Origin of the sequence: Isoptericola croceus (genome assembly GCF_029382255.1) — a bacterium.
Lineage (GTDB): Bacteria > Actinomycetota > Actinomycetes > Actinomycetales > Cellulomonadaceae > Isoptericola > Isoptericola croceus.
This window is the reverse complement of the sequence record NZ_JARLLG010000010.1, coordinates 1-57,671: the sequence shown is the minus strand read 5'-3', so window position 1 is coordinate 57,671 and position 57,671 is coordinate 1. Positions and strand designations below refer to the sequence as shown.

Below are 57,671 nucleotides of genomic sequence, written 5' to 3'. Positions count from 1 at the left end.
TGCGCCCAGCGGTGATCGCGGGCTGGAACGACGCGCTGGCTGATCTCATCCCCGGTGCGGAGTACAGGCCACCCATCCCCTACTGGTGACTGTCACCCCCGAGCAGCCAGCCCACCTGCCCGCGCCGTGCCGTGCCGTGCCGTGCCGTGCCACCAGATCATCCGGGAGGCGCGCCGCGAACTGCGTCGTCGTGCCGTGCTGGCAGCGAGACGAGATGCGCGGTGGCACCACTGGGATCGCGCCGAGACCTCTGACAGACTGCCCGCATGGCAGACGCAGACGTCATCGTCATCGGAGCAGGCCTCGCAGGCCTGGTCACCGCCACCGAGCTGACCGCCGCCGGGCGCCGGGTAGTGCTGCTCGACCAGGAGCCCGAGGCCTCGCTCGGCGGGCAGGCCTGGTGGTCCTTCGGCGGGTTGTTCCTCGTCGACTCGCCCGAGCAGCGTCGTCTGGGAGTGCGCGACTCCGCCGAGCTCGCGTGGGCGGACTGGCTGGGATCTGCCCAGTTCGCCGCGGGTGCTGAGCGCGGCGAGGGCCCGGACCGTCACGGGTATGCCTGGGCGAAGCACTACGTCGAGGCCGCCGCCGGCGACCTGCGCTCGTGGTTGCACGCCAAGGGGGTGCGCTGGTTCCCGCTGGTGCAGTGGGCCGAGCGCGGCGGGTACGCGTTCGGCCCCGGTCACGGCACCGCGCACGGGAACACGGTGCCGCGCTTCCACGTCACGTGGGGCACGGGCCCCGCGATCATCGAACCGTTCGTGGCAGCCGCGCTGGAGGCCCGGTCCGCCGGGCGGCTCGACCTGCGCTTCCGCCGTCGCGCCGTCGGGCTCGTCGTGACCGACGGTCGCGTCACCGGCGTGCGCGCCGAGGTCCTGGCCGACGACGACGCGCTGCGGGGCGCTCCGTCGTCCCGCGAGGTCGTGGGCACCGAGGAGATCTCGGCCGGCGCCGTCGTCGTCGCATCGGGTGGCATCGGGGCGAACCACGACCTGGCCCGCGCCCGTTGGAACCCCGAGGCAGGCTCGCTGCCGGACCGCATGCTCTCCGGCGTCCCCGACTCCACCGACGGCCTGATGCTCGGCCACGCTGCGGACGCCGGCGCCGCCCTGGTCCACGAGGACCGCATGTGGCACTACCCCGAGGGCATCGCGAACCACTCGCCGGTCTGGACGAACCACGGCATCCGCATCCTGCCCGGACCGAGCTCGCTCTGGCTGGACGCCGACGGCGGGCGCCTGCCGGCCCCGCTGTTTCCCGGGTTCGACGCCCTGGGTGCGCTGCAGTACGTCACGAACCGCGGCGACGACCACTCCTGGTTCGTGCTGAACAAGGCGATCATGGACTCCGAGTTCGCCCTGTCCGGCTCGGAGCAGAACCCGGACCTGACCGGCAAGGACGTCCGGCTGCTCGCCCAGCGGGTGCTGCCCGGCGCCGTGGGTCCGGTCGCCCGCTTCGCCGAGGAGTCCCCGGAGTTCCTCTGGGCGGACACCCCCGAGGAGCTCGCCGAGAAGATGAACGCGCTGACCGAGGCGACCCCGGGCTCCCGGGGTCGAGTCGACCCCGCCGCGCTCGCCGCCGTCGTCCGCGCCCGCGACGCCCAGGTCGCCTCCGGCCTCGGCAAGGACCCCCAGGTCGTCGCCACCCGGGCGGCACGGGACTTCAAGGTCGACAGGATGATCCGTGTGTCCCCGCCCCGCCCCCTGACGACGCCGAAGGACGGGCCGCTGCTGGCCGTCCGGCTGTCGGTGCTGACCCGCAAGACCCTCGGCGGCCTGTGGTGCGACCCGTCGGGCCGCGTGCTGCGCGACGACGGGTCGGTGCTGGACGGCCTGTGGGCCGTCGGCGAGGCGGCCGGGTTCGGCGGCGGCGGCATGCACGGCCACCGGGCCCTCGAGGGGACGTTCCTCGGCGGTTGTCTGCACACCGGCCGCGTCACCGGCCGCGCGCTCGCCGCCGACTGACCCGACCACACCGCGAGGTAGTACCAGCAGTCGTGAGGAAGTAGCCGGCGAGTACTACCTTGCGACCGCAGGTACTACCGCGTGGGCCGTCCACAGATCTGCGCGTCCACAGATCGCCCTGCACCACGGCAGCACCCGCCTGGACGGTGCCACGCTCGCTCCCATGACGGACGACGAGGTTCCCCCAGGCTCCACCCGACCCGCCGCGCAGCAGTCGACCCGCCGGCCCGGTGACACCGCGGCGGTCCGGCCCCGCGACGTCCCCGCCACCGTGCGGTACCGACCGGATCTGCGCACCGCCATCGACCGGCAGCGCCGCCGCGGCGAGCTGGTGCGGTTGCGTCGCGGGCGCTACGGACCGCCCGTGGCCGACGACGGCGGCATCGCGCGCCGCCGCGAACGGCAGGTCCTGCAGCTGGTCGCCGCCGTCGAGTCGTCCCTGCACACGGACTTCGTCTTCAGTCATGAGACGGCAGCGCTCCTGCACGGTCTCAGCCACTACCGACTCGCACCCGAGGTGCACGTGTCCCAGTCCTGGAAGCCCCGGGTGCGACCGGCCGACCGGCAGCTGCGCCGGCATCCCGTCGACGTGCCGGACCAGGACCGCACGCTTCTCACCGGGCGCCCTGTCACCACGGTCGAACGCACCCTGGTCGACTGCGCTCGCTGGCTACCGGGTGCCCAGGCACTGGTCGTCGCCGACTCCGCCCTGCGTGCTGGTGCCGACCTCGGTGTGGTCGGCCGGGTGCTCGGTGATGCCGCCGGGCACCCGGGGGTACGTCGCGCGCGGCGGGTCGTCGCGTTGGCGGACGCCAGGGCGGAGTCACCCGGCGAGTCCCTGGTGCGGTGGCACCTGGAGGAGTCCGGGTTCGACCTTCCCTCCCCGGACCTCTCTGTCGAGGTCGCCACGACGGCCGGGACGTACTGGATCGATCTCGGCTGGCCGGAGCTGCGCGTCGGCATCGAGTTCGACGGGGCCGTCAAGTACAGCGGAGGCACCTACGGCGACCCGACGTCCCGACTCGTGGCGGAGAAGCGGCGGCACGACGCCCTCACGGAGGCCGGGTGGGTCGTGGTACGCGTGATGTGGGCAGATCTTACCGACCCGGCGCGGCTGGTCGCCCGGGTTCGCCAGGCGGTGGCCATGGCGCGCCGTCGGAACAGGCGCCCCGCGAGGTAGTACCCCCGGCCTCGCGGTAGTGCTCCACGGATACGACCAGGGGACCGCAGGTACTACCTCGCGAAAGAGATGGATGCCCGGGCGAGTTGTCGCGCAGACCTGCAGTGCCATGACTAGCGTGGGGTCCGTGACGTCGCCGCAGCCTGCACCGCCCCGACCCGTAGGGCGCATCCCCGTGATCGAGGTGGCCCCCGTGATCGAAGGGGGCCGCTGGCCCGCCAAGGCAACTCCCGGCGAGGTCGTGCCCGTGGAGGCCACGGTGTTCCGCGAGGGGCACGACGCCGTCGGAGCCACCGCCGTCCTCTTCGGCCCGGACGGCAAGGTCCACTCCTGGGCACCCATGGAGGACGTCGCACCCGGCCTCGACCGCTTCCGGGGGTTCCTCCAGCCGGACGACACCGGGGACTGGTCGTTCCGGGTCGAGGCGTGGTCCGACCCGTACGCGACCTGGGCGCACGACGCCACGATCAAGGTCGCGGCCGGCCAGGACGTCGACCTCATGCTCGCCGAGGGAGCGCGGCTGTTCGCGCAGATCACGTCCAGGGGCCTGCAGCGCCGGCGCGCCGCCGAGGACGCCGAGCTGCTCGCCGCCGTCGCCCGCGAGCTCGCCGACACCACGCGGCCACCTGAGGCCCGCCTGGCGATGGCCACCACCCACGCCGTGCAGGACGCACTGCGCCGGATCCCGCTGCGCCGCATGATGAGCCCGAGCGCCACCTACCCGCTGCGGGTGCACCGCAAGCTCGCCCTGGCTGGTGCCTGGTACGAGATGTTCCCCCGGTCCGAGGGGGCCACGCAGCGCCGCGACGGCACCTGGCGCTCCGGCACGTTCGTCTCGGCGGCGAAGCGGCTGCCCGCGATCGCCTCGATGGGGTTCGACGTCGTCTACCTCACCCCGGTCCACCCGATCGGGACCACGTTCCGCAAGGGCCGCAACAACACGCTCGACGCCCAGCCGGGCGACCCGGGCAGCCCCTACGCGATCGGTTCGCCGGAGGGCGGGCACGATGCCATCCACCCCGAGCTCGGGACGGAGCGCGGGTTCAAGGCGTTCGTCGCGGAGGCTCACGACCACGGCCTCGAGGTCGCCCTCGACCTGGCCCTGCAGTGCTCCCCCGACCATCCCTGGGTCACCGAGCACCCGCAGTGGTTCACGGTCCGCGCGGACGGGTCGATCGCGTACGCGGAGAACCCGCCGAAGAAGTACCAGGACATCTACCCGCTGAACTTCGACAACGACCCGGCCGGCATCTACGCCGAGGTCCTGCGGGTCGTGCGGCTCTGGATCGAGCGTGGCGTCACCCTCTTCCGGGTCGACAACCCGCACACCAAGCCGCTGGACTTCTGGGAGTGGCTGCTCGCCGAGGTCCACGCGACGGACCCGGACGTGATCTTCCTGTCGGAGGCGTTCACCAAGCCCGCCATGATGGCCACCCTCGCCCGGATCGGCTTCCACCAGTCGTACACCTACTTCACCTGGCGCAACACGAAGGAAGAGATCCTCGAGTACCTCGAGGAGGTCTCCGGCGAGGCCGGCGCGGTGATGCGGCCCAGCTTCTGGCCCACCACCCACGACATCCTGCCGCCCTACCTCCAGCAGGGCGGCGTCGCCGGCTTCGCGATCCGCGCGGTCCTCGCGGCGACCGGCGCCCCCACCTGGGGCATCTACTCCGGCTACGAGCTCGTCGAGGACGTCCCGCGACCCGGTGCCGACGAACAGATCGACAACGAGAAGTACGAGTACCGACCGCGCGACTGGTCCCGGGCGGACGACCTCGGCATCTCGATGCTGCTCGGGAAGCTCAACGAGCTCCGCCGCGCGCACCCCGCCCTGCAGCAGCTGCGCAACCTCACCGTCCACGAGACCACCAACGACCAGGTCGTCGCGTTCTCGCGCAGGGTCCGGGCAGAGCATCTGCCCGCCGCAGGCCTCCCCGGGGCGACCCAGGACGACATCGTCCTCGTCGTGCTCACGCTCGACCCCCACCAGGTCCAGGAGTCCACGGTGCTCCTCGACCTCGAGTCCCTGGGCCTGACCAGACCGGACGGCGTCGAGGACCAGCCCTTCTTCACCGTGCACGACCTGCTCTCCGGGGACACCTTCCCCTGGGGTGAGCATCCGTACGTGCGCCTGGACCCCCAGCAGCAGGTGGCGCACATCCTGCGGGTCGGCCCGGCATGAACGCGTCCGTGAGCGCCGGGGGCGTCGAGGTGCCGCGCCCCATCACCCGACAGATCCCCGTCCAGGCCCTGCCGCCGCGCCAGCAGCCGGAGCCGCCGCCGCTGGCCAAGCCCGGCCTGAGCGACGACCCGGACTGGTACCGCAAGGCGGTCTTCTACGAGGTCATCGTCCGCGCCTTCTCGGACACCGAGGGTGGCGGCACGGGAGACCTGCGGGGCATCGTCGACCGGCTCGACTACCTGCAGTGGCTCGGCATCGACTGCCTGTGGCTGCCGCCGTTCTACCCGTCACCCCTGCGCGACGGCGGCTACGACGTCGCAGACTTCACGGCGATCGCCTCGCAGTACGGGACGCTGCAGGACTTCCAGCGCCTCATCGAGGCCGCGCACGCCCGCGGCATCCGGGTGGTGGTGGACCTGGTCATGAACCACACCAGCGACCAGCACCCGTGGTTCCAGTCGTCGCGGTCGGACCCGGAGGGGCCGTACGGCGACTTCTACGTGTGGTCGGACGACGACACCCGGTACCAGGACGCCCGCATCATCTTCGTCGACACCGAGACGTCGAACTGGACGTTCGACCCGGTGCGTCGCCAGTACTTCTGGCACCGGTTCTTCAGCCATCAGCCCGACCTCAACTTCGAGAACCCGAAGGTGACCGAGGCGATGATCGAGGTCGCCCGGTTCTGGCTACGGATAGGGGTGGACGGGTTCCGTCTGGACGCCGTGCCCTACCTCTTCGAGGAGGAGGGCACCAACTGCGAGAACCTCCCCCGCACCCACGGGTTCCTGCGGCGCGTGCGCCAGGTGATCGACGACGAGTTCCCCGGGCGCATCATGCTGGCCGAGGCGAACCAGTGGCCCCAGGACGTCGTGGAGTACTTCGGCACCGCCGAGGACCCCGAGTGCCACATGTGCTTCCACTTCCCGGTGATGCCCCGCATCTACTACGCGCTGAAGGACCAGCGAGCCACCCAGCTCCTGGACATCCTGGCCGACACCCCGGACATCCCCGCACCGGGCGGGCAGTGGAGCACGTTCCTGCGCAACCACGACGAGCTCACCCTCGAGATGGTCTCCACCGAGGAGCGTGCGGCCATGTACGGGTGGTACGCGAGCGACCCGCGCATGCGCGCGAACGTGGGCATCCGCCGTCGGCTCGCCCCGTTGCTCGACAACTCCCGCAAGGAGATCGAGCTCGCCCACGCCCTGCTGCTGTCACTGCCGGGGAGCCCGTGCCTGTACTACGGGGACGAGATCGGCATGGGCGACAACATCTGGCTGCCCGACCGCGACGCCGTGCGCACCCCGATGCAGTGGACCCCGGACCGCAACGCGGGCTTCTCCACCGCGGACCCGGGCCGGCTCTACCTGCCGCTAGTCCAGTCCCTGGTGCACCACTACCAGCACACGAACGTCGAGGCTCAGCTCGCCCAGCCCTCGTCGCTGCTGCACTGGGTGCACGGCATGCTGGCGGTGCGGCGCCTGCACCCGGCCTTCGGCACCGGAACCTTCACCGCGTTGGAGGCCGACGACGAGTCCATCCTGGCGTTCACCCGCACCGAGGGCGAGACGCTGCTCGTCGCGGCCAACCTGTCGGCCACCGCGCGCTCGGCGACGATCGAGGCGCCCGGCCTCGAAGGGTGGTCCCTGACCGACCTGTTCGGCGGCGGGAAGTTCCCCGACGTCGGGGCCGACGGTCGCGTCAGTCTCTCGTGGGGCTCCCGGGACTTCTACTGGTTGGTCGCCACCCCGCCCGACGACGACGCCGGCGGCCCCGCCCCGACCGGTGCGGGAGGCGACCCGTCATGATCGACGTCGCCGTGCGGTCAGCAGCTCATGGACCCGACCCGAGCGTCGAGGCCCTCCTGGCCACATGGCTGCCCACCCGGCGGTGGTATCCCGGCCGGGGCGAGGTCCGGGCCGACCCGTGGCTCGCCGTCACCTTCGACGCCCCTGACGGCGGCGAGACCACCACCGGGCCCGACGGCGAGGCCCTGGCCGCGACGTCGGCGGACGTCGTGCTGCTGCTCACCCGTCTGGTGGGCGACGGGCTGCCCGGCGGCGGGGTCACCGTGCAGGTCCCCCTGGTGCTCGCCGACCCGGCGAACCCTGGCCCCGGGTACATCGACACCGTCACGACCACGTCCGGCGACGTGGCGGTGCACGACGGCGGCGCCCACCCGGTCTGCTGGCTCACCCTGGCTCGGGCGATGGGCATCCGCGGCGAGCCCGAGGCGCTCACCGAGCGCGGCCGGGTGCTGGCCGGCGAGCAGTCCAACACCTCGGTGATCCTGCCGGGTGTCCCCTCGTCGGGCGGCGCGGGAGGCATGCTCAAGATCCTGCGGACGGTCGCGGACGGGCCGCACCCGGACGTCGTCGTGCCGCAGGCGTTGACCGAGGACGGCTGGGACGGGGTGCCGCGGTTCCTCGGAGCGCTGGAGATCGAGGTGGGCGACGGGGACTCGGTGGACCTGCCGGTGCACCTGGCGATCATGTCGGAGCTGGTGCCGCACGCCGTCGACGGGTTCGAGCTGGCGTGCGACGTCGCGAGCCGGGGCGAGTCCTTCGCCGACCACGGTGCGGCGCTCGGCCGGCTCGTGGCCGAGCTGCACGCCCGCATGGCGCGGGTGCTGCCGCCCGGACCACCGCTCGATGCTCGCGCCTTCGTCACCGGTCTGCGCGGCCGCGGCGCCCGGGCCGTGAGCGATGCGCCGTCGCTGGCGGACCACACCACCGAGATCGCCGCGCTGCTCGACGAGCTCGAGGCCCGGCTGGCCGGGCTACCGGGCCCGGTGGCGACCCAGCACATCCACGGCGACCTGCACCTGGGCCAGACCCTGTTCGGCGACGACTCGTGGCGGGTGCTCGACTTCGAGGGCGAGCCGCAGCGCCCCGTCGCCGAGCGCACCCGGCCCGACCTGCCGGCACGCGATGTCGCCGGGATGCTGCGGTCCTTCGACTACGCGGCGGCGATCGGGGCGGCCCCCGATCCCGCGGGCTGGCAGGCGGAGGCGAGCGACGCGTTCCTGTCCGCCTACCGGGCGAGCCTGGCGCCGCCGTCGGGCATGGACCACGACACCGCGGACCTCGTGCTCCGCGCGCTGGTGCTCGACAAGGCCCTCTACGAGGTGGTCTACGAGACACACCACCGGCCGCACTGGCTGCCCATCCCGCTCGGTGCCGTGGACCGGGTCTTCACCTCGTCGCGGTGACGCGCAGCAGGACGGCACGGTCGGCGAACAGCACCGGCATCGCGAGCCCGCCCTCGCCGAGGACGCGGCCCGGCAGCGCCACTCCCCCGGCCTCGACCCACGGCAGGGGTGCTCCCCAGCGGGCGGCGACGCCGTCGAGGTCCCGCGCCGGGCCGTCGAGCTCCACGCGAAACGTCCGGTCGGGGTCCAGCCCGGGCAGTGGCACCGCGGGCGGCGGCCACACCGTTGACGACGCCGTGCACACCCACGCGTACGGCGCCTCCTCGCGCTCGGGCGAGACGACGCCGTGCAGCAGGTGGGCGGTGCGGGGCGTCCAGCGTGGCGGGCCAGTCCCACAGCACCCAGCCCTGCACCCAGGGCAGCGCCGACGTCGCGGCGAGCATGTCGCGATACCACCGTTCCTGCTCGGCCGGCCCCCGGGCCTTCGCGGCCCGCACCGCCCAGCGCACCTCGTCGTCGGTGAGCGTCGGTGCGTCGCGGAACGAGATCTCGGTCGACTGCGCGGTGGCCTGCTCGGCGGCATACGTCACGGCCGTCCAGGTGGTCGCGAGGCCGGTCACCATGGCGTCCAGGGACGCCTCGGCCGCCGGCGTGGCCCAGGTACCACGCACCCCGGTCCAGCCCCACGTCATCCCGAGCACCGGGCCGCCCGGGAGCGGCACCACGGGGGCGTCCGCTCCGCTCACCGGGCACCCACCAGCTGGTTGAGCGACCGCAGCGCGTGCGGGGCGGTCAGCGCCTCGGCGTCGAGCTCGACGCCGTCGGGCACCCGGACGGTGAGCTCGACGTCCTCGCCCGGCAGCAGCGTGACCAGCTGGTCGTCCACCCGGGCGTCCGGGTGGACCTTGTCGGCCAGCAGCGTGAGGTCGCGCACCAGGTTCAGCGCCTGGACACGCACGCGGTACCCGCCCTCGACCGGCACGACGTCGGTCCGCAGCTCGGGTGCCGCCAGCGCGGAGTCGCGGGGCTCGGCGAAGAACCACAGCCCGCGAGCCCCGTCGAGGCGGACGCGCACCAGATCGCCGGCTGCCTCGCCCGCCGTGGCGACGTCGTCGGGCAGCGGCAGCGTGAGAGTCCCCCGCGGGGCCACCGTGACCTGCTCGCGGGTCTTGGCGAGCTCGGTGCCGTCGTCGGCGAGGCGCTCGACGGCGACCTCCCCCGACCACGGGTCGTCGGTGTCGTTGACGAGCACGGCCGCGAGACCGCCGCGGTGCCCGTGGCCGGGACCGTGGGCGGGGCGCGGCTGCACGGTGACCAGCCGGTCGGCGTGCGCGTGGCGCAGCGCGTACAGCAGCGGCTTGGGTCGTTCGTCCCCGTCGACCGCCGCCCAGGAGGTCACGGGCCAGCAGTCGTTGAGCTGCCACACCACGGAGCCCATGCAGCGCGGCGACCAGGAGCGCAGGTGCTCCACGGCGACCTGCACGGCGGTGGCCTGGTTCCAGGACATCGCCCAGTGCCAGTCGTCCATGTCGTCCGGGACGGGCAGGTGCCGCACGAGGCCCAGGCCGAGCTTCTTGTTGCCCTCCATGGCCTTCTGGTGGACCTGCATGCCGGGCGACTCGGGGGTGAGCGGGTCGTCGCTGATCGAGCGGGTGAGCGTGGCCCAGGTGGGCGGTCCCTGCCAGCCGAACTCCGCCATGAACCGCGGCACGTCGTCGCGGTAGTGGGCCCAGTCCAACCGGTTCCACACCTCCCAGGAGTGCATCGACCCGTGGTCGGTGTCGTTGGGATGGACGTCCGGGTCGTCCGACCACGGGGACGATGGCGTGTACGGGCGGGTGCCGTCGACCTCGGCCACCACGGCCGGCAACAGCTCCGTGTAGTACCCCAGCCCCCACGACCGGCCGGCGAGCAGCGGTTCCCAGCCCCACTCCCGCGCGCCCCAGACGTTCTCGTTCGACCCGTTCCACAGCACGAGCGAGGGGTGCGGCGTCAGCCGGGCGACGTTCTCGCGGGCCTCCGCCTCGACCTCGCTGCGCAGCGGCTCGTCCTCGCTGTAGGCGGCACAGGCGAAGGCGAAGTCCTGCCAGGTCATCAGGCCGCGCTCGTCGCACAGCTCGTAGAAGTCGTCCGACTCGTAGATCCCGCCGCCCCAGACCCGTAGCAGGTTGATGCCGGCGTGCTCGGCCTGGTCCAGCCGCCGGGCGTAGCGGGCCCGGTCGACGCGGTGGACGAACGCGTCGTCCGGGATCCAGTTGGCACCCTTGACCCAGACGGGCCGGTCGTTGACCACGAGCGTGAAGGAGGTGCCGTCGTCGTCCGGCGTCTGGTCCAGCCGGACCGAGCGGAAGCCGGTGCGCGTGCTCCAGGTGTCCAGGACGGCACCCTCGGCGGCGAGGGTCACCTCGACGTCGTACAGCGGCTGGTCGCCGTGGCCGCGGGGCCACCACAACGCCACGTCGGGCACGTCGATGCGGACGACGGCGCAGGTGCTGTCGGCGGGGACGGCCGCGGCGCCCTCCAGGTCGACGCCCTGTCCGGTGAGGCGGACCGACACGTCCGTCGCCGCGGCCGGGAACCCGGGCGCGGAGGCGACGTCCGCACGCACCTCGAGCTGTCCACGAGCACCGGTCCCGCCGTCGGTGCCGTGCGCCGCCGTGGCGAGCACCCGCACCGGGCCGAGCCGGGCCGTCTGCCACGACTCGAGGCGGACGGGGCGCCAGATCCCCACCGTGGCGGCGTCGATCCCCCAGTCCCACCCGAAGTTGCACGCCATCTTGCGCATCGCGTTGAACGGGTGGTGGTTGACCTGCGGCCGCTGCCCGAGCGTCAGGCTCTGGGCGTCCGCGTAGGGCACGGGAGCGGCGAAGCTCACCTCGAGCTCGTTGTCGCCGTCGCGCAGCAGGTCCGTCACGTCGAACCGGTAGGAGCGGTGCTGGTTGGCCGTGCGCCCCACCTCGACACCGTTCAGCAGGAGCGTCGCCACGGTGTCCAGGCCGTCGAACGCCAGCTCGTGGCGTTCGTCCTGGCCGACGGTGCGGTGCGGGAACGTGGTGGAGAACTGCCAGTCGCAGCGACCGATCCACTGCAGGAGGCGCTCGTGGTCGTCGAGGTAGGGGTCGGGGATCAGGCCGGCGTCGAGCAGGTCGGTGTGGATGCTGCCGGGCACGCCGGCGGGTACGCCGGGTCCGGCGAGCGTGTCGGCGAGGTGGCCCGGGACGGCGGGGCTCGTGCTGCGGGCGGTCCAGCCGGCGTCGAGCTGGACGGCACGGCGGGCAGAGGGATGGGTCACTTGGTGGCTCCGGAGGTCAGTCCGCTGTAGATCTGCCGCTGCAGCAGCAGGAACGCGACGAGGGTCGGGACGATGACCAGCACCGCGCCGGCCGAGATGATCTCCCACTGCGCCCCGAACGGTCCCATGAACCGGAACAGCGAGGTCGAGACGACGCCGAGGTCGCGCGAGGGCATGTACAGGAACGGGATGTAGTACTCGTTGTAGATCGCGATGCCCTTGACGATGACGACGGTCGCGACGGCAGGGCGCAGCAGCGGGAAGATGATGCGGGCGTAGATGGTCAGGCGGTTGGCGCCGTCGAGCATCGCGGCCTCGTCGAGCGAGCGCGAGATGCCCCGCATGAACTGCAGGAAGATGTAGATCGAGATGATGTCGGTCCCCATGAACAGCACGATCGCCGCCCACCGGGTGTTGAACAGGCCGAGGCCGTTGACCACCTGGAACGTGGCGACCTGGGTGGTCACCGCGGGCACCAGCGTCGCGAGCAGGAACGCGCCCATGACGAGGCGCCGCCCCCGGAAGTCGAAGCGGTCGACGGCGTACGCGGTCATCGTGCCGATGAGGATGGTGCCGACCAGCGCGACGACCAGGATGACCGTGGTGTTGAGGAACCCGCGGAGCATGCCGCCCTCGGTGAACGCGGCGACGAAGTTGTCCAGGTTGAGCCAGTTCTCCGGCGGGGTCAGCGGGTCGGTGGTGGCGAACTCCTCCTTCGTCTTGAACGAGGCCATGAAGACCGTCACCAGCGGGATGATCGCCACCGCGCAGGCGATGAGGATGCTCGCGTACTTCACGGTCGTGGCGACCGGTCCGAGCAGGGGGCGCAGACCGCGCAGCACGTGGCGCACCCGCAGGACGACGCCCTCGACCGGGCCGGGTGCCGGGCGGGCGGGCGCCTCCGGCGACGTGCCGGGGTGCTGTGCGTCCGGTCTCTGGGTCACCGTCACGTCAGGTCCACCTTCTCGTCGGGGATGATCCGGCGCTGGATCCATGTGACGAGCAGGACGATCAGCAGCAGCACGACCGCCATGGCGGAGGCGAGGCCGAACTTCTTGAACTCGAAGGCCTGCTGGACGGTCTGGATGACGAACGTCGTCGACCCGTTCGCCCCGCCCGTCATGATCCAGGGGATCTCGAACACGGCCAGCGACCCGGAGATCGCGAGGATCGTCGTCAGACCGATGACCTGCTTGATGCCGGGGGCGATGATGTAGCGGAACTTCTGCCAGCTCGTCGCACCGTCGAGGTCGGCAGCCTCGTACAGCTCGTTCGGGATCGACTGGATCGCCCCGAGGAACAGCACGAAGTTGAGTCCCATGTAGCGCCACACGCTCGTGCCGGCGAGCGAGACGTTGACCAGGTCCGGGTTCCCCAGCCACTGCGGCGGCGCGGTCACGCCGACGAGCCCGAGCACCGCATCCAGGGTCCCGCCAGGGCGCAGGAAGAAGAGGAAGACCAGCCCGATCGCCACCCCGTTGATCAGGTAGGGGAAGAAGATGATCCCCTTGAAGAGGTTCCGGAACCGGGTGTTGAAGCTCAGGATCGTCGCGAAGTACAGGGCGAGCGCAAGCTGTAGGAACGCGCCCGCCAGGTAGTAGAGGCTCACGAGGAACACGGTGAACATGTCCGGGTCGGTGAAGATCCGCACGTAGTTGTCGAGGCCGACCGGTTCCTTGACGGGTGCCATCCCGTCCCAGCTCGTGAAGCTGTACCAGACCATGTTGGCCACGGGGACGTACGTGAACAGCACCAGCAGACCGAGGGGTGCGACCAGGAAGAGCCACGGGGTGACTCTCAGGCCGCGACCCGGCCCGCGCCGTGGTGGCGCCGGGGCTGGGGTGGCCGTGGCGCGGGATACCGTTCCACGGACCGGGGACGAGACCGTCGACATGGCGGTCCTCCTCTCGGTGGGATCTCCGGGGCGGCGGCGCTGCGGCCGCCGCCCCGGTGAGCTCGGTCAGTCGCCGACGGTGGCGCGGGCGTCGGCCCAGCGCTGGTTCAGGTCGGCGAAGTACGACTCCTTGTCGCCGTCCGCGGCACCGCGGGCGATGTCGACGAGCTTCTGCCGGTAGATGTTCCCGTACAGGTCGATCTCGGCGGTGTTGACGACGTCCGTCTCGTAGGCCTCCTGGCCCGCGGGAGCGGGGTTCATCTCGACGTACTCGACGCCGGTCGCGTCGAAGTCGCCCAGGGTCTCCGGCGTCGGACCGTCGAGGAGCGGGGAGATGCCGCCCTCGTCGTAGGCGTAGCCGGACTCCTCGGCGAACCACTCGATCCAGGCGCGCGCGGCGGCCTTGTGCTCGGAGTTGACGTTGATGGCGTTCTTGTAGTCCCCGGCGACCTGGGCGTGGAAGGCGCCGTCGACCTGGTGCGGGAACGGCATGTAGCCGATGTCGTCCGCGGAGCCGCCGGCGTCCTCGGCCGCCTGCTGCATCTGGGTGATGGCCCACGAGCCGAGCAGCATGGTGCCGACCTGGCCCGAGCCCAGGAGCGTCTTGGACTCCTCCCAGTTGGTGGTCGTCGGGTCGTCCTCGCTCAGCCCGTTCGCCACGACGTCGTACAGCAGGCCGTCCGAGATCCCGTGCCACTGGTCGGGCGCCCAGGGGTCGTCGCTGTGGGCGATGTGGGTGTTCTGGTAGTCCGGGTCGCCCATCACGCCTCGGTTGCCGTCCCACTGGCTCAGAGGCCATCCGTCGGAGTAGTTCGTGTAGTAGGGGACGGCGTCGGTGTTGTCCGCGATGGCCTGCAGGTCCTCCAGGAACTCGTCGGGCGTCGCGGGCAGGTCGGTGATGCCCGCGGCCTCCCAGACCTTCTTGTTGTAGACGAGGCCCTGGGTGTTGACCGTGATCGAGACGCCGTAGACCTGGCCCTCGTACGCGGCCTCCTCCACGAGGCGGTACGTCTGGCCCATCTCGTCCACGCTGCCCAGCGGCTCGAAGAAGTTCTCGTACTGGTCCTTGGTGACGCTGGCCGGGATGAGCAGGACGTCGCCGTAGTCCGTGGTGTTCATGCGGACGGCGATCTCGCCCTCGTAGTCGGTGAGCGCCTCGAACCTGACCGACACGTCGGGGTACTCCGCCTCGAACTGCTCCTTGTAGCCGGCGAAGACGGTGTCGACGATGTCGGTCCGCTGGGTGATGACGGTGATCTCGCCCGAGGGCGTGGCGTCGTCGGGAGCGTCGCCGGGTTCCGCGCTGCCGCCGCAGGCTGACAGCAGGAGCGCGGCGGCTGCGGCGGCCGCCACGCCGGGGATCAGGTGCCTCGTTGCCATGTCGTGCTCGATTCCTGTCGTCGTTGACGGGGTGACAGCAGACACATTAAGCGGTTAAGTAGCAGAGGGTCAACCACTCCTCGACCTGCTCCGACCCGCGACCCGAGCCGACCGGGGTCGCCCGCTGCTCAGGCCTCTGCGGGAGCCGGTCCGGTCGAACCACGCACCTGCAGCACCGGCGTCGCGTCGAGGAAGCTGCCGGGGGGCGCCCCCTCGATCCGGTCGAACAGCCGCCGGGCGACGTGCGCCCCGTAGCTCGTCACATCGTGGCTCAGCGCCGTGAGCTGCGGGAACGCGGCCTCGCAGAGCGGCGAGTCGTCCCAGGCCACCAGCGAGACGTCCTGCGGCACCCGCACCCCGAGCTCGTGGGCGACACCGAGACCGGCGAGCGCCATGACGTCGTTGTCGAAGACGATCGCGCTCACCGGCCGGTCCGCGGTGAGCAGCGCCCGCGTCGCCGTCGCGCCGGCCTCCGGGGTGAAGTCCGCACGCTGTACCTCGGCCGCGAGACCGTGACGCCGCGCCTCGTCGAAGAACGCGACGTCACGGATGTGCGTGTGCCCGAACGCCTCGGTCCCCGTGACCCGGCCGATCCGGCGGTGCCCGAGACCCGCGAGGTAGCGCACGCACTCCCGCACGGCTGCTCCGTCGTCGGTCCAGACCGCCGTGGCGCCACCGGCCAGCGCCGGGTCCCCCACCACGACGGCGGGCAGCGCGGCAGCGTCGGTGAGCAGCTCCAGGCGCGGGTCGTCCTGGCGAGGATCGACCACGACGACACCGTCGACCCGACGCGCCGCCCGCCACCGACGGTGCGCCGCGATCTCCGCCGTGATGTCCGGGACGACCTGCAGCAGGAGCCCGTAGGACCGCTCGGACAGCACCTGCTCGATGCCCGCGACGAACTGCATGTAGAAGGACTCGAAACCGAGCGTCTCGGGAGCGCGGGCCAGGATCAGCCCGATGGTCTCCGCCCTCGCGCCGGACAACGAGCGGGCAGCCTGGCTCGGCTGCCAACCCATCTCGGCGGCGATCTCGAGGATGCGCTCGCGCGTCTGCGCCGACACGCCCGGCCGGTCGTTCAGCGCGTACGAGACGGCTCCCGTCGAGACCCCGGCGCGGTCGGCGATGTCGGCGATCGTGATGCGGGCCATTCCTCACCTCTCCTCGCCGAGGATCGTACGTCGTCGGCGGACTCCCGGAACCCGCAGGCGGCATGTGGCGCGCACGTCCTGACAAGTCGTGGCGGCGGTGGAAGGGTGGACGCATGACACCCGACCCGCCCATCGTCGATCCCGAGCTCCTCACCGCCGTCGCGCAGGGCACCACCCACGATCCGCACGCGCTGCTCGGCCCGCACCTGCTGGCCCCGCAGGACGGGGCCTTCGCCGTCGTCCGGGCGCTGCGACCGCTGGCGGACGAGGTCGTCATCGTCGTCACCCGGCCCGACGGCCCGCCCACCGAGCACACCGCCCGGCACGAGGCCGCCGGCGTCTGGTCCGTCGTCGTCCCCGTCGGCGCGGACGACGACGGGACCCGGCACGCCCCCGACTACCGCGTCCGCTCCCGGTACGGCGACGAGTCCACCACCACCGACGACCCGTACCGGTTCCTGCCGTCCCTCGGCGAGATGGACCTGCACCTGATCGGCGAGGGGCGTCACGAGACGCTCTGGCAGGTGCTCGGCGCGAACCGCCAGGTCTACCCCGGGTCAGGCGGGGACATCACCGGAACCTCCTTCGCCGTCTGGGCACCGAACGCCCGCGGGGTCCGGCTCGTGGGCGACCACAACCGCTGGACACCGGTGCACCCGATGCGTTCGCTGGGTTCCAGCGGCGTGTGGGAGATCTTCGTGCCCGACGTCGGTGTCGGCACCCGCTACAAGTACGAGGTGTGCGGCCCGGACGGCGTCTGGCGGGCCAAGGCCGACCCCGTGGCGAAGGCGAGCGAGACACCCCCGGCGACCGCCTCCGTCGTCACGCACTCCGAGCACGTGTGGGCCGACGAGGAGTGGATGTCCCGCAGGGCGTCGTCCGAGCCGCACGGCGGGCCGATCAGCGTCTACGAGGTGCACCTCGCCTCGTGGCGTCCTGGCCTGGGCTACCGCGAGCTCGCCGAGGAGCTGACGGACTACGTCACCGAGCAGGGCTTCACGCACGTCGAGCTGATGCCGGTCGCCGAGCACCCGTTCGGCGGTTCCTGGGGCTACCAGGTGACCGGGTACTACGCGCCCACGGCACGGCTCGGCTCCCCCGACGACTTCCGCTACCTCGTCGACCGGCTCCACCAGGCGGGCATCGGCGTCATCCTCGACTGGGTGCCGGCGCACTTCCCCCGCGACGAGTTCGCGCTCGCCCGGTTCGACGGGACGTCCCTGTACGAGCACGCCGACCCGCGCCGCGGCGAGCAGCCTGACTGGGGCACCCTGGTCTTCGACTTCGGCCGGCGCGAGGTGCGCAACTTCCTCGTGGCGAACGCCACCTACTGGTTCGAGGAGTTCCACGCGGACGGGCTGCGCGTGGACGCCGTCGCGTCGATGCTCTACCTCGACTACTCGCGCGAGGAGGGCGGGTGGGCATCCAACGTCCACGGAGGGCGGGAGAACCTCGAGGCGATCTCGTTCCTGCAGGAGGCGAACGCCACCGCCTACCGGCGCAGCCCCGGTGTGATGATGATCGCCGAGGAGTCCACGGCGTTCCCCGGCGTCACCCGCCCCACCGACTCCGGCGGGCTCGGGTTCGGCCTCAAGTGGAACATGGGCTGGATGAACGACTCGCTGCGGTACGTCGCCAAGGACCCCATGTACCGCAGCCACCATCACGGCGAGCTGACGTTCTCGCTCGTCTACGCGTTCTCCGAGCAGTACGTGCTGCCGATCAGCCACGACGAGGTCGTGCACGGCAAGGGATCCCTGCTGCACAAGATGCCGGGAGACCGCTGGCAGCAGCTCGCCGGGGTGCGCGCGTTCCTCACCTACCAGTGGACGCACCCGGGCAAGCAGCTGCTCTTCATGGGCTCGGAGTTCGCCCAGGAGGCCGAGTGGAACGAGGGTCGGGGCCTCGACTGGTGGCACCTCGACGACCCCGGCCACACCGGCGTGCAGCGCGCGGTCCGGGACCTCAACGCCCTGTACCGCGCCACGCCCGCCCTCTGGGAGCGAGACTTCGACGGGTCCGGATTCGAGTGGATCGAGGCCGACGACGCCGCCCGCAACGTGCTCGCCTACGCTCGGCGCGCTGCGGACGGCACCGCCGTCGTCGTGGTGGTCAACTTCGCCGGGGTGCCGCACGAGGGCTACCGGATCGGGCTGCCCGACGGCGGCACCTGGGTCGAGGCGTTCGGCTCGGACGCGCTGGAGTACGGCGGTTCCGGCGTGGTGAACACCGGCGAGCTCACGGCCGAGGACGTGCCGTGGCACGGCCGGCAGCACTCCGTCGCCCTGCGGGTCCCGCCGATGGGAGGCCTCGTCCTGGTGCGGCGCTGACGGGGCGAGGCCGGCCCTGGCGTCAGTACAGGTACATCGCCAGGTGCCGGCGCGCCTTGCCGACCCGCGGGTCGGACGCGCCGACGACCTCGAAGTAGTCGACGAGCCGGGTCCGCAGCTTCTCCTTCGCGTCCTCGTCGGCGGCCGGGAGCAGGTCGAGCAGCCGCGCGAACGCGTCGTCGACCTTGCCGCCGAGCATGTCCATGTCGGCCACGGCGAGCTGTGCGTCCACGTCGGCCGGGGCGTCCGCCGCGGCCTGCCGGACCTGCTGCAGGTCGGCGCCGCGCGTGCGCTGCATGAGGGCCACCTGAGCAAGGCCGGCCACCGCCTGGGCATCCTTGGGGTCCTGCTTGAGCGCCTTGTCGTACGCAGCGGCAGCGGCGTCCAGGTCATCGCTCTCGATCGCGTCGTAGGCCTCCTGGTGCAGCGGCGGCAGCGGCTCCTCCGGCTCCTCGACGGGCTGGTCGTCAGCCGGAACGGCACCCCCCTGCGCCGGGGCGCGGCCGGTCACGCCGTTCTGCTCGGCGGCGGCCAGGAGCTGGTCGAGCACTCCGCGAACCTGCTCGTCCGACGCTGCGCCGGCGAAGAGCGGCACGGGCTGGCCCTGGAGGACGGCGACGACGGTCGGCACGCCCTCCGGCTGGAAGGCCGCGGCGATCTGGGGGTAGGCGTCGATGTCGAGGCGTCCGAGCAGGAACCGGCCGGCGTACTCGTCGGCGAGGGCACCCAGCGCCGTGGCCAGGTCGGCGTTCGCCTGGTCCGTGGGCTTCCACAGCAGGACGACGACGAGATGCTTGGTCGAGTCCTGCACGACCTGCTGGAAGTTCGTGTCCGTCAGGTCGACGACATAACCACCGGCGGTCGGGGCGCCGCCGGGCTCACCCGGGGGCGGTGACTGAGGGCGGTTCAGCGCCGACAGGTCGACGGCGCCGCGCGGGCTGAAGCTCGGGTCGGGCACGGGGTTGCTCATGCGCTCATCCTACGAAGTGCGAAGGGGTGGGACGGACCCGGCGGAGGGCTACTCTCCGTCAGGTTCCTCGCGGTCCGTGTTCCGCTCCTTCGGGATCTCGTTGGCCGCGGCGACCGCGACATGGGAGTACCCGAGCGGGCGGACGGGCTCCTCCGAGCCTGCCGGCGGGACGTACAGCGCCACCTGGTCCGTGTACTCGACGTACAGCTCGTTCGTCTCGTCCTCGCCGTCCAGGAGCGCGGACTGGGTCTCGGTGAGCGGCGGGATCGTCCCGCCCTCCTCGACGTCGAGCCGCACGTTCCCGTCCAGCACGCCCATGACGACCGCACCGCCGTCGGAGGTCCGCACCGCGATGGGCTTGTCCCGCGCGACGAACGTCAGGCGGTACCGACCGTCCGCCGCGTCGAACGTGTCGGCCTCCCGCACGTTCCGCGCGTCGGCCTGGATCCGCATGACGAGGTCCTGGCTCTCCTCGGGCAGCTCGAAGGCGTCGGCGTACTCCGACTCCTCGGTGCCCTTGGCCACGAGGTCGGCGTACTGGGCGACCGCCTCCGTGGGGGTCACCGCGAGCGAGTCGTCGTCCGGGGCGACCTCCTCGGACCCGATCGCCTCGGGGTCGGCGAAGTTCGGCATCGTCGTGCCCGGGATGAGCTGCACCCACGACCACAGCTTGTAGTTCTCCCGTGCGGACTGCTGCTGGTAGGCCACCAGGCGCGGTACCTCGAGGTTCTCGGTCGGCTGCGTGATGGTGTAGCTGACCCGGGGCCACGTCTCGGTGGTGGGCACGATCATCGCCGAGAGGTCCGTGGGGATCTGCGTGACGAGCGAGTCGTCGCCGCGCACCTTCGCCACCTGGAGCTGGCTCTTGCGCACCTCGAACGCCGAGCCGCCGACCCGGTCGCGCAGGAGCTTCGGGTCTTCCTGCTCCCGTGCTTCGTCGAGGACCGTCGCCACGTCCTGCACGACGGCGGTCTCCTGCTCGACGGTGAGCACGGGCCCCGTGAAGGGCTCGTCCGCGACCGGGGTGGGCAGCTCCTCGGCGCAGCCCGCCAGGAGCGCGACGGTGGCCGCGACCCCGACGGCGGCGCTCGCGCGCCGCACGACGCGCGTGTTCCTGGCAGTCATCGGGTCCCCCCGTCGGTCGAGTCGTGCTGCGATGCGTCCTGGCCGCCGGCACCGGCGTCGAAGCCCCACGTCTCGCGCCATGCGGCGGCGCGACGTCCGGACGCAGCCGGAGGGACGTCGTCGCCGGCCGGTGGCGATGCATCGGCCGGTGGCACCACCGGCGTCTGACCGGTGAGTGCGCGCAGCGCCCTGCTCATGCCGGACCGCTCGCCGGCCCGGCGTTCCTCCTCCAGGCGTCGCAGCTCGCGACGCGTCAGCGGGCGCCCGTCGGGAAGGATCGGCAGCGAGCCCGTGGTCGTCGCCGGCGGTTCGGTGGGCCACGGTTCCGGTGCGGGCGCACCGCTCTGCGGCTCCTCGAGGTCGTGCAGCGGCACCTCGGGGGCGGAGCGGGTGGGCCGCAGCCGCGAACGACGGGAGAAGCGACCGGCCACCGGGACCGGATCTGTGCCCGAGTCCTCCTCGTCAGCGGCGTCCCTGGCCCCGTGGGGATCGGCGTCGTCCGTACCGGGCGCCGGGACCACCGGGGAGGCGGCGGTACGCACCGGTTCCGGACCGTCGACCGCCGCGGGCCAGATGGGACCCGCCGTCGACTCGGACCAGGTCGGGGCACCCGTCGGCCCGAAGGACGAGTCGGGTGACGATGGCGAGTCGGGGTCGCTCGGGCTGTCGCCCGCCGCCGCAGGCGACGCCGCCGGCGCCGCGCCGGCAGGCACAGCGGCACCGGCGGCCGAACGGCGACCGCGGGTCGTCTTCCGCTTTCGCCCCCCGGTGAAGAGGAGCACGACGCCCGCCACCAGGAGCAGGCCACCGAGGCCGACGGCCGGCCACAGGAGGGGTGCGCTGACCTCCCGGTCCCAGGTGAGCTCGAGGGTGGGCGCCACCGCATCGGCGTCGGAGGCCTCGTCCTCGATGGCCTCCTCGTCGGCCGCGCCCTCACCCTCGGTGGCCTCCGCGTCCTCGTCCTCGGTGGCCTCCGCAGGAGCCGCGCCCGTACCGGCGGCGAGCAGCATCCAGGGGCCGGGCCGGTCGTTCCATCGCAGGCTGACCTCGTCGGCGGCGGTCAGCTCGGTGATCCACATGTCGGAACCCGCCGGGTCCGGGAGCTCCACCTCCTCCGCCTCCTCGGACGCCTCAGCGTCCTCGGCGGCCTCCTCGTCGACATCCTCGTCGGGGTTCTCGGCGGTCACCTCGGAGGTGGCGAGGGTGTCCCAGTCCGCGAGCCCGGTGACCCGGGTGTAGGGGTCGCCGTCGAGCCACCCGAGCACGTCGACGTCACGGCCGACGACCACGGTGACCTCCTGGCCCGCCGGGACCGACGCCGTGACGGTGACGTCGGCATCGACCAGGTCGAGGACGCCTGGGTCGGTGACGACGAGCGTGCCGTCGCCGACCGGACGGGCCGTCGCGACCACCGTGTCCGACTCGCGCAGGACGGTCGCGGTCGCGACCCCGAACGCGATGGCGGCCAGACCGGCGACGGCCAGGACGGCACCGAGAATGCGTTGCAGCACCAAGCTTCCCTTCGACGTGGACTCCCTCAGGATAGGGAGGCGTGGCGACCGTCCAGAACCACGAGGGCGCGTGAGCCGATCGGTTCACGAACCCTTCACGAGTCCGGTACCAGCGACCCCGAGCCTCCCACGGCTGCGGGTCCCACGACCACCGGACGGGGCCGATCTTTCCCTTTCGGGCAGATCGGACGGCCCGTTCGGGTGTCGGAGGCTCCTTGTGACCACTATCCTGGCCGAAGCCTGGACACCCACGACAGACGGAGGTCTTCACGTGTCCGACGAGCGCACGCTCTTCCCGATCACCATGCGTGGTTACGACCGCGCTGCGGTCGAGAACCAGATTTCCCGCCTCGAGCAGGCCGTCGAGGAGGCCCGACGCAACGTCGAGGCCACCGACGCCCGCGCCATGCAGCTCTCTTCCGAGCTCGCCGAGGCCCACCGCCAGCTACGAGAGAACGACAAGCCGTCCTACGCCGGGCTCGGCGCCCGGGCCGAGCGACTGCTCCGCTCGGCGGACGAGCAGGCCGCCGAGGTCCTCACGCAGGCCAACCAGCAGGCGTCCGACGTCATGGCGCGGGCCAAGCTGTCGGCCGGCCAGGTCCGTCAGCGGGCGGAGACCGAGGCGTCCGAGCTGCTGTCGAGCGCTCGCCGCGAGGCCGAGGAGATCCGCTCGACCACCGCGTCGGAGGCCGAGGGGACGCTGCAGAGCGCCCAGCGCCGTGCCGAGGAGCTCGTCGGCTCCGCCGAACGCGAGTCGGCGCTCATCATGAGCACCCTCACCACCGAGGAGAGCGAACGACGCGCCTCGCTCGAGCGCGAGATCGGCACGCTGCGCTCCACGGCCGAGCGCGAGGTCACCGAGTCGCGGGTGACGGCCGACCGCGAGGTAGCCCAGCTCCGCGCGGAGGCGGCCGCCGAGTCCGCCGCCCTGCGCGAGGAGGCCGAGCGCGTGTCCACCGACCTCATCGAGCGCACCCGCGCCGAGGCCGCGCGCATCGTCGCGGAGGCCAAGCACCAGGCCGCCGAGGCAGCCAACGCCGTCACCACCGAGCTCGAGGACCTCCGCGAGCGGGCACGGACGGAGCTCGCGGACGCCGAGCTCGAGGCCGCCCAGATCCGTGAGCGGGTCGAGCGGGAAGCGGCGGAGCGCCACGAGGTCGCACGGGCCGAGACCGAACGCCTCGTCGCCGCGGCGGAGGAGCACGCGGCCGAGGCCGAGAAGCGGGTCGCCGTCGCCCTGCAGCAGGCGGACCAGGTCCGGACCGAGTCGGACACCTACATCAAGGATCTCGTCGCCGATGCCCGGCGCACGGCCGACGCCATCGTGGCCGAGGCGCGCACCTTCGCCGACCAGACCGTCTCCGACGCCCAAGCGGAGGCCGAGCAGAGCCGCACCACGGCAGAGCGCCAGCTCGAGGACCTGACGCGCCGGCACGACTCGATCAATTCCTACCTCGAGGAGCTGCGCAGCCTGCTGGGGAGCGAGAAGGCGGCCGAGGCGATACCCGTCGAGACCGTGAGCGCTCCGGCCACCGCCGAGACCCCGGCGCCGGCCGAGACCGTCCGCTCGGCGTCGAGCGCCGAGAGCCCCCTCGACCAGACGCCCGGCCAGCGAGCACGCGCCGCCTCGCCGCAGTCCGCCGAGGAGAACGCCTCACCCACGGACGAGGCGGCAGCGACCCGGGCCTGAGCACCGTCATGTTGCCCGACGGTGCAGGTCCGCCACCGCCTTGGCCACGATCACCGGCTCCTCGACCGCACTGAGATGGGCCGCGTCCGGCACCACGGTGAGCGTCGCGTCCGTCGCGGCGTCAGCCATGTGCTGCGCGTCGTCGAGCGGCGTGAGCTGATCCTCCTGGCCGACGACGACGGCGACCGGACCTGAGAACGAGCGCAGCACGTCCGTCCGGTCAGGACGCGCAGCCATCGCCCGCTGCGCCCAGGCCACGCCGGTCACCGACTGCGAGTGGATCCAGGCGTACACCGTGGGATAGAGCGAACGGCGCTCCAGCTCGGAGGTGGGACCGAGGAGCTTGGCCGGCATGCCCATCACGGCGTCGAGGGTCTGGGAGGACATGACGGCCGCGGCGACCTTCAGCCGTGCCGCTCGGGCGTCGTCGGTGTCGGCGGTCGACTTGGTGTCGACCAGCCCCAGCCCGCGCACGAACCCGGGGTGACGCTCCGCCATCGCGAGCGCCACGTAGCCGCCCATGGACAGGCCCACCACGACGGCGTTGCCCTCGCCCTGCTCGCGGAGCGTCGTGTGCACGACGTCGGCCGTCGCGTCCAGGCTCGCGGGAAGCTGCCCCAGGTCGCTGTGCCCGTGCCCCGGCAGGTCGACGGCGATGACACGTGGCCCTTGCGGCAGCTCGGCGACCATGGCGGCCCACATGCGATGGTCGAGCGGGAATCCGTGCAGCAGCACCAGGGGCACGCCGGCGCCGTCGCGCAGCAGGTAGGTGGCCAGGGTCGGGGTCGTCATGGTCCTCATCCTCTCGTCGTGACCGGGGCGACGTCCGAGGCGTGCTGCACCTCGCCGTCGTAGTGCGTGGGCAGGGGGCGGTGGCCGGGGCGCACGTGCTGGACGATCTCGTCGAGCACACGGCGGACCGCCGGCTCCCCCACCCACAGGTGCTTGGCGCCGTCGACCCCGATCACCTCGGCCTGCGGCACGCGGGCGAACCGCTCGCGCGCCTCGGCCGGCTGCAGGTAGTCGTCGTGCTCGGGGACCAGGACGACGAGGGGCTTGCCGAAGTCTGCCCAACGGTCGAGGTCGGCGTCGGTGGCACGGTGCAGCGGCGGGGAGAGCAGGATCGCACCCTCGATGCTGGGGTCCGCACCGTGCTTGAGGACGAGCTCGGTACCGAACGACCACCCGACGAGCCACGGGTGCGGCAGCCCTCGGAACTCGGCGAGCTCCAGCGCGGCGGCGACGTCGTACCGTTCCGCGTCGCCCCCGTCGAACTCGCCCTGCGAGGTGCCGCGCCCGGACGACGTGCCGCGCGTGTTGAAACGCAGCACGGCCAGGTCGGCGAGCTCCGGCAGCCGCCACGCCGCCTTGCGGTACACGTGGGAGTCCATGAATCCCCCGTGGGTGGGCAGCGGATGGAACGTCAGCAGGCTCGCCACCGGTTCCCTCCCGGCCGGCAGGGCGATCTCACCGACGAGCGTGAGCCCGTCCGCGGTGTGCAGCTCGACGTCCTCCCGGCGGGCGGGCAGCACGGTCATCGAGCGGATCTGGTGGCCGGTGGTGGCGTCGTCGTTCACCCTCCCACCTTAGTTCGCGCCCCCACCCCCGCTCGCGCAGGAACGGTGCTCCGCCAGGTCAGCGCAATCGTTCGCGGCGTTCCCAGCAAGCCGAGTGCCAGTGCCGGCGTGCCTCGAGGCCGGCGGCCTCACCCCCGAGGGCATCGCGCACCCACGCGACGACGTGGGGTGTGCCCGCCGGGATCTGCTGGTGGCAGGTCGGGCACGTGTAGGCCTTGTCGTTGCCGCGCACCCGACGGACCGTCCACTCGCCGTCGCCGGCGCTCACGTGCCGTACGCCGCCGAGAGCACGGTCCATGTCCAGGGGCTGGTGCTCTGCGCCCCAGGGTCGCTTCCGGGAGGGTCGGCGTGACGGCATGCCATCCATTGTCACGCGAACCGTCCGTGCCACACACACCTGGGTACGACGGTCCAGGTTGGGCCGTTAGAGTGTCCCGGATCCACTGTCGATCGAAGGGCACCTCGTGAAGCTCCGTACCTCCGCAGGCGTCACCGGCGTCATGCTGGCCGCCTCTCTCGCGCTGACAGGCTGTGGCGGCGACAGCAGCGCGCCCGAGGAGAACACACCGTCCGCCGAGGCGTCGGAGTCGGCCGCGGCCCCCGAGCAGGCCGAACCCACCGAGGCGGACATCGCCGCGGTCGAGGGGATCAAGGTCGACGGCGACCCGGGCTCCGAGCCCGAGCTCACCTTCGAGGCACTCGAGGTCTCCGTGCCGACCACCCGGGTCGTCGACACCGGTGACGGCGACGAGCTCGCCGAGGGCATGAAGGTGACCATGCAGTACGTCGCGTACGACGCCGCGGGTGAGCGCCTCGGCTCCACCTGGGAGGCCGACTCCCCGGAGAGCTTCGTGCTCGGCGACGCCAGCTACGACCTCCTCACCGCGCCGCTGCTGGGCCAGCCGGTCGGCACGCGCCTCCTCATCGCCAACCCGACGTACGACGCGCAGAACGAACCGTCGACGGTCGTCAACCTCGTCGAGGTCACCGAGGCCGTGCAGATCCCCTCGCGCGCCGAGGGTGACGCCGTCGAACCTGCGGACGGTCTGCCGACCGTCACGCTCGGCGAGGACGGCGCACCGTCGGTCGAGATCCCTGACGGCTTCGAGGCCCCGGACGAGCTCGTCGCCCAGACCCTGATCGAGGGCTCCGGCGACGAGGTGAGCGCCGACCAGACGGTCACCGCGCACTACACGGGCTGGACGCTCGACGGCGAGGTCTTCGACTCGTCCTGGGAGCGTGGCGAGCCGTCGTCGTTCTCCCTGCAGCAGGTCATCCAGGGCTGGACGGACGGGATCTCCGGCCAGACGGTGGGCAGCCAGGTGCTGCTCGTCATCCCGGCCGAGCAGGCCTACGGGGCCGAGGCCGACGGCAGCAGCGAGCTCGCCGGCGAGGACCTGGTCTTCGTCGTCGACATCCTCGACGCCGACTGAGCCACTCCGGGCCGCGGCCCTGAACCGACGAACGGCGGGCCCTCGCACAGAGCGGGGGCCCGCCGTTCGTCGTGTCGACCGCGTGAACACTCGCCGAGGCACGCGAGGTAGCGCGGCGGTCTACACAGGGACCGGGGCTGCCACGGCGGGGGCTCGCCACATCGCGGTCGGCGACGCGTCCGGGATCCCGGTGACCGTGGCGATAGCCGCAAACCCCATCCGTGAGTAGAGAGCCCGGTTCCTCTCGTTCGACGACTCGAGGTAGGCCGGGAGGCCGGCGGAGTCGATCACCTGGAGACGGCTCCGGATGAGCGCGGACCCGACTCCGGCTCCGCGGGCCTCGGCCCCCACACCGATCTGGGCGAGGTACCAGTGCGGTTCCACCGGTCGGTACGCAGCCAGTCGGGACTGGAGTCGCGTGGCCGCGCGCAGCCCCCGCCATCCGAGCGCGCACGCAAACGTCGGCAGCTCGGCCAGCTGCTGCAGGAGTGAGGTCCTGCGGTTCGGCAGTTCCCAGATCGCCGCGCCGAGGACAGCACCGTCCTCGTCACGGCGGGCCAGGTCGATCCGGCCGGCGTGCAGGGAGCCGGAACGCATCAGTGCGCCGAACAGTTCGGTGAGCCGTGCTCGTGGCCGACCGCTCCCGGACGTCAATGACGCCATGACGGTGTCGTGTTCGAACGCTTCTGCCAGGACGGTTGCCGCGGCCGGGATGTCGGCCGGCGCTGCCGGAGTGATGGTGAACACGGTCGTTCCTCTCGGGGTAGTCATCAGTGGGTCTGGGAGCCGAGCGAGCACGCGGTTGAGAAGACGGCGACCGGGGCGATCCGCCGGCCAGGGTGAGCCACTTCTTCATGCGGGCATCTCCTCGACCAGGCCTGCCATTCGGCCGAGAAGCTCCGCGCGCTGTTCCGGGGTCACGGTCAGGATGTTCGTCGCCTCCGCGATCCACAAGCCGTTCGCAGCCAGCCACGCCACCAGGAGCGGGGCGGTGTCGGCATCCTCGCCGAAGCCGAACCAGGTGCGCAGATAGGCCAGCCACGGGGCCGACAGCTGGGGGCGCCTGACCGCCTCGGTGAAGACGACGAACTCGCCCGGGGTCACCCCGCCCTCCCCCGCGAAGTTCACGAAGGCGCGCACGCGCTGAGCCAGGGTCGATTCCTCGAGGGGGACGCCGAGCGCGTCGCACAGCTCGGTCTGCCAGCGGGCGATGACGTGCTTGATGACGCCGATCATCAGGGCGTCCTTCGAGGGGAAGTGGTACATCAGCCCGGCCTTGGTCAGGCCGGCCTCACGGGCGACAGACTCGTAGGTGATGTCCGCGCCACCTACGGCGTCGACGACGCGCAACGCCGCGTCGAGGATCTCGGTCCGGGAGCTTGGCCTCATGGTCATATGTATACCGTACGTACGGTGAAGTTTGCAACCAACTCCGACCTCCGGCCGCCGCGCCCAAGGTCGTCGATGGTGACTGTCTCGGACCTGCCGTGTTGTCGACGTGCGGCGCAGTTTTCGCAGACAGGCCGCCGCACTCTTCTCAATCCCGGGCGTGTCGGACCAACCGCGAAAAGTAGGTCGCTCGGCACGATGAGCCGGGTCGCTTGCCCTCGCGGAGCTAGGCACGGAACGTGACGTCAAGGTCCCGGTCCAGCGCTCGGAGCGCCCTTGCGACCGCTGTGACACCGCCCGTCAAGGCGGGCTTCAGCCACCACACCTGACGAGGGCCCCCGACTCACATACGCCCCGCCTCGAGGTTCTCGAAGGTCGTGGGCATCCCGAGCGCCCGCCGGAGCCGCGTTGCGTACTCTGCGCGTTCGCTCGCCTCTACCCAGCGTGCGTCGCGGTGGCGAAGGTACAGGTCGTCACCATGGTGGCGGGGGAAGACGTGAACGTGCAGGTGCCAAAGGTCCTGGTCGCCGGCCGGTTCGTTGTGTTGGCGTATCGACGTTCCCTCGCACGTGTAGGTCGAACGGACAGCGATCGCCAGCTGCTGGACGAGATCCCACACGGCGTGGTTGTCCTCGGGTGAAAGCGCGTACAGGTTCTCAACGTGCGCACGAGCGATCACGAGGGCGCTGCCCGGGTTGCCGGGCCACCACTTTGGCGCGACACGCGCGTAGGCACGGTCGGTGACCGCGACGATGTCACTGGGCTGGCTCCACTCGTCGGAGTAGCCCCGCTGCTCGAGGCAGAACGGACAGCTGAATCCGACCGGCTCATGAGTCACGTCCATCAGCGAAGTCTTCCAGTCCGCCAGGGCGCGCGGTAAGCAGCGCCGACTATGTGGAGCGCCGATCGAACGATCCAGTAGTGCGTCACGACAGTTCGTCCTCGTTCAGCCGGCGCAGCCAAGCCTCGACGACGTCGAGGTCACCACCCTGAACACCAGTCGACGAGTCGACGCGATGAAGAAGCGCGCGACCGGCGTGGTTCTCGCTCACCCACGCACGGTCCGCCCCCGTCAGCTCATCGTCAATCCACACGAACGGGCGCCCGGCCGCGATCCGGCACAGGTGCCTCGTCTTCCAGCTCAGCTCGGCAGCCGCGTCGTCGTCAGCCCAGACCGGATCCTCGAGCCCAGGGAGTGCTCCCATCTCCGCCACGGGTAGGGCTGGCAGTTCGAGAATCGGTGAGATCACCGTGTTCGCGTCGTGCATCCACGCCGTCGCCCAGACGACGTCGCAGTCGAGCGCCAGGAGCCGGGGACCGTGTGAGCGGTCGATCGCGGCGAGCTGTGGATTGCTCGGGTGTTGCCAGGTGGCGTACCAGCCCTCGAGAGTCTCCGGGAGCGACACGCCGCCCGTAGGTAACACCGTGCCGTCGACGTCGAGGAACAGCAGCGGGCGTTGCGCGGCACGGCTCACGGCGGCGAACGCTAGCAATCCCGACCTGCCACCTGCCACACGCGAGTCCCGTCAACAACCGCCGGGCGAGCACCACACACGTGTCCATGGAGAGCCGGCACGCAAAAAGGCCCGGAGCCGCAGCAAGCTGCGGCTCCGGGCCCCTGATCAGCCACGAGGGCGATGGGAGTCCGACACGACGTCAGAAGTCCCAGTCGTCGTCCTCGGTCTCGACCGCCTTGCCGATGACGTAGGAGGAGCCCGACCCCGAGAAGAAGTCGTGGTTCTCGTCCGCGTTCGGGCTCAGCGCCGCGAGGATGGCGGGGTTGACGTCCGTCTCGTCCTTGGGGAACAGGCCCTCGTACCCGAGGTTCATCAGGGCCTTGTTCGCGTTGTAGCGCAGGAACTTCTTGACGTCCTCGGTGAGGCCCAGCTCCCCGTAGAGCGCGTCGGTGTACTCCACCTCGTTCTCGTACAGCTCGAAGAGGAGCTCGAAGGTGTAGCCCTTCATCTCCTCCTGCTCGGCCGACGTCAGCTGTGCCAGGCCCTTCTGGTACTTGTAGCCGATGTAGTACCCGTGCACGGCCTCGTCACGGATGATCAGGCGGATCAGGTCGGCCGTGTTGGTCAGCTTGGCCCGGCTGGACCAGTACATCGGCGCGTAGAAGCCTGAGTAGAACAGGAACGACTCGAGCATCGTCGAGGCGACCTTGCGCTTGAGCGGGTCGTCGCCACGGTAGTAGTCGAGGACGATCTCCGCCTTGCGCTGCAGGGCAGGGTTCTCCTCGGACCAGGCGAACGCCGTGTCGATCTCCTTGGTGGAGATGAGCGTCGAGAAGATCGAAGAGTAGCTCTTGGCGTGCACCGACTCCATGAAGGCGATGTTGGTGTACACGGCCTCCTCGTGCGGTGTGATCGCGTCCGGGATGAGGGAGACGGCACCGACCGTGCCCTGGATGGTGTCCAGCAGCGTCAGGCCGGTGAACACGCGGGTGGTCATGAGCTTCTCGGCCTCGGTCAGGGTGTTCCACGACTGGATGTCGTTGGAGACCGGGACCTTCTCCGGCAGCCAGAAGTTGCCGACCAGGCGGTCCCAGACCTCGAGGTCCTTCTCGTCCTGGACGCGGTTCCAGTTGATCGCGGTGACACGGTCGATGAGCTTGAGCTTGCCCGTGGGCGCCATGGTGTTCTCTTCCCCGAATTCCAGATAGTTGCTCAAAGCATGCAGCTGACGCAGTTCTCGACCTCAGTGCCCTCGAGCGCCAGCTGCCGCAGGCGGATGTAGTACAGCGTCTTGATGCCCTTGCGCCAGGCGTAGATCTGCGCCTTGTTGACGTCGCGGGTGGTGACCGTGTCCGGGAAGAAGAGCGTCAGGGACAAGCCCTGGTCGACGTGCTGGGTCGCCGCGGCGTACGTGTCGATGATCTTCTCGTAGCCGATCTCGTACGCGTCCTGGTAGTACTCCAGGTTGTCGTTCGTCATGTACGGCGCCGGGTAGTACGCGCGCCCGAGCTTGCCTTCCTTGCGGATCTCGATCTTGGCCGCCACCGGGTGGATGGACGACGTCGAGTTGTTGATGTAGCTGATCGAACCGGTCGGCGGCACCGCCTGGAGGTTCTGGTTGTAGATGCCGTGCTCCATGACGGACGCCTTGAGCTCGCGCCAGTCGGCCTGGGTCGGGATGTGCACGCCGGCCTCGGCGAACAGGGTGGCGACCCGCTCGGTAGCGGGCTTCCACTCGGCGTCGGTGTACTTGTCGAAGTACTCGCCGGTGGCGTACTTCGAGTCCTCGAACCCGCCGAAGGCCCGGCCGCGCTCGGCCGCGAGGCGGTTCGACGCCGCGATCGCGTGGTAGGCGACCGTGTAGAAGTAGATGTTGGTGAAGTCGATGCCCTCGGTGGAGCCGTAGTGGATCCGCTCGCGCGCGAGGTAGCCGTGCAGGTTCATCTGCCCCAGGCCGATCGCGTGGCCCATCTCGTTGGCCTTCTTGACCGACGGCACCGACTCGATGCTGGTCTGGTCCGAGACGGCCGTGAGCGCACGGATCGCCGTGTCGATGGTCTGCCCGAAGTTCGGCGAGTCCATCGCCTTGGCGATGTTCAGCGACCCCAGGTTGCAGGAGATGTCCCGGCCGACCTCGTCGTACGAGAGGTCCTCGTGGAACGTGGAGGCCGTCGAGACCTGCAGGATCTCCGAGCAGAGGTTCGAGTGGGTGATGCGGCCCTTGATCGGGTTCGCGCGGTTCACCGTGTCCTCGAACATGACGTACGGGTAGCCGGACTCGAACTGCAGCTCCGCGATCGTCTGGAAGAAGTCGCGGGCCCTGATCGTGGTCGACGAGATGCGCTCGTCCGCGACGAGCTCGTCGTACTTCTCGGTGATCGAGATGTCCGCGAACGGCTTGCCGTAGACGCGCTCGACGTCGTACGGGCTGAAGAGGTGCATGTCCTCGTTGCGCTTGGCCAGCTCGAACGTGATGTCCGGGATCACGACACCGAGCGAGAGCGTCTTGATGCGGATCTTCTCGTCGGCGTTCTCGCGCTTGGTGTCGAGGAACCGCAGGATGTCGGGGTGGTGCGCGTGCAGGTACACCGCACCGGCGCCCTGGCGCGCACCGAGCTGGTTGGCGTAGGAGAACGAGTCCTCGAGCAGCTTCATCACGGGGATGACGCCGGACGACTGGTTCTCGATGTGCTTGATCGGCGCGCCGTGCTCACGGACGTTGCTCAGCAGCAGCGCGACGCCGCCGCCGCGCTTGGAGAGCTGCAACGCGGAGTTGATGCCGCGCGCGATCGACTCCATGTTGTCCTCGATGCGCAGGAGGAAGCAGGACACGGGCTCGCCGCGCTGCGCCTTGCCGACGTTGAGGAACGTGGGGGTGGCCGGCTGGAAGCGGCCGGCGATGACCTCGTCGACGATGTCACGGGCCGTCTGCTGGTCCCCGTCCGCCAGACCGAGGGCGACCATCGAGACGCGGTCCTCGAAACGCTCGAGGTACTTCTTCCCGTCGAACGTCTTGAGCGTGTACGAGGTGTAGTACTTGAACGCACCGAGGAACGACTCGAAGCGGAAGTCCGCGGCATAGGCGCGCTGGAACAGCTTCTTGACGAACGCCCGGGAGTATTTCGCGAGCACCTCCGGGTCGTAGTACTTGTTCTCGACCAGGTAGTCGAGCTTGGCATCGAGGGTGTCGAACTCGATGGTGTTCGGCAGCACGTGCTGCCGGAAGTACGCGGACGCCGCCTCGCGGTCCTTGTCGAACTGGATCTCGCCGTCCGGTCCGTACAGGTTCAGCATCGCGTTGAGCGCGTGGTAGTCGAGCTCCGCCTGCTGCAGCGGGACGCCCACGGGCTCCGGTGCGGTGGCCTCCGGCGTGCTGCTCACGCCGAGATCAGTGACTGTCGTTGCCAAAATCGTCCCAATCCGTCACGGACGCGCTGGGCGTCCTCTGCCGTCCCGAGCAGCTCGAAGGCGTACAGGTACGGCACCTGGCACTTCGCCGAGATGATGTCGCCGGCGATGCAGTAGGCAGCGCCGAAGTTGGTGTTGCCCGCGGCGATGACGCCGCGGATCAACGACCGGTTGTGCGCGTCGCCGAGGAACCGGCGCACCTGACGCGGTACCGACCCGCCCTCGTTGCCCCCGCCGTAGGTGGGGACCATGAGGACGTACGGTTCGTCGACCGTCAGGAAGCCGTCGGCGGGGCGCACCGGGATGCGGTGGACCGGCGTCCCCAGCTCCTCGAGGCCGAGGCGCTGGACGAACCGGTGCGTGTTCTCCGAGACGCTGGAGAAGTAGACGAGCGACCCCATGTCACCCTCCCCCGAAGGACGTGCTGCGTGCCGGCCCGACCGCGGGTGATCGCGGCAGGCCGGGGTGTCAGGCCGAGACGGCCTGCTGCGCCGCGACGGCGCTGATCCGGTCGGGGCGGAAGCCCGACCAGTGGGTGTCGCCGGCGACGACGACGGGGGCCTGCAGGTACCCGAGCCCGCGGACCATCTCGAGCGCCTCGGCGTCCTCGGTGATGTCCACGACGGTGTACTCGACGCCCTTGCGGTCGAAGGCGCGGTAGGTCGCGTCGCACTGCACGCAGGCCGGCTTGCTGTAGACCGTGACGCTCATGTCGCACTCCCTGTCTCGCCGCCGATCGGCGGTCGCCCGATGTCTCGTGATGCCGTGTCCCGGCGTGCGGTCCACGACGGTCGCTGCCGGCCCTGAGGCCCCTCTCGAGGGGCCGTGACCAGTGACGACACCGGTGGAACTACGCCGATGTTACTGGGCGGGAGCCTGGTGGCTTCCGCGTCCCACAAACACTACACCTAGTGTTCGCGGACCGCTCGCCCACGACATGTTGTGGTCGACACGGTTGTTGTTACACGGGTGTGATTCGCCCGGAATGGCCGTCCAGACGCTTCTGGAGGTGCCTTCCAGCATCGTCGCACGCGCCACCGACACCCCGGTTCGTCCACCGCTCGATCCACCGGCGCGACCGCTTCCGGACGGCCATCTCGTGCGCCTCGCGGCTGCTCGTCCACAGCCGTGGACGAGCACGGTCCACACCCTGTGCACGGTCATCAGCGGGCGCGGACGACGGTGGCCGCGGGTGAGTCTCAGATCTTCCTCACACTCGACGCGCCCGCGCGTGTCGCGCACGCCCGGGCGCGTCGCCGGGGATCAGGCGAGCGGGCCGGCCTCGAACACCGCAGGGACCCGACCGGTCCGGGCCAGCCGGGAATACCAGTAGGCCGAGTCCTTCCACGTTCGCTCACCCGTCGGGTAGTCGACGTGCAGGATCCCGAACCGCTTGGAGTAGCCGTAGGACCACTCGAAGTTGTCCATGAGCGACCACGCGAAGTACCCCCGCACGTCCGCGCCCGCGTCGATCGCGGCGGCGACGGCGGCCACGTGGTCACGCAGGTAGGCCACCCGCGCGACGTCGTGCACCCGCGCGATCCCCAGCGCGGGGTCCTGGACGACCTCGTCGGTGAACGACGCGCCGTTCTCCGTCACGGCGAGCGGCTGGTCCGGGTAGTGCTCGTGCAGGCTCACCAGCAGCTCGGTCAGCCCCCCGGGCTCGACGTTCCAGCCCATCGCCGTGTGCGGGCCGGGCTGCGGCAGGAACTCGACGTCGTCGGCGGCGACCCACGGCGAGGCCGCCGTCGTCTTGTGCCCGTCGGCCCGCACCGGCTCCCCCTCGCCGTCGAACCGGCGCACGCGGGTCGAGGAGTAGTAGTTGACCCCCAGCACGTCCAACGGCTGACGCACGACGTCGAGGTCGCCGTCGTGCACGAACGACCAGTCCGAGACGCCCGCCGTGTCCGCCTGCACGTCGGCCGGGTAGGCACCCTCGAGCAGCGGCCCGAGGAACACGCGGTTGGCCAGGCCGTCGATCTGCCGCACGGCGTCGGCGTCCGCGGACGAGTCCGAGGCCGCGCGGAGCACGTGCAGGTTCAGCGTGATCGAGCAGGCCGCCCCGGGCAGCTCGTCACGGATGGCGGCCACGGCCAGGCCGTGGGCGAGGTTGAGGTGATGTACGGCCGCAAGCGCCGCCGCCGGCTCGGTGCGACCCGGTGCGTGCACGCCCGAGGCGTAGCCGAGATAGGCCGAGCACCAGGGTTCGTTGAGCGTGGTCCACAACGCGACGCGGTCGCCGAGCTCCTGAGCCATGGCCCGGGCGTAGTCGGCGAAGGCGTTCGCCGTCTCGCGCGCTGCCCAGCCACCGGCGTCCTCCAGCTCCTGGGGCAGGTCCCAGTGGTAGAGGGTCACGTACGGGGTGATGCCCCGTTCCCGGAGCGCGTCGAGCAGGTTCCGGTAGAACTCCACGCCCTCGGGGTTCAAGGGCCCCCGACCGCCCGGCTGCACGCGCGGCCAGGAGATCGACAGCCGGTACGCCCCGACCCCGAGCCGCGCCAGGTGGTCGACGTCCTCGGCCCAGCGGTGGTAGTGGTCGCAGGCGACGTCTCCGGTGTCGCCACCCTGGACGGCGCCGGGCACGCGGCTCAGCGTGTCCCAGATCGACGGGCCGCGCCCGCCCTCGGCGGCCGCCCCCTCGATCTGGTAGGCCGCGGTCGCGGTCCCCCACAGGAAACCGTCCGGGAACTGCCCGGTCGTGCTGATGGTGCTCACAGGTCGATCCTCAATTCTCCCGGACCGTTCGCCTCGGTCCGCAGGCCACCGACCTGGACCGCCCATCGCGTGGGAGCGTTCCCGCTCGAGACGATGACGGCGCTCTCGGTGCGTCGTACACGGAAGGTTGCCGGTGCGCCCGCGCCACCGGGCACGCTGACCTCGGAGTCGTGACCCACCGCCAGCTCCACGCAGTGCAGCGTCACGCCCTCTGCCCAGGCGTAGTCGGGACGGTCGGTGCGGGCACCGACAGGGAGCACGCTACCCGCTCGGACCAGCAGCGGCAGGCTCGCGAACCCGTGCGTCTGAGTGACCCATCGCGGACCGGTCACGACCGAACCGTCGACAGGGCCGCCGTCGGCGACCGTGCCGACGTCCAGGTGCGTCCACCGCCCCTCGGGCACGTACACCTCGGCCGTGCCGTCCTGACGCAGGACCGGCGCCACCAGCAGCGAGTCGCCCAGCATGTACTGGGTGTCGACGCCGTAGGTCCCGCGATCCTCGGGGAACTCCAGGACCATCGGCCGCATCATCGGGGTGCCGGCACCCACGACCTCCTCGGCGAGCCGGCCCAGGTAGGGCATCAGTCGCATCTTCAGGTGCGTGAACCGCCGGGCGACGTCGACAGCCTCGTCGTCGAAGGCCCACGGCACCCGGTACGACGACGACCCGTGCAGCCGCGAATGGCTCGACAGCAACCCGAAGGCGAGCCACCGCTTGAAGACGCCGGCGTCCGGGGTCCCCTCGAACCCGCCGATGTCGTGGCTCCAGTACCCGAACCCGGACATCGCCAGCGACAGGCCACCGCGCAGGGACTCCGCCATGGCGGAGTAGGTGGAGTCGCAGTCGCCGCCCCAGTGCACGGGCATCTGCTGCCCGCCCGCCGTAGCGGCCCGGGCGAACACCACCGCCTCTCCGGTACCACGGCGGCGCTCGAGCAGCCCGAACACGGCCTCGTTGTAGAGCTGGGCGTAGTAGTTGTGCATCCGCTGCGGATCGGAGCCGTCGTGCCAGACCACGCCCTCGACGGGGACACGCTCGCCGAAGTCGGTCTTGAAGCAGTCCACGCCCTGGTCCAGCAGACGTTCCAGGTGCCCGAGGTACCAGGCGGTCGCCTCCGGGTTGGTGAAGTCCACCAGTCCCATGCCCGCCTGCCACAGGTCCCACTGCCACGTGCCGCCGTCGGCCGTGCGCAGCAGGTAGCCGCGCTCGGCGGCGTCGGCGAAGAGCGGCGAGCGCTGGGCGATGTACGGGTTGATCCACGCGCTCACCTTCAGGCCCCGCTCGTGCAGGCGAGCGAGCATGCCCTCCGGGTCGGGGAAGGTGCGCGGGTCCCACTCGAAGTCGCACCACTGGTACTCGCGCATCCAGAAGCAGTCGAAGTGGAAGACGCTCAGCGGGAGGTCACGCTCGGCCATCCCCTCGATGAACGAGGTGACCGTCTTCTCGTCGTAGTCCGTGGTGAACGACGTCGACAGCCACAGCCCGTACGACCAGGCCGGCACCCGCGGCGGACGGCCGGTGAGCGCGGTGTAGCGCCGCAGCACGTCCTTCGGCGTCGGCCCCGCGACCACGTGGTAGGTGAGCGACTGGCCCGGGACGGAGAGCTGCACCCGTGAGTTGACCTCCGAGGCCACCTCCAGCGACACCTTCTCCGGGTGCGCGACGAAGACGCCGTAGCCGGCGGAGGTGACGTAGAACGGGACGTTCTTGTAGGCCTGCTCGCTGGACGTGCCGCCGTCGGCGTTCCAGACGTCGACCTCCTGGCCGTTCTTGACGAACGGACCGAACCGCTCCCCCAGGCCGTAGACGTGCTCGCCCGGCGCCAAGGTGAGCTGCTCGTGGACCCAGTGGTCACCGGTGTCCGCCGAGATCGCGGCGACCGACTTGGGCAGGCTCGAGGTGATCACCTGGCCGTTGTGCTCGAAGTCCACGCGCCAGGGGCCCCGCCGGTGCACCCGCACGGTGAGCCCTCCGGTCTCCAGGACGCCGGCGGTCTCGTCCACCTTGACCACCGGGACGAACCCGGGCTCGGCGTGCACCGCGAAGTCCGGGCCACGCCGCACCGCACCCGCATGGTGCTCCACCCGGACGGTCACGACACCCGGCGCCGGGGAGGAGTAGGTCAGGGTGAGCAGCGGCCGGTTGAGCGTGTCGCCGCGGTGGCGGACCACGGTGGTCGGCGCATAGACCGTCATCGTGCCGGCGGCCTCGTCGACCCGGATGTCGTCGACCTCGACGGCGTACAGCGGGTGGATGCCGGGTCTGGACTGCCAGTAGCCGTCCGTGAACTTCATGGTCGGTTCACCTTCTCGTCGGTGGTGGTGCGGGGCGTCGAGCTCACTTCACCGCTCCCGCGGTGACGCCCCGGGTCAGGGTGCGCTGGAAGAGCAGGAAGAAGATCAGTGCAGGAAGGAGCGAGATGAGTGCACCGGCGTTCGTCGTCGGTGCATCCATCATGCGGTCGCCCTGCAGCGAGGCGAGCGCGATCGGGATCGTCTGGGTGTCGTTGGTCGTCAGCATGACCAGCGGGATGAAGAACTCGTTCCAGGTCCAGATGAAGAAGAAGATCATCAGGACCCCGAGCGTGGGGCGCACGATCGGGAACACCACGTTCCACAGGATCCGCCAGCGGCCCGCACCGTCGAGCGCTGCCGCCTCGAGCAAGGCGGGGGGGAACGTGCCCAGCACGGACGCCAGGAGGTAGGTCCCGAACGCCGACTGGATGACCGTGAAGATGATGATCACCGACCACTGCGAGTTCGAGAGCCCGACCTGACGCGCCATGTCGAACAGCGGGTAGATCAGCGCCTCCTGCGGCAGCATGTTGGCGAGCAGGAAGATCATCACGATCCACAGCCGGCCCTTGATGCGTCCGATGCCGATCGCGTAGGCGTTGAGCAAGGAGATGAGCGTCCCGGCGACAGCCACGATGGCCGAGATGAAGAACGAGTTCCAGAGCTTGACCGGGAAGTCCACGCGGTTCCAGAAGTTCAGGACGCCGTCCAGGTAGAGGTGGCTGGGCAGGCTCAGCGGCCCGTCCTGGGAGTACTCGGCGGGCGACTTCACCGCGTTGAGGACCATGATCACGAACGGCGCGAGCATCGCGAGCGCGACGACGACGGCGCCCGCGAGCACGAACCAGCGTGCGACGCCTCGGCGGTGGCGGGCGCCGGGGCGCATCGCCCGCAGGTCCCCCGTGCTGGCCGTCGTCGGGGCGGCGGTGTCGGTCGTGGCGACCATCAGTGACCAGCCTCCTCACGTCGCTCGGCGCGGGCCTGCAGCGACAGGATCACCGCGGCCACGAGGATGATCACGACCGTCAGCACGGTCGCGACCGCGGCGCCGTAGCCGACGCGCGACTTGTCGAAGAAGTTCAGGTAGGAGTAATAGCTCGGCACGAGCGTGGAGCTCTCGGGGCCACCGCGCGTGAGCACGTAGATGGGGCCGAAGACCTTGAGCGCCGCCACGGTGCACGTGAGGGTGACGACGAACGTCTCGGGGCGGATCTGCGGAATCGTGATGGCCCGGAACCGGCGCCACCAGCCCGCGCCGTCGAGCTCGGCGGCCTCGTGCAGCTCGGGGTCGACGCGCTGGAGCGCGGCCATGAAGATGACCACCGGATAGCCGATCTGCACCCAGATGAGCACGAGCATCACGCTCGGCAACGCCGCCGAGGGGTCACCGAGCCAGTTGGGCGGGTTCTCGACGCCCAGGCCGCGCAGGATCACGTTGAGCGCACCGGTCTGGGAGTTGAGGATCCAGTTCCACAGCACGCCCGCGACGGCGACGGGCAGGATCTGCGGCAGGTAGTACGTCGCGCGCAGCACCGCCGCCGCGCGGCCACCGAAACGGCGGCCCAGGTAGTCGAACAGCACGGCCGCGAGCACGAGCCCGATGAGGGTCGGCACGACGACCATCGCGATGATCATCGCGACGGAGTTCTGGAACGACGTCCAGAAGGCCGAGTCCTGCCACAGCTCGGCGTAGTTGCCGAACCCGACCCACTGCAGCGGTGCGAGGCCGCCCCGCCACGAGTAGAGGCTGATGTAGACGTTGGTGAACAGGGGGTACCCGATGACGACCACGAACAGGACCGCGCCGGGGATCAGGTACGGCAGGTAGGGCAGCCACGCGGGCCGGCGGCGCCGGGCGCGGGTGACTACGGGTGCGGGCATCTTCGAGCTCCTCTTCAGGTGCTGGGACCGGTGGCGGGGGCGCCGGGCATACGCCCGGCACCCCGCCGCGGCGTCAGCTGCCCAGCAGGTCGGCCTTGCCGTCGACGTACGCCGACTCGAGGCCGTCGAGCACCTCGGACGGCGACTTGGACTGGTTCACGAGCGACTGGAGCTGGCTCACGACGACGTCGTAGTAGCCCGGCACCGGCCAGTCGGGGTAGTACGCGAGACCGTCCGCGTCGAGGATCGCCTGGAAGTTCTCCGTGAGCTCCTTGGTCCGCTCGTCCTCGATCGTCGAGGCGTCACCGGCCACGGGCAGGCCGCCGGTCTGCGCGAACACCTCCTGCACCTCGGGGCGCAGCGTGATGTCGATGAACTCAGCGGCGAGCGACTTCGAGTCCGCGTTCGTGGGGACGACCCACACGTTGCCGGACGAGCCGGCGTGGAGCTGGTTGCCGGGGAAGTTGAACTGACCCCAGTCGTCCTCCATCTCCGCGACCAACCGACCGAACCACCACGAGCCCGACACCATCATCGGGTAGGTGCCGTTGATGAACGACACGCCCATGTCCTCCGCCGTGAGCGCGGCCGAGTCGTTGGCGACGTAGCCGGCCTTGATCCACTCGTCGAGCTTCTCGGTCGCGGCGGTCATCTCCGGGCCGTGGAAGTCGACGTCGCCCTCGAAGAGCTGGTACTGGTCGACGAAGCCCCGCTCGGAGTTCGCGAGCACCAGCTCGTACCAGAGCTGGCCCAGGGGATACTCGGCGCCGGCCTCGGCGAGCGGCGTGATGCCCTCCTTCTCGAAGGCCGCCAGGACCTGCTCGAGCTCCTCGAGCGTCGTCGGTACCTCGAGGCCGTGCTCGGCGAACATGTCCTTGTTGTAGTACACGCCGACGAACTCGCCGTAGTTGGGTACGCCGTACCACTCGCCCGAGCCCATGAGGCCGGACTCGTCGTACCTGGCCGTGGTCTGGAGCGAGCCGGGAAGCTTGTCGGCCCAGCCCTTCTCCTCGGCGACGTCGGTCAGCGGGGTGAGCAGGCCCTGGGAGGCGAGCTGGCCCGCGGTCGCGTTGCCCTTGTTGTACTCCATGACGTCGGGGACGTCGTCGCCCGTGAGGACGATCTTGGCGTTCTTCTGGATCTGCTCGAAGGTCTGCTTCTCGACGTCGACCGTGACGTCGGGGTGCTCGGCCTCGAAGATCTCGATCGCCTCGGCCCACGCCTGACCCATCGCGGAGTCGTCGTTCTCGTAGTGCCAGATGGTGAGCGTCTCGTCGTCGGTGTCGCCACCGGTGGCCGGGTCGGCGCCACCACCCCCGCCGACACAGGCCGTCAGGGCGGCCAGGGGCAGCACCACCAGTGCGGCGGTCGTCGACATCTTGCGGGTGCGGTATCTCATCGGTCCTCCTCGTCGAGTCCGGCTGAACCGGAGTGCGCTACGGCATCGTCGAAGCGCTTCGATGATCGAGTATCAGCGAGCAGGGCGAGCGAGTCAAGGTCGCTTCCGGCCCCGGGCGCCCTCAGGCGGGCGGCGGCACCAGCGCGACCGCATCGCCACCAGGAACGACGACGACGTCCGTCCAGGTGAGACCGCTCAGCAGGTCGACCGCCGGCGTGTCGAGCCGGACCTGGACGGACTCGCTCGAGTGGTTGAGGACGAACAGGGTATCGCCACGGTGAATCGCTTCAACCCCGCTCGCACCGGAGGTCCCCTCGATCGCACCCGACACCGCGGCACGGTCCAGCGCCTCGACCAGGACGTCCCGCAGCAACGGCTCCGGGAGCACCGTGCCGACATACCAGACCACCCCCGCACCGCGCACGACCCGCGTCACCGCGGCACCGCCGGCGAGATGCCCGTCGGCGAACGTCGCCAGGACCGTTGCCCCGTCGGCGCGCAGGAGCTCTCCGAGGACTGACGCACGGGGGCCGGCAGCGCCCCCGACACCGCCGGCGTCCGGCACGCCCCGGCCGCCCGCGCCCGGCCATCGCTCGTCGAGCACGAGCGGCACCCCGTCGTCGGGCAGGGGCACCCACTCCTCCCCGCTGACGCCGAGCAGGTCGCGCAGCAGGACGGGGAAGCGCCCGGTCCGCACGTGCGCGTTCTCGTCGGCCACCCCGGTGAAGGGTCCGACGACGACGCTCGCGCCACGCGCGACCGCCTCCGTGAGGGCCGTGGCCGCACCGGTCGGGAGCAGGTACGACTGCGGCACGAGGATCACGTCGTACCCGGTCAGGTCCGCGTCCGGCCGCGCGAGGTCCACGGCGACGCCGGCGTCCCACAACACCCGGTACCAGGCGCGGAGCTGGTCCAGCGTCCGCAGCCGCCGCGTGGGCCCGGCCTGCTCCTCGGCCGCCCACCACGACTCCCAGTCGAAGAGCATCGCGACGCGCGCCGCGACCCGCTCCCCGACGACGCCCCGCAGCCGCGCCAGGTCGCCGCCGACGCGGCGCACGCCGTCGTGCACACGGGTGTCCGCCCCGGCGTGCGGCAGCATCGCCGAGTGGAACCGCTCGGCGCCGGCCCGCGCGGCACGCCACTGGAAGTAGCAGACGCCGTCGGCTCCGCGCGCGACCGCCTGGACCGCCTCCAGGCGCGACCGCTCGGGCGACTTGGGCAGGTTGTGGTCCCGCCAGCTCACGGCCCCCACCGCGGCCTCCATCAGCATCCACGGGGCACCGCCGCCGAGGGACCGCATGAGGTCGCACGTCAGCGCGGCGTCGGCCGGGGCCCGGGGGTCGCCGGGATCCGGGTAGGCGTCGTCCGCGATCACGTCGAGCTCGCCGGCCCAGGACCAGTAGTCGGCCAGGGCGAAGAAGCCCATGAGGTTGGTGGTCACGGGGCGGGAGGCGTCGACCGCGCGGATCGCCTCACGCTGTTCCCGGTACAGGGTGCGGAGCTGGTCCGAGGAGTAGCGGCGGAAGTCGAGCGCCTGCGACGGGTTGACGTGGTACGGCATGCGTCGCGGCGGCAGGATCTCGGCGAAGTCGGCGTAGCGCTGGGACCAGACCGTGGTGGCCCAGGCCTCGTTGAGCGCCCCGATCGTCCCGTAGCGCGCACGCAGCCAGCGGCGGAACTCGGCCGCGGACTCGTCGCCGTAGCAGATCTGGCCGAGCTCGTTGCCGACGTGCCACATCCGCACGCCGGGGTGGTCGGCGTACCGCGCCACGAGGTCGCGCGTGATCGCCAGCGCGTGCTGACGGTAGACCCGCGAGGCCGGGCTGAACTGGTTGCGCGACCCGGCCACGAGCCGCACGCCGTCGGCGTCGACGGGCAGCGTGTCCGGGTGGAGCCGACCTAGCCACGGCGGCGGCGAGGCGGTCGGTGTCGCGAGGTCCACCGCGATGCCCCCCGCGTGCAGCAGGTCGAGGACCTCGTCGAGCCAGTCGAAGTCACGCACCCCGGGGCGCGGCTCGTAGCGTGCCCAGGAGAACACCCCGACGGTGACCAGGTTGACGCCGGCCTCGCCCATGAGGCGCACATCGTCGCGCCACGTCGCCCGGTCCCACTGCTCGGGGTTGTAGTCGCCGCCGTAGAGGATCCCGAGGTCGGCGGTGAGCGCTGCGAAGCGTCCCGCGGTGTCACCACCCGGGGCGCTGGCAGGTCCTGTGGCCGCCCGCTCCACCGCGTGGTCCGTGCTCGGCACCGTCGCCTCCTCGTCGATCGGCACCGCACTGAGGGTGCCCGTCAGGTGTGCGCTCGGCGCCTGCTGCTACACCGCGCAGGCGCTACCCGGGCATGACACCCCAGGCCTATCGAAGCGCTTCGAACACGCTAGTCTGAGGAGATGCCAGGTGTCCAGCGCCGCCACCCCGACCCACCACCCGACGGAGCCCCTGCCCACCTCAGCCAGGACGACCTCGACCCCCACGGGCCGGACCACCTCCACCAGCTCTGGTACGAGCGCCCTGCGTCCGCCTGGGTCGAAGCGCTTCCGGTCGGGAACGGCCACCGAGCCGCGATGTGCGCCGGCCGCCCCGGCACCGAGCACCTGTGGCTCAACGACGGTACCGCCTGGTCCGGCACACCCGGCGCGGACCCTCTCGCGGGCGTCCGTGCCGCCGGCCCCGAGAGGCTCGAGTCCGTCCGCCGGGCGGTGGCCGACGGCGACGTGCGCACGGCCGAGCGCCTCCTCGCCGACCTGCAGACACCGTGGGCGCAGGCCTACCTGCCACTCGCCGAGGCGGACATCACGGTGGCAGCCCCCGACGGGTCCGCCCCGGAGGCGACCGGTGCCGGCGGCACCACGGCCCGTGGGACCGACTCCGTCCCGTCCACCCGACGGCTCGACCTGCGCACCGGCGTCGCGACCCACACCTGGACGTCCGCCGGCACCGGGACCGTGGTCCAGGAGACCTGGGCCGACGCGCGCGGCGGGGCGGTCGTGCACACCGTGCGTGCGACGCGCCCCGTCCAGGTGACGGTGCGTCTCGGCAGCCTGCTGCGCCCGGCGGTCGAGGACGCCGGCATGCGCGCGGCGCTCGAGGGCACGGCCGACCTGCTGCAGGTCGTCGACCTTCCGGCCGACGTCCCGCCGGGCCACGAGCCGGAGTCCGGTGGCGTGCGGTACGACGCCGCCCAGGGACGCCGCGGCCTGGTGGCCGTCCGGGCCGTCGGCGACGACCTGGCCACGGTCACCGGTGGCGTCCTGCGCACCGGCCCCGCCACGACGCACGTCCTGCTCCTCGCCACCGCGACGACCGACCCGCCCGGGACGCCGGACGCCGCGAGCGCCGTCGTGCGGGCCACCGACCAGCTCGCCGCCGTCGCACCGGACGCGGACGCGCCCACCGCGCGCGCGGGCCTGCTCGAGGCGCACGTCGCGGAGCACCGCCGCCTGTACGACCGGGTCCGCCTGGTCCTGCCGTCGCCCGAGGACGCCACCGGGATGCCGACCGACCGACGCATCGTGGCCGCCGGGGAGCGACCGGACCCTGGCCTCGCCGCGCTGGCGTTCCATCACGGCCGCTACCTGCTGATGTCGTCGTCCCGTCCGGGTGGCCTGCCCGCGAACCTGCAGGGGATCTGGAACCCGTGGCTCCCTGGGCCGTGGAGCAGCGCCTACACGCTGAACATCAACCTCCAGATGGCGTACTGGGCGGCCGAGTCCACGGGACTGGCGGAGTGCCACGAGCCGCTCCTGCGCTTCGTGCGCCGCCTGGCCGCCGGACCCGGGGCACAGGTCGCGCACGGGCTGTACGGGGTTCGCGGCTGGGTCGCCCATCACAACTCCGACGCCTGGGGCCACGCCGCGCCGGTCGGTGCGGGGCGCGGCGACGCCTCGTGGTCCGCGTGGCCGATGGGCGGGGTCTGGTTGTGCCAGCACCTGGTCGAGCACGCCCGGTTCTGCGCGGACGACGCCGCGGCCCTCGAGTCGCTGCGCCGCGCCTGGCCGGCGCTGCAGGGCGCGGCGGAGTTCGTGCTGGACTGGGTCCAGCGCTCCGTGGACGGCGACGGCCCCGTGCCGGTCAGCGCCTGGACGAGCCCGTCGACCTCGCCCGAGAACCGGTTCGTCGCACCCGACGGGCACCCGGCCGCGGTCACGAGCAACGCCACGATGGACATCGTGCTGGTCCGCTGGCTGGCCGACGCGTGCCGGGACGCGGCAGCGACCCTCGGTGCCGACGCCTCGTGGGTGGCGGAGCTCACCGCCGTCGCCTCCGCGCTGCCGGACCCGCGGGCCGGAGCACGGGGCGAGCTCCTGGAGTGGGGCGACGACCTGCCCGAGGCAGAGCCGCACCATCGGCACCTGTCTCATCTGGTGGGCCTGTTCCCGCTGGGCACGATGGACCCGACCACGACGCCGGACCTCGTACCGGCCGTCGAGCGCACCCTCGACCTGCGGGGTCGCGAGTCGACAGGGTGGTCACTCGCCTGGCGCCTGGCTCTGTGGGCCCGCCTCGGCCGGGCCGACCGCGCGTACGAGCAGGTGCTGCTGGCGCTCCGGCCGGCCGAGGACGCCGGCGGGCACCGTGGCGGGCTGTACCCGAACCTCTTCAGCGCCCACCCCCCGTTCCAGGTCGACGGGAACTGCGGGCTCACCGCGGGGATCGCCGAGCTGCTCCTCCAGTCGCACCGCCGGAGCGACGGCCTCGTCCGCCTGGACGTGCTGCCCGCACTCCCTCCGGCCTGGCCCGACGGCGACGTCACCGGCTTGCACGCGCGCGGCGGGCTCACGGTGGACATCACATGGCGTGACTCCCGGGCAGAACGCGTCGTCCTGCACGGACACAAGGACCGCGACGTGGAGGTCGTGCTCGGGATCCGGCGGCCCGAGACCCGGACCGGAGAGAATTCGCCCGGTCCTCAGACCGGTACGACCCGGGTCCGGGTCACGGCCGGCGATATCTTGACCTTCGACCCGCGCACCGTGTCCGACCCGAGGCCCGGACCGGACCGTGCGGACCACGACCCTGCCCCGAGGAGCTGAGACAGTGACCACCATCGAGGACGTCGCCAAGGCAGCCGGAGTGTCTGCCTCGACCGTCTCCTACGTCCTGTCCGGCAAGCGCTCGATCTCGGCGCCGACCCGCAAGCGGGTCGAACAGGCGATCGCCGACCTGTCCTACCGCCCCCACGCGGGCGCGCGCGCCCTCGCCTCCAGCCGGACGAACGTCATCGGCCTCATGGTGCCGCTGCGCGCCGGGGTAGATGTCTCGGTCGTCATGCAGTTCGTCACCGGCGTCGTGACGCACGCCCGCCAGGCGGATCACGACGTCCTGCTCCTGACGCAGGACGACGCTGGTGGGCTGGAACGGGTGGCTGCCGGGTCGATGGTGGACGCGATCATCGTGATGGACGTCGAGGCGGACGACCCCCGCATCCCGATCCTGCGCGGCCTGCGTCAGCCGACCGTGCTCATCGGCCTCCCCCGCGATCCCGCCGGGCTCAGCTGCGTAGACCTCGACTTCGAGGCGGCCGGAAGGCTCGGCGCCGCCCACCTCGCCGGCGCGGGCCATCGAGAGATCGCTCTGCTGGGACCGCCGCCGGAGGTCATGGCGCGGCACACGAGCTACGCCGACCGGGTGATCCGTGGGTTCCGGCACACCCGTGCCGAACGCTCGCTCGCCGCCGAGGTCGAGGCCTGCGAGACCACTCCCGACGGCGCGCGGCGGGCCGTCGACGCCGTCCTGGGCCGCGCTCCCGGGACGACGGGCTTCCTCGTCCACAACGAGCGGGCACTCCCCCACGTGCTCGGCAGGCTGGCGGAGCGTGGGCTCCGCGTGCCCGAGGACGTCTCGGTGGTCGCCCTGTGCCCGACGGCGGTCGCGATGGCACAGTCCGTGCCCCTCACCAGCATCGACATACCCGGCGAGGTCATCGGCGGCGTCGCCGTCGACATGGTCCTCTCTCGGCTCGAGAGTAAGCAGCCGGCCGAGTCCCGCCTGCTGGCCCCGGTCCTGACCGCGCGCGACTGACCCGGTCGCCCCCCGGTCCGGGGGACACGTCTCGGTAACGATTTGACCTGCCGACGCCAACCAGCTGACGGACAGCATTGCGCGACGACGGCCCGCGGTGATATCAAAGTCGAAGCGCTTCGACGAATGGCCGTCCAGGCGCCGATCCATCACGAGGGAGTGACAGGTGAGCCTCACCCAAGGAACGTCGACGTCGACCAGGGCAGCGGCCGTGGTCGCGCCCGGGGAGCTGCGCGCCGACCCCGACAAGCGTGGACGCGCTCGAGAGTCCCGGCGACAGGTCAAGAGCACGAAGTCGTCGAAGACGATGTTCCTGCTGATCCTGCCGTTCCTGATCCTGGTGTTCCTGTTCTCCTACCTGCCGCTCGCGGGCTGGGTCACCTCGTTCTACGACTACCGCCCTGCGCTCGGCATGAGCGGCAGCGAGTTCGTGGGCCTCCAGTGGTTCGAGATGCTCGTGTCCTCCCCGACCCAGCTCCGCCAGATCGGGCAGGTGCTGACGAACACGCTCGCGATGAGCTTCCTGGGTTTCGCCACGTCGCTGCTTCCCGTGTTCTTCGCGATGCTGCTCAACGAGATCCGCGCGCCCTGGTTCCGGAACTCCGTCCAGACCCTCACGACGCTCCCGAACTTCATCTCGTGGGTGCTCGTCTACATGATCGCGTTCTCGCTCTTCTCGACCACAGGGCTGGTGAACTCGGTCCTGCACGACTGGGGCATCATCACCGCACCGATCAAGTTCCTCGACACGGACCAGCACGTGTGGCTGACGATGCTCCTCTGGAGCCTGTGGAAGGGCCTCGGCTGGGGCGCGATCCTGTACCTCGCGGCCATCACCGCGATCGACCCCGCACTGTACGAGTCGGCGCGGATCGACGGCGCGGGCCGCTTCCAGATCATGCGGTACATCACCTTCCCGCAGCTGATGCCCACGTACGTGGTCCTGCTGGTGCTGTCCATCGCCAACATGCTCAACAACGGCATGGAGCAGTTCTACGTGTTCCAGAACGCGTTCAACAAGGAGTACATCCAGGTCCTGGATCTGTACGTCTACAACATCGGCATCACGGGCAACAGCCTCTCGATGGCCACCGCGATCGGCATGCTCAAGAGCCTGATCTCGGTCCTCCTGCTCGTGGCGGCCAACGCGGTCGCCAAGCGCGCCCGCGGCACATCGATCATCTAGGGACGGCAAGGAGACATGGTGACGACGGAGTCCACCGCCGAGGTGAAGACGACGAGGGCGCGCAAGCCGCCGAGCATGCAGCGGACCCGAGGGGACGTCCCGTTCGCGATCGTGAACTACGGAGGCTTCCTGCTCATGGCGCTGCTGTGCGCCTACCCCTTCTACTACCTCATCATCAACTCGATCAGCGCCAACGACGCCAGCGCACTCGGCGACGTCCGGCTGTTCCCCCAAGGGTTCCACCTGTCCAACTACCAGCAGATCCTCGGGCTCGACGGGCTCACGAGCGCGGCGATCGTCTCGGTCGCCCGTACCATCATCGGGACGGTCTGCACCGTGCTGGCCTCGGCGTTCCTCGGCTTCATGTTCACGCAAGAGCGCATGTGGGCGCGCTCCCTGTGGTACCGGCTGATGATCTTCACGATGTACTTCAGCGCCGGGCTCATCCCGATGTACATCACCATGAAGACCCTCGGGCTGACGAACTCGTTCTGGGTGTACATCATCCCGGTGATCGTCCAGCCCTTCAACATCATCCTGGTCAAGACCTACGTCGAGTCGATGCCGCGATCGCTCCAGGAGGCGGCGGAGATCGACGGCGCGAGCACGTTCCGGATCTTCTTCCGGATCATCCTGCCGAACATGACACCGATCCTGGCCACGGTGGCCATCTTCACCGCCGTGGCGCAGTGGAACTCGTTCCAGGACACGCTGCTTTTCATCACCGACCAGAAGCTGTACTCGCTGCAGTACCTGCTCTACACCTACACGAACCAGGCGAGCAGCCTGGCCCAGGCAGCGCAGAACGCCCAGGGGAACCTCGGTTCCATCGTGTCCGCAGCCACCTCGCAGACGCCGACGTCGATCCGGATGACCGTCGCCGTGCTCGTCGTGCTGCCCATCATCTTCATCTATCCGCTGTTCCAGAAGTATTTCGTCAAGGGCATCATGCTCGGCGCGGTCAAGGGCTGATCGCGTGCCATCGAAACACGAAGGGGTGTCATGAAATCGAGGAAGGTTGCGACAATACTGGTCGCGCCGCTGCTCGGAGCTCTCTCCCTCACGGCCTGCACGGGGCCGGGGAGCGACGACGAGCCGGCCACGCCGGTGAGCATCGACCAGGACTGGTCGGAGGCTGACCCCATCACGGTCGACGTCTTCGACGGGCTGGCCAACTACATGGGGATCCAGGGCGGTTGGTTCGGCGAGATCGTCAAGGAAAAGTTCAACATGGAGCTCAACATCATCGCCCCCAACGTGGCCGGCGGGGGTGACACCCTGTACAACACCCGCGTCTCCGGCGGGGACCTGGGTGACCTCATCGTGGCCGACAAGGGCCAGCAGATGGACGAGCTCATCGCGGGCGGGCTCCTGCTCGACGCGCAGGCCTACTACGGGTCGATGGAGAACGTCACCCCGTACGACGACGCCGTCGCCAAGCTCAACGAGGACAAGGACGGCGTCTACGGGTTCCCGACGGCGGTCTCGTCCCTCAAGCCGACCGAGCCCTCCGAGGGCCTCGATCCGACGTTCGGCCCCTACCTGCGATGGGACCTCTTCGCCGAGGTCGGCTACCCGGAGATCACGACGCTCGAGGACCTCCTGCCCGTCCTCCAGGAGATGCAGGACGCCCAGCCCGAGGGCGAGAACGGCCAGAAGGCCTACGCCATCTCGCTCTTCGGCGACTGGGACGGCAACATGATGGTCACCGCCAAGCAGCCGGCCACGCTCTACGGGTACGACGAGCTCGGCTTCGTGCTCGCCCGGGCGGACGGGTCCGACTACCAGAGCATCATCGACTCCGACTCGGAGTACGTCCGCGCGCTGAAGTTCTACTTCGAGGCCAACCAGATGGGCCTCGTCGACCCGGAGTCGACCACGCAGAACTACGACACGATGTTCTCCAAGTACCAGAACGGGCAGGTGCTCCTCTCCTGGTGGCCGTGGCTGGGGCAGTCTGCGTTCAACACCGAGGAGCGCATGGCTGAGGGCAAGGGCTTCGAGCTCGTGCCGATGCAGGACCAGCAGATCTTCTCGTACGGCGCCGAGGTCTACGGCGGCAAGCAGTTCCTCGGCATCGGCTCCGGCGCCGAGGACCCGGCACGGCTGGCCGCGTTCATCGACTGGCTGTACTCGCCGGAGGGTGTCATGGCCAACTCCTCGCAGACCATGGGGTCCGCGGGTCCGGAAGGGCTGACCTGGGAGCTGGGCGACGACGGCGAACCGGCACTGACCGACTTCGGACGGCAGGTATTCCTCGAGGGCGGCGCCGACGTGCCGGCCGAATGGGGTGGCGGGGACTACGCCGACGGTGTGTCGGCCCTCAACGTCTCGACCGTGCTGCCCAAGGACGTGAACCCCGAGATCGGCTTCCCGTACAGCTACACCTACTGGCCGAGCTACCAGGAGACCGTGGCCAACCCGCTCACGGAGGACTGGAGCGCCAGGATGGGTGGCGCGACGACCACGGTGGAGTTCCTCGAGGCTAACGACCAGGTGATCGTCGCTCCGGGGTCGAGCTACACCGCGCCCGCGGACACCAGCGAGGTCGAGGCGAACCGCAACCAGGCCAAGGCCAGCATCATCGAGCACTCCTGGAAGATGGTCTTCGCCAAGAACGAGGACGAGTTCGACAAGCTGCTCACCTCGATGCAGGAGACCGCGAACGGTCTCGGCTACGAGACGGTGCTCGAGTTCGACATGGCCAACGCGGAGGCTCAGAACGAGTCCCGCGAGGCCGTCGCCGCTGAGTTCGGGTGATCGAGGTCCGGCACCGCTGACGCCCACCGACGCGTCACCGCAGGACGAAGGGCATGGGCCATGGCGCCCATGCCCTTCGTCGTGCTCACGGTCCGGGACTCCGGTGGCAGACCCTCACTCGCCCGAGTGCGGGTTGATCGGTTCCAGCTCCGACGGGTCCATCTGCCGGCGGCGGAAGACGTTGTGCAGCAGGAGGGCGCTCACGTAGGCCCCGACCGAGAATCCGATGGTCGCCACGAGGAAGAGCGTCTGCGGCAGGACGTACGCGACGCAGGCGACCGTGACGGGCAGCAGCAGGATCCCCATGGTCCGTGCCGGCTCGACGAGCGGCAGCAGGAGCGCGTTGCGGAGCGTGCGCCGCAACGACGCGTCGAACCATGCCACCAGTGCGAGCCCGTACAGCAGGGCCGCTCCCAAGAGGAGGGTCCCCAGGATCGACAGCGCGCCGGCCACCGCCGTGACCAGCCCGTCCATGGTCAGCCAGAACACGGCGCTGAACGCCAGCATCGCCATGGGGACACCCAGCAGGACGAAGACGACGGTCCCCCGCCACAGGTTGGTCCGCAGGGCGCGGAAGTACCCGCGGATCAGGTCGCCCCGCTCATCGTCCGCGTACCGCAGCGTCACCTCGTACAGCGCGCTCGTGGCCGCCCCGATCGTGACCAGGGGAAGGCAGGTCACGATGTAGAGGACGTTGAGGACGATGAAGAGGATGAGGGTGGTGATCCCCTGGATGTTGCGGGACTCCGGGTCGATCTTCATGATGTCGGTTCCACGACCTCGAGGATCGCACGTGCGGGCAGGTCGACGCTGGAGGCTCCCGCGGCGAGCTCGTACGACCCGCGCTGGACCTCCAGCGCACCGTCGGGCGTCCCCGCCCCGTCCTGCCGCCAGACAGCGAGCCGGGCGACGTCGAACGCGACCTCCACGGTCAACTCCTGCCCCGGCTCGAGCCGGACCCTCCGGTAGCCCAGCAGCAGTCGCACCGGCGTCGGCACGGCGACGTCCGCACAGCCCAACGAGTAGACCTGGACGAGCTCCTCCGCGGGACGGGTGCCGTCGTTGCGGACCCGCACCCGTGCCGTCACGACGGACGGCGACGGCGCGTCGGGCTGCAGCGGTGGGTGGACCCTGGTCGCAGGTGGCGCCACGACCTCCGGGGCCGACAGCCCGAGCGCCTGGTACGACACCGCGGCGAAGGTCAGCCCGTGGCCGAACGCGAACGCCGGCGTGCCGTCCTCGCCGTCGGGCAGGTGCCGGTAGGTGACCTGCTGACCTCGCGTGTCGTAGTCGAAGATGTCACCGGCCTGCTCCGGCCGCGCCGGCCAGGTCTGCGCGAGGCGCCCCGTCGGTTCGACGGCACCGACCAGGACGTCGATCAGCCCGTGACCCAGCTCCTGCCCGCCGTGGCTGCTCCACACGATCGTCTCGGCGTCGTCCACGCCGGGCCCGAGGACGTACGGGTAGCTCGAGACGAGCGAGAGCACGGCCCGGGGGTTTGCCTCGACGGCGGCGCGCCAGATCTCCACGGCGGCACCCGGGAGGTACAGGTGGGGGCGGTCCTGCGTCTCGCGACCGTTCAGGTGCGGGTCGTTCCCGACGGCGACGACGACGGCGTCGCACGCGGCGGCCGCCTCGGCCACGCGCGCCGCACCCGACTCCAGCATCCGGACGCCGAACCGTTCGGCGTCGTCGAGCGTGCGTCCGTCGGCGCACACCACGCTGGTCCCCCGCTGCGTCCGCACCCACCGGCCGGAGCCCAGGTGCAGCAGCGACCAGGTGCCGTCGGCGTGCACGTGCCGGCGGAAGCTCTCCTGGACCTCCCAGCCTCCGACCCGGTCCGCGTCGGCACGCAGCAACCAGGAGGCGCCCGTGAGCAGCCCGCCGGTGCCCTGCGACCGGAGCGTGAGCACCCCGTCACCCCAGTCGGTCACCTCGAACCGGCTGTCCGGGCGCGCCGCCACGCCTTCGGCGACGACGCGTGAGCCCTCCTCGGTCACCGTGACGTAGCGGCCCGTGCCGGCAGCGCGCAGCGCGACGACGTCGGCGCCGTCCGCGACCACGACGCGTCCCGCGCCGAGGCGCTCCCGCAGCGCGTCGGCGACGGTGACGGCGTACGGGGGCGTCCCGGAGTACCAGTCGGTGAGGACGACGTCGGCGAGCGGACCGACGACCGCCACGGACCCGGAGAGGTCCAGCGGCAGCATCGCGGCGTCGTTGCGCAGGACGACGACGGCACGTGTCGCCGCCTCGCGGGCGAGCGCCCGGTGCTCGGGCAGGTCGATCGCGTCCGCACCGATGCCGGCGTACGGGTCCTGCCCGTCGGCGTCGAGCTCCCCGGTGAGCAGCCGCAGCTCGAGGAGCCGCAGCACGGCACGGTCCACGTCGTCCATGGTCAGCAGTCCGCGTCCCAGGGCCTCGTCGATGCGTGCCACCGTCAAGGAGGAGTCCGCGTCGTCGTCCGTGAAGGAGTCGACACCCGCGCGCAGCATCGCCGCGTTGCCGCTCGCGCGGTCCGCGTAGGCGCGCTGCAACGTCACGGCGAACATGGGCGCCGCGGCGTCCGAGACGACCGCCAGCGACCGGTCCGTCCACGACCTCAGCTCGCTGAGCAGGTCGGCGCGCAGGTGCGCCGGCACGCCGTCGACCAGGTTGTAGGAGGGCATGACGGCGGCGACCGCACCCGAGGTGACGGCGTCACGGAACGCGGGGAGCTCCTCCTCGTGGAGGGTCCGGGGCGTCAGGTCGGAGCTGGTGGAGGACCGGTCCGACTCGTTGTTGTACGCGAGGAAGTGCTTGAGCGTCGGGGCGGTCTTCCACACCCGTTCGTGGTCGCCACGCAGACCGCGGCAGTAGGCGGCACCCAGGTGACCCGTGACGTGCGGATCCTCGGAGTAGCCCTCCTCGTTGCGGCCCCAGCCCGGGTGCCGCAGCGTGTTGACCACCGGTGCCCACACGTTGAGGCTCACCTGAGGGTCCGCCGCGTGCTTGGCTCGCACCTCGGTGGCCACCGCGTCGCCGATGCGGCGCAGCAGGTCCGTGTCCCAGGTCGCGGCGAGGCCGACGGGCTGCGGGAACACGGTGGCCCGTCCGAGCCACGCGACGCCGTGCAGCGCCTCGCAGCCGGTGTGGAAGGCCGCCAGGCCGAGCCGGTCCACGGCAGGCATGCGCTGGTGCAGCATCGCCACCCGCTCCTCGCGGGTCAACCGGGAGAGCAGGTCGCGGGCGCGCTCCGGCGTCGAGAGCTGGTGGTCACGGAAGGGTGGCACGTCCATGGGTCTCCTTCAGGTCGCGGCAGTGCGGCCGGTGCGGTGCGTCGAGAGAGTCGAAGCGCTTCGACACACGGTATCGACCTCGGGCGCCCGGGAGCAACGTGGAGCGTGGTCGTACCGGGCGAACGGTGCGACACGGCCCGGGGACGCCGCCGTCAGCCGACCGGCACACCGCCGCGCAGCACCTCTCGCACCACCAGGTCGCGGTCGGTGACCACCAGGTCGGCACGACGGCCGGCGACGAGCCCTCCGACGTCGTCGAGCCCCAGCACCCCGGCCGGCACCCAGGAGGCGCAGCGCACGGCCGCGACGAGCGGCACGCCGGCCGCCACGGCGGCACGGACGACGTCGACGAGATGGGCCGTGCCACCGGCGATGGCTCCACCCTCAGGATGGTCGGCGTCGACGACGCGCGCGACGCCGTCGGTCACGGTGACCGACATCGGGCCGAGGTCGTACGCGCCGTCCGGCATACCGGCCGCGGCCATGGCGTCGGTGACGAGCACGACCTGGTCGACGCCGACGGTCTGCACCACCGTGCGGACCACGGCCGGGTCGAGATGCACGCCGTCCCCGACGAGCTCCACGACGAGGTCGCCCCGGCGTGCTGCGGCCAGGCACGCGGGGATCGGTCCCGCATCACGGTGGTGGAGCGGGCGCATCGCGTTGAACAGGTGGGTCGCCGTCATCCGGCGCGGCGGACCAGCAGCCTCGGTCAGGCCGGCGACGACCTGGGCGATCAGATCCTCCGCCTGCTCCGTCGTGGCGTCCGTGTGACCGATCGACGGGACGGCACCGGCACGGACCAGTGCGTCGGCGACCCCACCCGGTCCGGAGACGCCCTCGACGTCCGGGGCGACCGTCATCGTGCGCAGGTGCCCCCGGGCCGCCTCGACCAGGTCCCGTACCAGGGTGACGTCCCCCGCCAGCAGGTGGGACGGGTCGTGCGCTCCCCGCCGGGCGGGCGCCAGGAAGGGCCCCTCGGCATGGATGCCGGCGATCTCGCCCTGGTCGGCCAAGTCGGCGAGGAGGCGGGCACGCTCGAGCAGCGTGGCACGGTCGGCGGTCACCAGCGAGGCGAGCATCGTCGTCGTGCCGTGGGTGCGGTGCTGCCGGACGGCGGTCATCGCCTCGTCGCGGGTGGTGGCGTCGGGGAAGCTCGCACCGCCGCCGCCGTGGTCATGGAGGTCCACCAGCCCGGGCAGCACGTAGGTGCCGGGCTCCGGTTCGGCGGCCGCACGCACCACGTCCCCCACACCGGCCGCAGCCGCCTCCGCGAGTGGTCCGACCCAGACGATGCGGTCGCCCGCGACGACGACAGCGCCGTCGCGGACGAGGGCCGTCGGTGTGACGACGTCACCGCGGACGGCGTCGACCTCCGGTGCGACGACGGGCTCCGTCGGCACGGGCGGCGAGGGTTCGAGGACCATTCCTCCATCCTGCACCACCGCGGCATGGTTCGGACAGTCTCCTTCCAAACCCGTCGGGTTGTCAGAAGAGGCGCGACTCCGGGTCGTCGACACCACGCATCGCGTCGTAGTCGAGCAGGAGGCAGCCGATCCCCCGGTCGGTGGCGAGGACCCGCGCCTGCGGCTTGATCTCCTGCGCCGCGAAGATCCCGCGGACAGGAGTGAGCAGGGGGTCCCGGTTCAGCAGGTCGAGGTAGCGCGTGAGCTGCTCCACGCCGTCGATGTCGCCGCGACGCTTGATCTCCACCGCGACGGTGCCGCCGTCGGCGTCCTTGGCCAGGATGTCGACCGGGCCGATCGCCGTCATGTACTCCCGGCGCACCAGCGTGTGCCCCGCGCCGAGGAGCTCGATCTGGGCTGCCAGCAGCTCCTGGAGGTGGGCCTCGACACCGTCCTTCACCAGGCCCGGGTCGATGCCGAGGTCGTGCGCCGAGTCGTGGTGCACCTCGTGCAGATCGATCTCGAGACGATCGTCCGACTTCTGGTGCTGCACCGTCCAGACCTCGGTGACTCCCCGTCCGGTGGCCTCGCCGTCCGGCTCGGACACCGCCAGGGAGCAGGGTGGGCTCATCCAGTTCAGTGGCTTGTACGAACCGCCGTCCGAGTGCAGCAGGACGCTCCCGTCGCTCTTGACGACGAGCAGACGGGTGGCCAAGGGCAGGTGCGCGGTGAGTCGGCCGGTGTACCGGGCCGAGCAGCGGGCGACGACGAGTCGCACGGTCCCCCTTCGTGGGCAGTGGGACGGCCCCGGTGGAGCCGAGGCCGCAGGACTGTCAGACGACGAGGCCGCGGCGACCCGGGGGCGCGGACTCGAGCCACGACGCCAGGCCCGCGTAGGCGCCCGAGGACATGGTCAGCTCGAAGTCCACCCCGTCGTAGCGGCAACGGACCAGGTACTGGTCCACCTGGCCCGCCTGGTCGAGCGGCGCTCGCCCCGTCACGGTCAGCCGGTCGCGGTGCCAGGTACGGGTCGGGCGTGGTGCGAGCGACCAGCACCGCCACCAGTCGATCCGACCCACCCCGTACTGAGCAATGCCTGCGGACCACGGCGCCTGAGGCCGAGCGGGCCGGGCGCTGCACGGGAACGAGCCCACCCGGCGCGAGAGCGTGCGCAGGCGCGACGCCCCGAGCAACAAGCCCAGGGCGAGCACCACCGCGATCGCGATGACGATCCCGAGCGCGTACCCCACCGTGCGTCCCGCCTCAGGCCAGCGAGCTCTCGCGGCCGGCGACCTCGGTGATCTCGTCGACCACGATCGTGACGACGTTCGCGTCCACCGAGACGAAGCCTCCGCTGACCTGCGCCTCGACCGCTACCTGACCCGGCGCGGTGGAGACCTTGACGGTGCCTGGGCGCAACACCGCCAGCAGGGGCGTGTGGCCGGCAAGGATGCCGATCTGACCGTCGGCGGACGGGGCACTGACCTCGCGCGCCGCGCCGGACCATACCTTGCGGTCGGCCGCGACGAGATCGACGTTCAGCTCTGCCATGTCGGGCTCCAGGGTTCTTCAGTCGAGGGTGGGACGTCGTCCTGCCGGCCCTCCGCCCGGGCCGGCCGGACGCGCGGGGGGGGGCCCGGGCCCGGCC

The 57,671-nt window shown here is 71.0% G+C and carries 46 protein-coding genes and 1 pseudogene (1 of these 47 running past the window's edge); 14 read left to right on the top strand and 33 right to left on the bottom strand.

Translation table 11 applies throughout. The features are described 5' to 3' along the window. The 6 genes from PZC42_RS17690 to PZC42_RS17665 all read left to right on the top strand — a co-directional run. On the top strand, nt 1-89 hold the 3' portion of the coding sequence (locus PZC42_RS17690) for a hypothetical protein (RefSeq protein ID WP_277212925.1). The gene continues 400 nt to the left of window position 1, outside the view; 89 of the gene's 489 nt are visible here — the last part of the coding sequence; its start codon lies beyond the left edge, outside the window; its stop codon occupies nt 87-89. Nucleotides 90-266: 177 nt separating this feature from the next. Then, complete coding sequence (locus tag PZC42_RS17685) at nt 267-1,961, top strand: FAD-binding dehydrogenase (protein WP_277212923.1); 1,695 nt, start codon at nt 267-269, stop codon at nt 1,959-1,961. Nucleotides 1,962-2,124: 163 nt separating this feature from the next. Continuing rightward, nucleotides 2,125-3,141 (top strand): hypothetical protein, encoded by a 1,017-nt coding sequence (locus tag PZC42_RS17680; protein WP_277212921.1) that lies wholly within the window; start codon nt 2,125-2,127, stop codon nt 3,139-3,141. Nucleotides 3,142-3,250: 109 nt separating this feature from the next. Next, nucleotides 3,251-5,323 (top strand): alpha-1,4-glucan--maltose-1-phosphate maltosyltransferase, encoded by a 2,073-nt coding sequence (locus PZC42_RS17675; RefSeq protein WP_277212920.1) that lies wholly within the window; start codon nt 3,251-3,253, stop codon nt 5,321-5,323. Next, entirely contained in the window at nt 5,320-7,134 is a 1,815-nt protein-coding gene (gene treS / locus PZC42_RS17670; protein ID WP_277212919.1) for a maltose alpha-D-glucosyltransferase, read from the top strand. Before PZC42_RS17675 ends, treS begins: the two co-directional genes overlap by 4 nt. Next, the gene (locus PZC42_RS17665) at nt 7,131-8,537 is read left to right on the top strand and encodes a phosphotransferase (RefSeq protein WP_277212918.1); all 1,407 of its coding nucleotides are present in this window, start codon (nt 7,131-7,133) and stop codon (nt 8,535-8,537) included. The genes treS and PZC42_RS17665 overlap by 4 nt, the downstream gene beginning before the upstream one ends. Here the strand turns inward: PZC42_RS17665 and PZC42_RS17660 are convergent. The 7 genes and pseudogenes from PZC42_RS17660 to PZC42_RS17630 form a co-directional block, all read right to left on the bottom strand. After that, nucleotides 8,521-8,703: a hypothetical protein gene (locus tag PZC42_RS17660; protein ID WP_277212917.1), complete on the bottom strand. Its 183-nt coding sequence runs from the start codon at nt 8,701-8,703 to the stop codon at nt 8,521-8,523. The two genes, PZC42_RS17665 and PZC42_RS17660, sit on opposite strands and share 17 nt — an antisense overlap. Nucleotides 8,704-8,890: 187 nt before the next feature. Continuing rightward, nucleotides 8,891-9,169, bottom strand: a pseudogene (locus PZC42_RS23605) (glycoside hydrolase family 113); the annotation flags it as partial. Between the two features lie 50 nt (nt 9,170-9,219). Beyond that, nucleotides 9,220-11,769 carry a glycoside hydrolase family 2 protein gene (locus tag PZC42_RS17650; RefSeq protein ID WP_277212915.1) on the bottom strand — a complete coding sequence of 850 codons (2,550 nt, stop codon included), beginning with the start codon at nt 11,767-11,769 and terminating at the stop codon, nt 9,220-9,222. Further along, the gene (locus PZC42_RS17645; protein ID WP_438802969.1) at nt 11,766-12,719 is read right to left on the bottom strand and encodes a carbohydrate ABC transporter permease; all 954 of its coding nucleotides are present in this window, start codon (nt 12,717-12,719) and stop codon (nt 11,766-11,768) included. Before PZC42_RS17645 ends, PZC42_RS17650 begins: the two co-directional genes overlap by 4 nt. Then, entirely contained in the window at nt 12,716-13,663 is a 948-nt protein-coding gene (locus tag PZC42_RS17640; RefSeq protein ID WP_277212914.1) for a carbohydrate ABC transporter permease, read from the bottom strand. Before PZC42_RS17640 ends, PZC42_RS17645 begins: the two co-directional genes overlap by 4 nt. 66 nt (nt 13,664-13,729) lie before the next feature. Beyond that, on the bottom strand, nt 13,730-15,043 hold the full coding sequence (locus PZC42_RS17635) for an ABC transporter substrate-binding protein (RefSeq protein ID WP_277212913.1): 1,314 nt from the start codon (nt 15,041-15,043) through the stop codon (nt 13,730-13,732). A 128-nt stretch (nt 15,044-15,171) separates the two neighbouring features. Further along, nucleotides 15,172-16,194, bottom strand: a complete 1,023-nt coding sequence (locus PZC42_RS17630) for a LacI family DNA-binding transcriptional regulator (protein WP_277212912.1) — start codon at nt 16,192-16,194, stop codon at nt 15,172-15,174. Nucleotides 16,195-16,307: 113 nt separating this feature from the next. Here PZC42_RS17630 and glgB point away from each other — a divergent pair, with 113 nt between their 5' ends. Next, a complete protein-coding gene (gene glgB / locus PZC42_RS17625; protein ID WP_277212911.1) occupies nt 16,308-18,524 on the top strand; it encodes a 1,4-alpha-glucan branching protein GlgB in 2,217 nt (738 codons plus the stop codon). Between the two features lie 22 nt (nt 18,525-18,546). Here the strand turns inward: glgB and PZC42_RS17620 are convergent, their stop codons facing one another. The 3 genes from PZC42_RS17620 to PZC42_RS17610 are packed head-to-tail and all read right to left on the bottom strand — an operon-like array spanning nt 18,547 to nt 22,130. After that, nucleotides 18,547-19,494 carry a tetratricopeptide repeat protein gene (locus tag PZC42_RS17620; RefSeq protein WP_277212910.1) on the bottom strand — a complete coding sequence of 316 codons (948 nt, stop codon included), beginning with the start codon at nt 19,492-19,494 and terminating at the stop codon, nt 18,547-18,549. Between the two features lie 48 nt (nt 19,495-19,542). Continuing rightward, nucleotides 19,543-20,619, bottom strand: coding sequence for a DUF8094 domain-containing protein (locus tag PZC42_RS17615; RefSeq protein ID WP_277212909.1), 1,077 nt, complete (start codon nt 20,617-20,619; stop codon nt 19,543-19,545). Continuing rightward, nucleotides 20,616-22,130 carry a hypothetical protein gene (locus PZC42_RS17610; RefSeq protein WP_277212908.1) on the bottom strand — a complete coding sequence of 505 codons (1,515 nt, stop codon included), beginning with the start codon at nt 22,128-22,130 and terminating at the stop codon, nt 20,616-20,618. The genes PZC42_RS17615 and PZC42_RS17610 overlap by 4 nt, the downstream gene beginning before the upstream one ends. Nucleotides 22,131-22,401: 271 nt before the next feature. Here PZC42_RS17610 and PZC42_RS17605 point away from each other — a divergent pair, with 271 nt between their 5' ends. Continuing rightward, nucleotides 22,402-23,820 carry a coiled-coil domain-containing protein gene (locus PZC42_RS17605; RefSeq protein WP_277212907.1) on the top strand — a complete coding sequence of 473 codons (1,419 nt, stop codon included), beginning with the start codon at nt 22,402-22,404 and terminating at the stop codon, nt 23,818-23,820. A 6-nt stretch (nt 23,821-23,826) separates the two neighbouring features. Here the strand turns inward: PZC42_RS17605 and PZC42_RS17600 are convergent, their stop codons facing one another. From PZC42_RS17600 to PZC42_RS17590, 3 genes are all read right to left on the bottom strand, one after another. Next, nucleotides 23,827-24,612: an alpha/beta fold hydrolase gene (locus tag PZC42_RS17600; RefSeq protein WP_277212906.1), complete on the bottom strand. Its 786-nt coding sequence runs from the start codon at nt 24,610-24,612 to the stop codon at nt 23,827-23,829. Nucleotides 24,613-24,617: 5 nt separating this feature from the next. Further along, on the bottom strand, nt 24,618-25,358 hold the full coding sequence (locus PZC42_RS17595) for an alpha/beta hydrolase (RefSeq protein ID WP_277213021.1): 741 nt from the start codon (nt 25,356-25,358) through the stop codon (nt 24,618-24,620). A gap of 97 nt (nt 25,359-25,455) precedes the next feature. Continuing rightward, complete coding sequence (locus tag PZC42_RS17590; protein ID WP_277212905.1) at nt 25,456-25,755, bottom strand: Rv1322 family protein; 300 nt, start codon at nt 25,753-25,755, stop codon at nt 25,456-25,458. A 106-nt stretch (nt 25,756-25,861) separates the two neighbouring features. Between PZC42_RS17590 and PZC42_RS17585 the strand changes: the two genes are divergently transcribed. Beyond that, nucleotides 25,862-26,830, top strand: a complete 969-nt coding sequence (locus PZC42_RS17585) for an FKBP-type peptidyl-prolyl cis-trans isomerase (RefSeq protein ID WP_277212904.1) — start codon at nt 25,862-25,864, stop codon at nt 26,828-26,830. Nucleotides 26,831-26,950: 120 nt separating this feature from the next. Here PZC42_RS17585 and PZC42_RS17580 read toward each other — a convergent pair whose 3' ends face one another. From PZC42_RS17580 to PZC42_RS17515, 14 genes are all read right to left on the bottom strand, one after another. Beyond that, the gene (locus PZC42_RS17580; RefSeq protein ID WP_277212903.1) at nt 26,951-27,577 is read right to left on the bottom strand and encodes a GNAT family N-acetyltransferase; all 627 of its coding nucleotides are present in this window, start codon (nt 27,575-27,577) and stop codon (nt 26,951-26,953) included. A gap of 105 nt (nt 27,578-27,682) precedes the next feature. After that, nucleotides 27,683-28,225 (bottom strand): TetR/AcrR family transcriptional regulator, encoded by a 543-nt coding sequence (locus tag PZC42_RS17575; protein WP_277212902.1) that lies wholly within the window; start codon nt 28,223-28,225, stop codon nt 27,683-27,685. Nucleotides 28,226-28,562: 337 nt separating this feature from the next. Continuing rightward, nucleotides 28,563-29,063 (bottom strand): HIT family protein, encoded by a 501-nt coding sequence (locus PZC42_RS17570; protein ID WP_277212901.1) that lies wholly within the window; start codon nt 29,061-29,063, stop codon nt 28,563-28,565. A gap of 82 nt (nt 29,064-29,145) precedes the next feature. Beyond that, nucleotides 29,146-29,694 (bottom strand): HAD domain-containing protein, encoded by a 549-nt coding sequence (locus PZC42_RS17565; protein ID WP_277212900.1) that lies wholly within the window; start codon nt 29,692-29,694, stop codon nt 29,146-29,148. A gap of 181 nt (nt 29,695-29,875) precedes the next feature. Then, nucleotides 29,876-30,856, bottom strand: coding sequence for a class 1b ribonucleoside-diphosphate reductase subunit beta (gene nrdF, locus PZC42_RS17560; RefSeq protein ID WP_277212899.1), 981 nt, complete (start codon nt 30,854-30,856; stop codon nt 29,876-29,878). A 32-nt stretch (nt 30,857-30,888) separates the two neighbouring features. After that, nucleotides 30,889-33,021, bottom strand: coding sequence for a class 1b ribonucleoside-diphosphate reductase subunit alpha (gene nrdE, locus PZC42_RS17555; RefSeq protein ID WP_277213019.1), 2,133 nt, complete (start codon nt 33,019-33,021; stop codon nt 30,889-30,891). A 32-nt stretch (nt 33,022-33,053) separates the two neighbouring features. After that, nucleotides 33,054-33,485, bottom strand: coding sequence for a class Ib ribonucleoside-diphosphate reductase assembly flavoprotein NrdI (gene nrdI, locus PZC42_RS17550; protein WP_277212898.1), 432 nt, complete (start codon nt 33,483-33,485; stop codon nt 33,054-33,056). 67 nt (nt 33,486-33,552) lie between these two features. After that, a complete protein-coding gene (gene nrdH / locus PZC42_RS17545; protein ID WP_277212897.1) occupies nt 33,553-33,795 on the bottom strand; it encodes a glutaredoxin-like protein NrdH in 243 nt (80 codons plus the stop codon). Between the two features lie 552 nt (nt 33,796-34,347). Continuing rightward, the gene (locus PZC42_RS17540) at nt 34,348-35,865 is read right to left on the bottom strand and encodes a GH1 family beta-glucosidase (protein ID WP_438802968.1); all 1,518 of its coding nucleotides are present in this window, start codon (nt 35,863-35,865) and stop codon (nt 34,348-34,350) included. Then, nucleotides 35,796-38,096, bottom strand: a complete 2,301-nt coding sequence (gene yicI / locus PZC42_RS17535; RefSeq protein ID WP_277212895.1) for an alpha-xylosidase — start codon at nt 38,094-38,096, stop codon at nt 35,796-35,798. Before yicI ends, PZC42_RS17540 begins: the two co-directional genes overlap by 70 nt. A gap of 43 nt (nt 38,097-38,139) precedes the next feature. After that, complete coding sequence (locus tag PZC42_RS17530; protein WP_438802967.1) at nt 38,140-39,042, bottom strand: carbohydrate ABC transporter permease; 903 nt, start codon at nt 39,040-39,042, stop codon at nt 38,140-38,142. Next, nucleotides 39,042-39,977 carry a carbohydrate ABC transporter permease gene (locus tag PZC42_RS17525; protein ID WP_277212894.1) on the bottom strand — a complete coding sequence of 312 codons (936 nt, stop codon included), beginning with the start codon at nt 39,975-39,977 and terminating at the stop codon, nt 39,042-39,044. Before PZC42_RS17525 ends, PZC42_RS17530 begins: the two co-directional genes overlap by 1 nt. Nucleotides 39,978-40,050: 73 nt before the next feature. Continuing rightward, nucleotides 40,051-41,376 (bottom strand): ABC transporter substrate-binding protein, encoded by a 1,326-nt coding sequence (locus PZC42_RS17520; RefSeq protein ID WP_277212893.1) that lies wholly within the window; start codon nt 41,374-41,376, stop codon nt 40,051-40,053. 121 nt (nt 41,377-41,497) lie between these two features. Beyond that, nucleotides 41,498-43,648 carry a beta-galactosidase gene (locus tag PZC42_RS17515; protein ID WP_438802966.1) on the bottom strand — a complete coding sequence of 717 codons (2,151 nt, stop codon included), beginning with the start codon at nt 43,646-43,648 and terminating at the stop codon, nt 41,498-41,500. A 117-nt stretch (nt 43,649-43,765) separates the two neighbouring features. Between PZC42_RS17515 and PZC42_RS17510 the strand changes: the two genes are divergently transcribed. The 5 genes from PZC42_RS17510 to PZC42_RS17490 all read left to right on the top strand — a co-directional run bounded on the left by PZC42_RS17510 (nt 43,766) and on the right by PZC42_RS17490 (nt 51,342). Then, nucleotides 43,766-46,408, top strand: coding sequence for a glycosyl hydrolase family 95 catalytic domain-containing protein (locus PZC42_RS17510; protein ID WP_277212892.1), 2,643 nt, complete (start codon nt 43,766-43,768; stop codon nt 46,406-46,408). Between the two features lie 4 nt (nt 46,409-46,412). After that, a complete protein-coding gene (locus PZC42_RS17505; protein WP_277212891.1) occupies nt 46,413-47,396 on the top strand; it encodes a LacI family DNA-binding transcriptional regulator in 984 nt (327 codons plus the stop codon). Nucleotides 47,397-47,562: 166 nt separating this feature from the next. After that, complete coding sequence (locus PZC42_RS17500; protein ID WP_277212890.1) at nt 47,563-48,582, top strand: ABC transporter permease; 1,020 nt, start codon at nt 47,563-47,565, stop codon at nt 48,580-48,582. Between the two features lie 15 nt (nt 48,583-48,597). After that, nucleotides 48,598-49,554, top strand: coding sequence for a carbohydrate ABC transporter permease (locus PZC42_RS17495; protein WP_438802965.1), 957 nt, complete (start codon nt 48,598-48,600; stop codon nt 49,552-49,554). Nucleotides 49,555-49,584: 30 nt separating this feature from the next. Further along, nucleotides 49,585-51,342, top strand: a complete 1,758-nt coding sequence (locus tag PZC42_RS17490) for a type 2 periplasmic-binding domain-containing protein (RefSeq protein WP_277212888.1) — start codon at nt 49,585-49,587, stop codon at nt 51,340-51,342. Nucleotides 51,343-51,456: 114 nt separating this feature from the next. On the opposite strand, the gene PZC42_RS17485 is transcribed toward PZC42_RS17490, so the two are convergent. The 6 genes from PZC42_RS17485 to PZC42_RS17460 form a co-directional block, all read right to left on the bottom strand. Next, on the bottom strand, nt 51,457-52,104 hold the full coding sequence (locus tag PZC42_RS17485; protein ID WP_277212887.1) for a YesL family protein: 648 nt from the start codon (nt 52,102-52,104) through the stop codon (nt 51,457-51,459). Next, the gene (locus PZC42_RS17480; RefSeq protein ID WP_277212886.1) at nt 52,101-54,617 is read right to left on the bottom strand and encodes a glycoside hydrolase family 3 C-terminal domain-containing protein; all 2,517 of its coding nucleotides are present in this window, start codon (nt 54,615-54,617) and stop codon (nt 52,101-52,103) included. Before PZC42_RS17480 ends, PZC42_RS17485 begins: the two co-directional genes overlap by 4 nt. Before the next feature lie 152 nt (nt 54,618-54,769). Beyond that, entirely contained in the window at nt 54,770-56,044 is a 1,275-nt protein-coding gene (locus PZC42_RS17475) for an N-acetylglucosamine-6-phosphate deacetylase (RefSeq protein ID WP_277212885.1), read from the bottom strand. A gap of 61 nt (nt 56,045-56,105) precedes the next feature. Further along, nucleotides 56,106-56,801, bottom strand: a complete 696-nt coding sequence (nucS, locus tag PZC42_RS17470) for an endonuclease NucS (protein ID WP_277212884.1) — start codon at nt 56,799-56,801, stop codon at nt 56,106-56,108. A gap of 55 nt (nt 56,802-56,856) precedes the next feature. After that, nucleotides 56,857-57,273, bottom strand: a complete 417-nt coding sequence (locus PZC42_RS17465) for a DUF2550 domain-containing protein (protein WP_277212883.1) — start codon at nt 57,271-57,273, stop codon at nt 56,857-56,859. A 13-nt stretch (nt 57,274-57,286) separates the two neighbouring features. Then, complete coding sequence (locus PZC42_RS17460; protein ID WP_277212882.1) at nt 57,287-57,574, bottom strand: F0F1 ATP synthase subunit epsilon; 288 nt, start codon at nt 57,572-57,574, stop codon at nt 57,287-57,289. Between the last annotated feature and the right edge of the window lie 97 nt (nt 57,575-57,671).

What these genes read in the sequence shown, in the direction of transcription:
- PZC42_RS17685 (WP_277212923.1), top strand. Translation starts at nt 267, where the DNA reads ATGGCAGACGCAGACGTCATCGTCATCGGAGCAGGCCTCGCAGGCCTG.
- PZC42_RS17680 (WP_277212921.1), top strand. Translation starts at nt 2,125, where the DNA reads ATGACGGACGACGAGGTTCCCCCAGGCTCCACCCGACCCGCCGCGCAG.
- PZC42_RS17675 (WP_277212920.1), top strand. Translation starts at nt 3,251, where the DNA reads ATGACTAGCGTGGGGTCCGTGACGTCGCCGCAGCCTGCACCGCCCCGA.
- treS (WP_277212919.1), top strand. Translation starts at nt 5,320, where the DNA reads ATGAACGCGTCCGTGAGCGCCGGGGGCGTCGAGGTGCCGCGCCCCATC.
- PZC42_RS17665 (WP_277212918.1), top strand. Translation starts at nt 7,131, where the DNA reads ATGATCGACGTCGCCGTGCGGTCAGCAGCTCATGGACCCGACCCGAGC.
- PZC42_RS17640 (WP_277212914.1), bottom strand. Translation starts at nt 13,663, where the DNA reads ATGTCGACGGTCTCGTCCCCGGTCCGTGGAACGGTATCCCGCGCCACG.
- PZC42_RS17635 (WP_277212913.1), bottom strand. Translation starts at nt 15,043, where the DNA reads ATGGCAACGAGGCACCTGATCCCCGGCGTGGCGGCCGCCGCAGCCGCC.
- PZC42_RS17630 (WP_277212912.1), bottom strand. Translation starts at nt 16,194, where the DNA reads ATGGCCCGCATCACGATCGCCGACATCGCCGACCGCGCCGGGGTCTCG.
- glgB (WP_277212911.1), top strand. Translation starts at nt 16,308, where the DNA reads ATGACACCCGACCCGCCCATCGTCGATCCCGAGCTCCTCACCGCCGTC.
- PZC42_RS17620 (WP_277212910.1), bottom strand. Translation starts at nt 19,494, where the DNA reads ATGAGCAACCCCGTGCCCGACCCGAGCTTCAGCCCGCGCGGCGCCGTC.
- PZC42_RS17615 (WP_277212909.1), bottom strand. Translation starts at nt 20,619, where the DNA reads ATGACTGCCAGGAACACGCGCGTCGTGCGGCGCGCGAGCGCCGCCGTC.
- PZC42_RS17600 (WP_277212906.1), bottom strand. Translation starts at nt 24,612, where the DNA reads ATGACGACCCCGACCCTGGCCACCTACCTGCTGCGCGACGGCGCCGGC.
- PZC42_RS17595 (WP_277213021.1), bottom strand. Translation starts at nt 25,358, where the DNA reads ATGACCGTGCTGCCCGCCCGCCGGGAGGACGTCGAGCTGCACACCGCG.
- PZC42_RS17590 (WP_277212905.1), bottom strand. Translation starts at nt 25,755, where the DNA reads ATGCCGTCACGCCGACCCTCCCGGAAGCGACCCTGGGGCGCAGAGCAC.
- PZC42_RS17575 (WP_277212902.1), bottom strand. Translation starts at nt 28,225, where the DNA reads ATGACCATGAGGCCAAGCTCCCGGACCGAGATCCTCGACGCGGCGTTG.
- PZC42_RS17570 (WP_277212901.1), bottom strand. Translation starts at nt 29,063, where the DNA reads ATGGACGTGACTCATGAGCCGGTCGGATTCAGCTGTCCGTTCTGCCTC.
- nrdF (WP_277212899.1), bottom strand. Translation starts at nt 30,856, where the DNA reads ATGGCGCCCACGGGCAAGCTCAAGCTCATCGACCGTGTCACCGCGATC.
- nrdI (WP_277212898.1), bottom strand. Translation starts at nt 33,485, where the DNA reads ATGGGGTCGCTCGTCTACTTCTCCAGCGTCTCGGAGAACACGCACCGG.
- nrdH (WP_277212897.1), bottom strand. Translation starts at nt 33,795, where the DNA reads ATGAGCGTCACGGTCTACAGCAAGCCGGCCTGCGTGCAGTGCGACGCG.
- PZC42_RS17540 (WP_438802968.1), bottom strand. Translation starts at nt 35,865, where the DNA reads ATGGGCGGTCCAGGTCGGTGGCCTGCGGACCGAGGCGAACGGTCCGGG.
- yicI (WP_277212895.1), bottom strand. Translation starts at nt 38,096, where the DNA reads ATGAAGTTCACGGACGGCTACTGGCAGTCCAGACCCGGCATCCACCCG.
- PZC42_RS17530 (WP_438802967.1), bottom strand. Translation starts at nt 39,042, where the DNA reads ATGGTCGCCACGACCGACACCGCCGCCCCGACGACGGCCAGCACGGGG.
- PZC42_RS17525 (WP_277212894.1), bottom strand. Translation starts at nt 39,977, where the DNA reads ATGCCCGCACCCGTAGTCACCCGCGCCCGGCGCCGCCGGCCCGCGTGG.
- PZC42_RS17520 (WP_277212893.1), bottom strand. Translation starts at nt 41,376, where the DNA reads ATGAGATACCGCACCCGCAAGATGTCGACGACCGCCGCACTGGTGGTG.
- PZC42_RS17510 (WP_277212892.1), top strand. Translation starts at nt 43,766, where the DNA reads ATGCCAGGTGTCCAGCGCCGCCACCCCGACCCACCACCCGACGGAGCC.
- PZC42_RS17495 (WP_438802965.1), top strand. Translation starts at nt 48,598, where the DNA reads ATGGTGACGACGGAGTCCACCGCCGAGGTGAAGACGACGAGGGCGCGC.
- PZC42_RS17490 (WP_277212888.1), top strand. Translation starts at nt 49,585, where the DNA reads ATGAAATCGAGGAAGGTTGCGACAATACTGGTCGCGCCGCTGCTCGGA.
- PZC42_RS17485 (WP_277212887.1), bottom strand. Translation starts at nt 52,104, where the DNA reads ATGAAGATCGACCCGGAGTCCCGCAACATCCAGGGGATCACCACCCTC.
- PZC42_RS17480 (WP_277212886.1), bottom strand. Translation starts at nt 54,617, where the DNA reads ATGGACGTGCCACCCTTCCGTGACCACCAGCTCTCGACGCCGGAGCGC.
- PZC42_RS17475 (WP_277212885.1), bottom strand. Translation starts at nt 56,044, where the DNA reads ATGGTCCTCGAACCCTCGCCGCCCGTGCCGACGGAGCCCGTCGTCGCA.
- PZC42_RS17460 (WP_277212882.1), bottom strand. Translation starts at nt 57,574, where the DNA reads ATGGCAGAGCTGAACGTCGATCTCGTCGCGGCCGACCGCAAGGTATGG.